The 56,877-nt window shown below is 67.1% G+C and carries 49 protein-coding genes (2 of these 49 running past the window's edge); 23 read left to right on the plus strand and 26 right to left on the minus strand.

Features of this window, described 5'->3' with window-relative positions:
• Positions 1–57, plus strand: partial view of a YncE family protein gene (locus tag ACZ6YI_RS15710; protein WP_465779480.1) — the end only. The gene continues 1,374 nt to the left of window position 1, outside the view; the window shows 57 of its 1,431 coding nt (coding positions 1,375–1,431); the start codon falls outside the window, past its left edge; it ends in the stop codon at positions 55–57.
• A gap of 8 nt (positions 58–65) precedes the next feature.
• On the opposite strand, the gene ACZ6YI_RS15715 is transcribed toward ACZ6YI_RS15710, so the two are convergent.
• Entirely contained in the window at positions 66–698 is a 633-nt protein-coding gene (locus ACZ6YI_RS15715) for a TetR/AcrR family transcriptional regulator C-terminal domain-containing protein (protein ID WP_465779481.1), read from the minus strand.
• A 58-nt stretch (positions 699–756) separates the two neighbouring features.
• On the opposite strand from ACZ6YI_RS15715, the gene ACZ6YI_RS15720 reads away from it, so the two are divergent.
• A complete protein-coding gene (locus ACZ6YI_RS15720; protein WP_465779482.1) occupies positions 757–1,950 on the plus strand; it encodes a TCR/Tet family MFS transporter in 1,194 nt (397 codons plus the stop codon).
• Here ACZ6YI_RS15720 and ACZ6YI_RS15725 read toward each other — a convergent pair.
• Positions 1,929–2,828, minus strand: coding sequence for an SDR family oxidoreductase (locus tag ACZ6YI_RS15725; protein ID WP_465779483.1), 900 nt, complete (start codon positions 2,826–2,828; stop codon positions 1,929–1,931). The two genes, ACZ6YI_RS15720 and ACZ6YI_RS15725, sit on opposite strands and share 22 nt — an antisense overlap.
• Before the next feature lie 100 nt (positions 2,829–2,928).
• On the opposite strand from ACZ6YI_RS15725, the gene ACZ6YI_RS15730 reads away from it, so the two are divergent.
• On the plus strand, positions 2,929–3,783 hold the full coding sequence (locus tag ACZ6YI_RS15730) for a helix-turn-helix transcriptional regulator (RefSeq protein ID WP_465779484.1): 855 nt from the start codon (positions 2,929–2,931) through the stop codon (positions 3,781–3,783).
• Here ACZ6YI_RS15730 and ACZ6YI_RS15735 read toward each other — a convergent pair.
• A complete protein-coding gene (locus ACZ6YI_RS15735; protein WP_465779485.1) occupies positions 3,767–3,976 on the minus strand; it encodes a dodecin in 210 nt (69 codons plus the stop codon). The genes ACZ6YI_RS15730 and ACZ6YI_RS15735 overlap by 17 nt on opposite strands.
• 159 nt (positions 3,977–4,135) lie before the next feature.
• Between ACZ6YI_RS15735 and ACZ6YI_RS15740 the strand changes: the two genes are divergently transcribed.
• Positions 4,136–5,719: an ATP-binding protein gene (locus tag ACZ6YI_RS15740; RefSeq protein WP_465779486.1), complete on the plus strand. Its 1,584-nt coding sequence runs from the start codon at positions 4,136–4,138 to the stop codon at positions 5,717–5,719.
• Positions 5,720–5,831: 112 nt separating this feature from the next.
• Here the strand turns inward: ACZ6YI_RS15740 and ACZ6YI_RS15745 are convergent, their stop codons facing one another.
• Positions 5,832–6,812 carry an NAD(P)H-quinone oxidoreductase gene (locus ACZ6YI_RS15745; protein ID WP_465779487.1) on the minus strand — a complete coding sequence of 327 codons (981 nt, stop codon included), beginning with the start codon at positions 6,810–6,812 and terminating at the stop codon, positions 5,832–5,834.
• A gap of 159 nt (positions 6,813–6,971) precedes the next feature.
• Between ACZ6YI_RS15745 and ACZ6YI_RS15750 the strand changes: the two genes are divergently transcribed.
• The 5 genes from ACZ6YI_RS15750 (at position 6,972) to ACZ6YI_RS15770 (ending at position 12,563) form a co-directional block, all read left to right on the plus strand.
• Positions 6,972–7,736, plus strand: coding sequence for an SDR family oxidoreductase (locus ACZ6YI_RS15750; RefSeq protein ID WP_465779488.1), 765 nt, complete (start codon positions 6,972–6,974; stop codon positions 7,734–7,736).
• Between the two features lie 152 nt (positions 7,737–7,888).
• On the plus strand, positions 7,889–9,496 hold the full coding sequence (locus ACZ6YI_RS15755; RefSeq protein WP_465779489.1) for an ABC-F family ATP-binding cassette domain-containing protein: 1,608 nt from the start codon (positions 7,889–7,891) through the stop codon (positions 9,494–9,496).
• Positions 9,497–9,657: 161 nt separating this feature from the next.
• Positions 9,658–10,332, plus strand: a complete 675-nt coding sequence (locus ACZ6YI_RS15760) for an NYN domain-containing protein (RefSeq protein WP_465779490.1) — start codon at positions 9,658–9,660, stop codon at positions 10,330–10,332.
• A gap of 420 nt (positions 10,333–10,752) precedes the next feature.
• A complete protein-coding gene (locus ACZ6YI_RS15765) occupies positions 10,753–11,655 on the plus strand; it encodes a LysR substrate-binding domain-containing protein (protein ID WP_465779491.1) in 903 nt (300 codons plus the stop codon).
• Between the two features lie 137 nt (positions 11,656–11,792).
• Positions 11,793–12,563, plus strand: a complete 771-nt coding sequence (locus ACZ6YI_RS15770; protein WP_465779492.1) for a DNA/RNA non-specific endonuclease — start codon at positions 11,793–11,795, stop codon at positions 12,561–12,563.
• Between the two features lie 88 nt (positions 12,564–12,651).
• On the opposite strand, the gene ACZ6YI_RS15775 is transcribed toward ACZ6YI_RS15770, so the two are convergent.
• Together ACZ6YI_RS15775 and ACZ6YI_RS15780 are read right to left on the minus strand one after the other, a co-directional pair.
• Positions 12,652–13,698: a L,D-transpeptidase gene (locus ACZ6YI_RS15775; protein WP_465779493.1), complete on the minus strand. Its 1,047-nt coding sequence runs from the start codon at positions 13,696–13,698 to the stop codon at positions 12,652–12,654.
• Positions 13,695–14,942: an FAD-dependent oxidoreductase gene (locus ACZ6YI_RS15780; RefSeq protein WP_465779494.1), complete on the minus strand. Its 1,248-nt coding sequence runs from the start codon at positions 14,940–14,942 to the stop codon at positions 13,695–13,697. Before ACZ6YI_RS15780 ends, ACZ6YI_RS15775 begins: the two co-directional genes overlap by 4 nt.
• Positions 14,943–15,045: 103 nt before the next feature.
• Between ACZ6YI_RS15780 and ACZ6YI_RS15785 the strand changes: the two genes are divergently transcribed.
• Positions 15,046–15,705: a glutathione S-transferase family protein gene (locus tag ACZ6YI_RS15785; protein WP_440328077.1), complete on the plus strand. Its 660-nt coding sequence runs from the start codon at positions 15,046–15,048 to the stop codon at positions 15,703–15,705.
• A gap of 14 nt (positions 15,706–15,719) precedes the next feature.
• A complete protein-coding gene (locus ACZ6YI_RS15790) occupies positions 15,720–16,421 on the plus strand; it encodes a DUF899 family protein (protein WP_465779495.1) in 702 nt (233 codons plus the stop codon).
• Positions 16,422–16,534: 113 nt separating this feature from the next.
• On the opposite strand, the gene ACZ6YI_RS15795 is transcribed toward ACZ6YI_RS15790, so the two are convergent.
• From ACZ6YI_RS15795 to ACZ6YI_RS15820, 6 genes are all read right to left on the minus strand, one after another.
• Positions 16,535–18,100: a methyl-accepting chemotaxis protein gene (locus ACZ6YI_RS15795; protein WP_465779496.1), complete on the minus strand. Its 1,566-nt coding sequence runs from the start codon at positions 18,098–18,100 to the stop codon at positions 16,535–16,537.
• A gap of 73 nt (positions 18,101–18,173) precedes the next feature.
• A complete protein-coding gene (locus ACZ6YI_RS15800; RefSeq protein ID WP_465779497.1) occupies positions 18,174–20,006 on the minus strand; it encodes a GGDEF domain-containing protein in 1,833 nt (610 codons plus the stop codon).
• Between the two features lie 73 nt (positions 20,007–20,079).
• Positions 20,080–20,712: a histidine phosphatase family protein gene (locus ACZ6YI_RS15805; RefSeq protein WP_465779498.1), complete on the minus strand. Its 633-nt coding sequence runs from the start codon at positions 20,710–20,712 to the stop codon at positions 20,080–20,082.
• A gap of 41 nt (positions 20,713–20,753) precedes the next feature.
• Positions 20,754–21,020, minus strand: a complete 267-nt coding sequence (locus ACZ6YI_RS15810; RefSeq protein WP_440328090.1) for a DksA/TraR family C4-type zinc finger protein — start codon at positions 21,018–21,020, stop codon at positions 20,754–20,756.
• Between the two features lie 160 nt (positions 21,021–21,180).
• On the minus strand, positions 21,181–22,569 hold the full coding sequence (locus ACZ6YI_RS15815) for an alpha-L-fucosidase (protein WP_465779499.1): 1,389 nt from the start codon (positions 22,567–22,569) through the stop codon (positions 21,181–21,183).
• 117 nt (positions 22,570–22,686) lie between these two features.
• On the minus strand, positions 22,687–23,580 hold the full coding sequence (locus ACZ6YI_RS15820) for a LysR family transcriptional regulator (protein ID WP_465779500.1): 894 nt from the start codon (positions 23,578–23,580) through the stop codon (positions 22,687–22,689).
• A gap of 103 nt (positions 23,581–23,683) precedes the next feature.
• Between ACZ6YI_RS15820 and ACZ6YI_RS15825 the strand changes: the two genes are divergently transcribed.
• A complete protein-coding gene (locus tag ACZ6YI_RS15825) occupies positions 23,684–24,547 on the plus strand; it encodes an SDR family oxidoreductase (RefSeq protein WP_465779501.1) in 864 nt (287 codons plus the stop codon).
• Between the two features lie 101 nt (positions 24,548–24,648).
• On the opposite strand, the gene ACZ6YI_RS15830 is transcribed toward ACZ6YI_RS15825, so the two are convergent.
• From ACZ6YI_RS15830 to ACZ6YI_RS15850, 5 genes are all read right to left on the minus strand, one after another.
• On the minus strand, positions 24,649–25,128 hold the full coding sequence (locus tag ACZ6YI_RS15830) for a VOC family protein (RefSeq protein ID WP_465779502.1): 480 nt from the start codon (positions 25,126–25,128) through the stop codon (positions 24,649–24,651).
• 38 nt (positions 25,129–25,166) lie between these two features.
• A complete protein-coding gene (locus ACZ6YI_RS15835) occupies positions 25,167–25,316 on the minus strand; it encodes a hypothetical protein (protein WP_440324865.1) in 150 nt (49 codons plus the stop codon).
• Positions 25,317–25,376: 60 nt separating this feature from the next.
• Positions 25,377–26,282, minus strand: coding sequence for a LysR family transcriptional regulator (locus ACZ6YI_RS15840; protein WP_465779503.1), 906 nt, complete (start codon positions 26,280–26,282; stop codon positions 25,377–25,379).
• A 69-nt stretch (positions 26,283–26,351) separates the two neighbouring features.
• Positions 26,352–27,299, minus strand: a complete 948-nt coding sequence (locus ACZ6YI_RS15845; protein WP_465779504.1) for a copper resistance protein B — start codon at positions 27,297–27,299, stop codon at positions 26,352–26,354.
• A complete protein-coding gene (locus tag ACZ6YI_RS15850) occupies positions 27,296–28,981 on the minus strand; it encodes a copper resistance system multicopper oxidase (protein WP_465779505.1) in 1,686 nt (561 codons plus the stop codon). Before ACZ6YI_RS15850 ends, ACZ6YI_RS15845 begins: the two co-directional genes overlap by 4 nt.
• A 130-nt stretch (positions 28,982–29,111) precedes the next feature.
• Here ACZ6YI_RS15850 and ligD point away from each other — a divergent pair, with 130 nt between their 5' ends.
• Both ligD and ACZ6YI_RS15860 read left to right on the plus strand, forming a co-directional pair.
• Positions 29,112–31,715: a DNA ligase D gene (gene ligD, locus ACZ6YI_RS15855; RefSeq protein ID WP_465779506.1), complete on the plus strand. Its 2,604-nt coding sequence runs from the start codon at positions 29,112–29,114 to the stop codon at positions 31,713–31,715.
• Between the two features lie 31 nt (positions 31,716–31,746).
• The gene (locus ACZ6YI_RS15860; RefSeq protein ID WP_465779507.1) at positions 31,747–32,643 is read left to right on the plus strand and encodes an acyltransferase; all 897 of its coding nucleotides are present in this window, start codon (positions 31,747–31,749) and stop codon (positions 32,641–32,643) included.
• A gap of 87 nt (positions 32,644–32,730) precedes the next feature.
• On the opposite strand, the gene bla is transcribed toward ACZ6YI_RS15860, so the two are convergent.
• The 3 genes from bla to ACZ6YI_RS15875 form a co-directional block, all read right to left on the minus strand.
• Positions 32,731–33,540 carry a subclass B3 metallo-beta-lactamase gene (gene bla, locus ACZ6YI_RS15865; RefSeq protein ID WP_465779508.1) on the minus strand — a complete coding sequence of 270 codons (810 nt, stop codon included), beginning with the start codon at positions 33,538–33,540 and terminating at the stop codon, positions 32,731–32,733.
• A gap of 63 nt (positions 33,541–33,603) precedes the next feature.
• The gene (locus tag ACZ6YI_RS15870; RefSeq protein ID WP_465779509.1) at positions 33,604–34,689 is read right to left on the minus strand and encodes a PepSY-associated TM helix domain-containing protein; all 1,086 of its coding nucleotides are present in this window, start codon (positions 34,687–34,689) and stop codon (positions 33,604–33,606) included.
• A complete protein-coding gene (locus ACZ6YI_RS15875) occupies positions 34,689–36,905 on the minus strand; it encodes a TonB-dependent receptor family protein (RefSeq protein WP_465779510.1) in 2,217 nt (738 codons plus the stop codon). Before ACZ6YI_RS15875 ends, ACZ6YI_RS15870 begins: the two co-directional genes overlap by 1 nt.
• 135 nt (positions 36,906–37,040) lie before the next feature.
• On the opposite strand from ACZ6YI_RS15875, the gene ACZ6YI_RS15880 reads away from it, so the two are divergent.
• Positions 37,041–38,012, plus strand: coding sequence for a GlxA family transcriptional regulator (locus tag ACZ6YI_RS15880; protein WP_465779511.1), 972 nt, complete (start codon positions 37,041–37,043; stop codon positions 38,010–38,012).
• 5 nt (positions 38,013–38,017) lie between these two features.
• On the opposite strand, the gene ACZ6YI_RS15885 is transcribed toward ACZ6YI_RS15880, so the two are convergent.
• Positions 38,018–38,638, minus strand: coding sequence for a response regulator (locus ACZ6YI_RS15885; RefSeq protein ID WP_440328643.1), 621 nt, complete (start codon positions 38,636–38,638; stop codon positions 38,018–38,020).
• 103 nt (positions 38,639–38,741) lie between these two features.
• On the opposite strand from ACZ6YI_RS15885, the gene ACZ6YI_RS15890 reads away from it, so the two are divergent.
• Together ACZ6YI_RS15890 and ACZ6YI_RS15895 are read left to right on the plus strand one after the other, a co-directional pair.
• Positions 38,742–39,557: a DUF72 domain-containing protein gene (locus tag ACZ6YI_RS15890; RefSeq protein WP_465779512.1), complete on the plus strand. Its 816-nt coding sequence runs from the start codon at positions 38,742–38,744 to the stop codon at positions 39,555–39,557.
• Positions 39,558–39,590: 33 nt separating this feature from the next.
• On the plus strand, positions 39,591–40,256 hold the full coding sequence (locus ACZ6YI_RS15895) for a DUF6348 family protein (RefSeq protein ID WP_465779513.1): 666 nt from the start codon (positions 39,591–39,593) through the stop codon (positions 40,254–40,256).
• 2 nt (positions 40,257–40,258) lie between these two features.
• On the opposite strand, the gene ACZ6YI_RS15900 is transcribed toward ACZ6YI_RS15895, so the two are convergent.
• Both ACZ6YI_RS15900 and ACZ6YI_RS15905 read right to left on the minus strand, forming a co-directional pair.
• Positions 40,259–40,693 carry a putative toxin-antitoxin system toxin component, PIN family gene (locus ACZ6YI_RS15900; RefSeq protein ID WP_465779514.1) on the minus strand — a complete coding sequence of 145 codons (435 nt, stop codon included), beginning with the start codon at positions 40,691–40,693 and terminating at the stop codon, positions 40,259–40,261.
• A complete protein-coding gene (locus ACZ6YI_RS15905) occupies positions 40,690–41,697 on the minus strand; it encodes an LLM class flavin-dependent oxidoreductase (RefSeq protein WP_465779515.1) in 1,008 nt (335 codons plus the stop codon). Before ACZ6YI_RS15905 ends, ACZ6YI_RS15900 begins: the two co-directional genes overlap by 4 nt.
• A gap of 178 nt (positions 41,698–41,875) precedes the next feature.
• On the opposite strand from ACZ6YI_RS15905, the gene ACZ6YI_RS15910 reads away from it, so the two are divergent.
• Positions 41,876–42,289 carry a hypothetical protein gene (locus ACZ6YI_RS15910; protein ID WP_465779516.1) on the plus strand — a complete coding sequence of 138 codons (414 nt, stop codon included), beginning with the start codon at positions 41,876–41,878 and terminating at the stop codon, positions 42,287–42,289.
• A gap of 132 nt (positions 42,290–42,421) precedes the next feature.
• The gene (locus tag ACZ6YI_RS15915) at positions 42,422–43,123 is read left to right on the plus strand and encodes a pirin family protein (protein WP_440328652.1); all 702 of its coding nucleotides are present in this window, start codon (positions 42,422–42,424) and stop codon (positions 43,121–43,123) included.
• A gap of 87 nt (positions 43,124–43,210) precedes the next feature.
• Here ACZ6YI_RS15915 and ACZ6YI_RS15920 read toward each other — a convergent pair whose 3' ends face one another.
• Positions 43,211–45,136: an LTA synthase family protein gene (locus tag ACZ6YI_RS15920; protein WP_465779517.1), complete on the minus strand. Its 1,926-nt coding sequence runs from the start codon at positions 45,134–45,136 to the stop codon at positions 43,211–43,213.
• 206 nt (positions 45,137–45,342) lie between these two features.
• Here ACZ6YI_RS15920 and mprF point away from each other — a divergent pair, with 206 nt between their 5' ends.
• The 3 genes from mprF to ACZ6YI_RS15935 all read left to right on the plus strand — a co-directional run bounded on the left by mprF (position 45,343) and on the right by ACZ6YI_RS15935 (position 49,517).
• A complete protein-coding gene (mprF, locus tag ACZ6YI_RS15925; RefSeq protein ID WP_465779518.1) occupies positions 45,343–47,952 on the plus strand; it encodes a bifunctional lysylphosphatidylglycerol flippase/synthetase MprF in 2,610 nt (869 codons plus the stop codon).
• Positions 47,949–48,749, plus strand: coding sequence for an AcvB/VirJ family lysyl-phosphatidylglycerol hydrolase (locus ACZ6YI_RS15930; protein WP_465779519.1), 801 nt, complete (start codon positions 47,949–47,951; stop codon positions 48,747–48,749). Before mprF ends, ACZ6YI_RS15930 begins: the two co-directional genes overlap by 4 nt.
• Positions 48,750–49,355: 606 nt before the next feature.
• Positions 49,356–49,517 (plus strand): hypothetical protein, encoded by a 162-nt coding sequence (locus ACZ6YI_RS15935; protein ID WP_465779520.1) that lies wholly within the window; start codon positions 49,356–49,358, stop codon positions 49,515–49,517.
• Positions 49,518–49,520: 3 nt separating this feature from the next.
• Here ACZ6YI_RS15935 and ACZ6YI_RS15940 read toward each other — a convergent pair whose 3' ends face one another.
• A complete protein-coding gene (locus tag ACZ6YI_RS15940) occupies positions 49,521–50,291 on the minus strand; it encodes a transporter (protein WP_465779521.1) in 771 nt (256 codons plus the stop codon).
• A gap of 123 nt (positions 50,292–50,414) precedes the next feature.
• Positions 50,415–52,625, minus strand: a complete 2,211-nt coding sequence (locus tag ACZ6YI_RS15945; protein WP_465779522.1) for a glycoside hydrolase family 3 C-terminal domain-containing protein — start codon at positions 52,623–52,625, stop codon at positions 50,415–50,417.
• Between the two features lie 148 nt (positions 52,626–52,773).
• Here ACZ6YI_RS15945 and ACZ6YI_RS15950 point away from each other — a divergent pair, with 148 nt between their 5' ends.
• Positions 52,774–56,877, plus strand: partial view of a DEAD/DEAH box helicase gene (locus ACZ6YI_RS15950; RefSeq protein WP_465779523.1) — the 5' portion only. Its footprint extends 168 nt past the window's final position; the window shows 4,104 of its 4,272 coding nt (coding positions 1–4,104); its start codon is at positions 52,774–52,776; its stop codon lies beyond the right edge, outside the window.

Consider the following 56,877-nt stretch of genomic DNA (forward strand, 5'->3'; position numbering starts at 1 on the left):
ATTACCGAGGAAGCCGGTGGCGCACCGGGGAAGGTGCTGCAGCATCCGGCATCGTAAGGCGCAGGTCACGCCCGCTTGCGCGCCAGCCGTGCACGCGCGCCGTCGACCAGCATCTGCATGCCGTCGTCATACGCATTCGCCGGCCCATGCTCGAAATAATGGGCCACCGCGGCTGACGCCATGGGAAAGGGTGCCGCGGCGTCCGCGAGGGCGCCGTCTTGTTCGCGCTGGCTTTCGGCCTGCTCCTCGAGCACGCAGCCGACCGTGTAGCGAGAGGTAGCCACCAGCACGTCCAGCGCCTCGCCCGCCGTGAACCCCGCTGCGACGAACACGGCCAGTTGTTTTTCGACCAGGGCGATGTCGCCCGGATCCGCGTGCGTTCCCGCATGGATACGGGCGCCATCGCGCCGGCTCAGGAGAGCGGCGCGGAAGCTTCCGTTGGCGCGGATGAGGAAGGCATCCCACGCTTCGCCTTCCTGGGGCTCGCGTGCCTCGCGCAACTGCATCAGGCGCTGGTTCATCGCGTCGAGCAGCGCCTGGCGGCTCTTGAAGTACCAGTACAGGGCGGGCTGTTTCACGCCCATGCGCTCGGCGAGCGCGCGCGTCGACAGGGCGTCCAGGCCCACCTCATCCAGCAGATCCAGCGCCGTGTCGACGATCTGATCCGGGTCCAGCCGCGTGCCAACCTTGCGCGCCACTATTTATCACCTATAAACTATCGATTATCAGTGATAAATTAACATAGATCGCCTGCCCATGAAGCCCGCCCTTGCCGCTGTCCTGTGTACCGCCGCGCTCGATGCGATGGGCGTAGCCCTTACCTTGCCGGTCATGCCCGCCCTGCTGGCCGATGCCGGGCTGCCGGCTGCGCTGGGCTGGCGGTTTGGCGCGTTCATCGGCGCCTACGCGCTCATGCAGTTCCTCTTTGCACCGACGGTCGGGGTGCTCTCGGACCGCTACGGGCGGCGCCCCGTGCTGCTGGTCTCGCTGCTCGGCCAGGCGCTGGCCTATGCGGCGCTGGCCGTGGCGCCGGGTTACGCATGGCTGCTGTGCGCGCGTGCGCTTGCCGGTGTGTTCGGCGCCAGCACCTCGGTCGTGTCCGCCTACATCGCCGACACGACACCGGCCGATGAGCGGGCGAAGCGCTTTGGCCAGCTGGGCGCATGCATGGGCCTGGGCTTCATCGTCGGCCCCCTCATTGGCGGCGTGCTGGGTGAGGCCGGGGTCCGCCTGCCCTTCGTGGCGGCGGGCGTGCTCGCAGCGATCAACGCGGCGTGGATCATGCTGACGCTGCGCCGCGAACCCGCTCGGGACGCCGGCGAATCAACCCCGCTGCTCGCCAACCCGCTCGCCTCGCTGCGCTGGGCGCGCCAGCTGCATGGCGTGGCACCGTGCCTTGTCGCGTTCGCGATCGTCTGTCTCGTCGGCGAGGTCGGCGGCACGACGTGGGTGCTCTATGGCGAGGATCGCTTCGCCTGGTCGAGCACCATGGTGGGCATCTCGCTGGCGTGTTTCGGTGTGTTCCATGCGCTGATGCAGGGCTTGCTCGCCGGCCCGTTGGCCGCGTGGCTGGGCGAACGCCGTGCGGTGGTCGTGAGCATGCTCAGCGACGCACTCGCCTACGTGCTGATCGCACTCGCCTTCCGTGGCTGGGTGGCGTTCGCGCTGATGCCGTTGTTCTGCGTCGGCGGCCTCGCCTCGCCACTGCTGCAATCGATGATGAGCGCGACCACGGACGAAACGCAGCAGGGGCGCCTGCAGGGTGTGCTCGCGAGCGTCGGCGGCCTGGTGTCCGTGGTCGGTCCCGTGCTGATCAGCTCGGCGTACTTTGCGTGGCGCACCGATTGCCCGGGCGTCGTCTGGTATGCCGGTGCCGCGCTCTACGTGGTCGCGCTCATCGCCATGGCGCGCTGGCGCGCCGCACCGGTTCAGGCCAGCGCCGCCGCATAGTCCATGTGGCGCAGGTCGTCGAGCAGGCTCGGGCCTTTCGGTGTCCAGCCGAGGCGCTCGCGAGTGATCGCACTCGATGCGCTGAGGTCGAGGCCCGCGAACATGCCGAGCCAGCCGAAGTGCGCCTGCGCTTCTTCCGGCGAGAGCGATTTGACGGGAAGGCCCAGCCCCGCGGCGACGACTTCGGCGATATCGCGCACGCGCACGCCTTCCTCGTCGACGGCGTTGTAGCGGACACCCGGTTCAGCTCGTTCGATGGCGAGGCGATAGAGGAGCGCGACATCATCGACGTGCGCCGCCGGCCAGCGGTTGTTGCCTTCGCCGAGGTAGCCGACGAGGCCCTTCTCCCGCGAGATGTCGATAAACGGCGAGATGAGGCCTTGCCGCTTCGTGTCGTGCACCTGCGGCAGGCGTACGACCGAGACATTTACGCCGGCGTCGAGGAGCGCCTGGCCCGCCTGCTCCGACGCGACGCGCGGATTCGGGTGGTCGAAGTTCACGACATCCTCGGTGGCCAGCGCTCCATGCCCCGCCTGGCCCAGTCCCGTGCCCGAGGTGATAAGCAGCGGACGCGACGAGCCCTTCAGGACCGAGCCGAGCGCGGTGATCACGCCGCGGTCCTTTTCGCAGTTCGCGACGAAGTTGGAGAAGTCGTGGTCGAAGGCCGTGTGGATCACGGCATCCGCGTTCGCCGCGCCAGCGCGGATGCTTTCCAGGTCTTCGAGGGTGGCGCGGTGTGCCTGGGCGCCCGCTTCCACCAGCCACGCCGCACCCGTGTCCGAGCGGGTCATGCCGAGCACGTCGTGCCCGGCGGCAAGCAGCTGCGGAACGATGCGCGAGCCGATGAAGCCGGTGGCGCCGGTGAGGAAAATTCGCATGGAGGTCGCTCCGGTGGGTGGTGGTTGCCCAGTCTGGTCGCGAGGACTACCCTGTTAAAGTAGTGACTTTATCCTGTTATAACGACCACCCGGTTCGCCGATGCCCGCCCCCGATACCGCCAACGCCCTGGGCCACTTCCTCCGCGACCGCCGCGCAAGGCTGGACCCGGCGACGTTTGGCTTCGCGCCCGGCCGCCGGCGGACGCCCGGCCTGCGCCGCGAAGAAGTCGCGCAGCGTTCGAACATCAGCCCGACCTGGTACACGTGGCTGGAGCAGGGCCGCGGCGGTGCACCTTCGACCGACGTGCTCAACCGCCTCGCCGCGGGCCTGATGCTGACCGAGTTCGAGCGCGAGCACATGTTCATCCTGGCGCTGGGCCACCCGCCGGAGCCGCGCTACAAGGAACCGGAAGGGATCACGCCGCGCCTGCAACGCGTGCTCGACGCCCTACCCACCAGCCCGGCGATCCTGCGCACCGCCACCTGGGACGTCGTTGCGTGGAACCGCGCGGCCGCCGTCGTGCTGACCGATTATTCGACCCTGCCGCGCGGCGGCCGGAACATCCTCCGCCTGATGTTCTCGAACGCACGGGTGCGGGCGGCGCAGGAGGACTGGATGCGCGTCGCGCAGTTCGTGGTGGCGTCCTTCCGCGCCGATGCGGCACGCGCCGGCGCCACGGCCGAGATCACCCAGCTGGTCGAGGAATTGTCCGGCAGCAGCCCCGAGTTCGCGGCGCTCTGGCGCAACAACGACATCGCCAGCCACGGCGATGGCCTGAAACGCCTGCACCACCCCGTGCTCGGCCCGATCGAGCTGGAGTTCTCGACCTTCGCCGTGGAAGGCCGCCCGGACCTGACGCTGATGGTCTATAACCCCAGCACCCCGGAGACCACCGACGCGGTGCGCCGGCTGGTCGAAGGGCGGGAGGCTGGCGCGGTCAGTCTTCCAGGGTGAACCCGACTTTCAGCGTGACCTGCCAGTGGGCCACCTTGCCGTCCTCCACGTAGCCGCGGGTCTCGATGACCTTGAACCAGCGGATGTCGCGGATGGTTTTCGAGGCACGCTCGATGGCACAGCGGACGGCCGCGTCAGTGCCATCGGGCGAGGAACCGGTGAGCTCGACGGACTTGTAAACGTGGTCGGTCATGGCAGTGCCCTCGCGATAGGAAGCCTAACGATGGGCCATGCACCGTTGTCTCGGCGTGAGGCGCGACCGCCGAAAATCGTTACGACACTTTCGGCAACAGACTGGCGTCCAGCGCGCCGGCAGTCCATGCTCGCCAGTGTTCGAAAGGGGGCGTGACACATGGGCGAAAGCCAACTGATGAGCCGGGCGGGCATAACCCCGCTGGGCCAGAGCGACACGCAGTTCCGGCTGCTGGTCGAGGGCGTGGCCGATTACGCCATCTACATGCTTAGTCCGGAGGGCCTGGTGGCCAGCTGGAACTCCGGGGCGCAGCGCATCAAGGGCTATGCCCCTGCCGAGATCATCGGGCTGCACTACCGCCAGTTCTACACCGCGGCCGACCAGGCCACGGGCGAGCCGGAGCGCAACCTGCACCGCGCGTCGGCCGAAGGTCGCGTGGAGGCCGAAGGCTGGCGCGTACGCAAGGATGGCACCCAGTTCTGGGCGCACGTGGTCATCGACCGCATCCTTGATGACCACGGCCAACTCCTCGGCTTCGCCAAGGTCACCCGCGATGTCACCGAGCAGCGCCTGGCCGCGCAGCAGCTGGAGGAAGCCCGCGAGGCGCTGTTCCAGTCGCAGAAGATGGAGGCCATTGGCCAGCTCACCGGCGGCATGGCGCACGACTTCAACAACCTGCTGATGGCGATACAGAGCTCGCTCGACCTGCTCGGTCGCCACATCCCGGGCGACGAGCGCGTGCAGCACCTGATCGGTGTCGCCCAGGCCGGGGTGATCCGCGGCAAGAACCTTTCCCAGCGCATGCTCGCCTTCGCCCGCAAGCAGGAGTTGCGGCCGCAGCCCGTGGACCTGGTCGATCTCGTCTACGGCATGTCCGAACTCATCGACGGCGCGCTCGGCGTCCGCTTCCAGCTGGCCACGCGGTTCGCCTTCCACCTCGATCGCGTGGTGGTCGACCCCCACCAGCTCGAGCTCGCGCTGCTCAACCTCGTCGTCAACGCGCGCGATGCGTATGGCGACGAGGGCGGTCGCATATCGATCGAGGCCGACGTGGTCGACGCGCCGCACCCGGATGTCCCGGGCCTGGCCCACGGCCGTTACGTGCGACTGGCGGTCATCGACCACGGGCCGGGCATGGACGAGCGCACGCTGGCCCGTGCCGCGGATCCGTTCTTCACCACCAAGGGCGTGGGCAAAGGCACCGGCCTCGGGCTCTCCATGGTGCACGGCCTTGCCGCCCAGTCACGCGGGCGCCTGGTGCTGCGCAGCCAGCCGGCGGTCGGCACCCGCGCGGATATCTGGCTGCCCACGCTGGCGCACGGCCAGCCGGTGCCCCATCTCCCGCTTATCGCCGCCGCGCCGATCACCGCGCCAGCGGAAGCGCTGCGCATCCTCGCGGTCGACGACGACATCCTCGTGCTTTCCACGCTGAAGGCTTTGCTCGAAGACATGGGCCACGTCGTGACCGCTGCCTCATCGGCTGAGCGCGCCATCGAGCTGCTACGCGGCGACGATCGCTACGACCTGCTCCTGACCGACTACGCCATGCCGCGCCTTACCGGTGCGGATGTGTCACGCGCCGCGCGGCTATCGCGACCGGGGCTGCCGATCGTGCTCGCCTCGGGTTATGCCGAGCGACCGATGGACGACTTCCCGGGCATCCAGCGCCTGGGCAAGCCGTTCGATCGCGAAAACCTGGCCCAGGCCATCGCCCAGGCGATCGCGAGCACGCCGCTGGTGTAGGACTGTGCTGTGGGAGCGTGCTGTGGGAGGGTGTTGTGGGAGCGTGCTTGCACGCGATGGGTGCTCGCGCCACCCCCCATCGCGCGCAAGCGCGCTCCCACAAGAAATAGCGTCAGGGTGTCAGCACAATCTTCCCCACACTCTCATTGCTCTCCATCCGCTCGTGCGCCATTGACGCCTTCGCTAGCGGAAACACGCTATCGATCACCGGCTGCAGTTCGCGATTGCTGAAGTGATCCAGCCACGTATCGCGGAACCGTTTGGTCATCGCCTGCTTCTCCGCCTGCGGGCGGGATTTCATCACGGTGCCGAAGATATGCAGGTGTCGGTAAAGCAGGCGCTGCAGGTCGAGCACGGGCGGTTCGCCACCGCCGAGCAGACCCACCTGCACCAGCCGCCCGCCGAAATCGAGCGAGGCGAGGTTCCGGTCGAAGTACGCGGCCCCGATGAAGTCGATGATCAGGTCCACGCCATTGCCGTCGGTGGCCTCCTGGATCGCCTGCGCGAAATCCGTGGAGGTGTAATCGATGCCGACATCCGCGCCAAGCTCGCGCACCCGCTGCAGCTTCGCGCCCTTCGCCGTCGCGAACACCCGCGCACCACACGCCTTCGCCAGCTGCACGGCAGCCGAGCCGACGCCGCTGGCCGCCGCATGGATCAGCACGCTCTCGCCCGCGACCAGCCGGCCAAGGTGGACGAGGGCTTCGTGTGCGGTGACGAACACTTCGGGGATGGCGGCTGCCTGCACGTAGTCGACGCCGCCCGGAATCGCCATGGCCATGCGGTAGTCGATGCGGGCCAGCTCGGCGTACGCCCCGCCACCGACGATGCCCATCACCCGGTCGCCGAGTGACCACTGGCGGACCTCGTTGCCCATGGCCACGACTTCGCCTGCGATCTCCAGGCCCATCAGCGTGGAGTCGCCGAAATCCGAGCGGCCGTAGTGGCCTTGCCGGTGGAGGACATCGGCCCGGTTGACCCCGGCTGCGCGCACCCGCACGAGCAGGTCGTGCGGCCGTACGGCGGGCTCGGGGAGGTCGGCCAGCTGGAGGACCGAGGCGCCGCCAAATTCGCTGAAATCGATAGCTCGCATGGGGTCACCGCGCTCGGGAAAGTCCCTAGCTTGCGCCTATTCCTGCATGCGCGCTGTCACGTTCGACGCCATCGAACGTTCCCACCGAGGGCATGGAACGACAATCCGGCAGCCGCAGCGCATCGTATCTCCATCATCCATACCACCCGGAGTTCCACCATGTCCCGCCTTGCCAACAAAGTTGCCATTGTCACCGGTGCCAGTTCGGGCATCGGCCGCGTCACCGCGAAGCTGTTCGCCGCCGAAGGTGCGCGCGTCGTGGTCGGCGCCCGTCGCGAAGCCGAGCTGAATTCGCTGGTCGCGGAGATCGAAGCCGCGGGCGGCCAGGCCGTCGCCCTTGCCGGTGATGTACGCGAAGAAAACTACGCGAAGGCACTCGTCGACCTGGCGGTCGCCCGCTACGGCCGCCTGGATATCGCCTTCAACAATGCCGGTACGCTCGGCCAGACCGGCCCCACCACCGAGGTCACCGAAGAGGGCTGGAACCAGGCGATCGACATCAACCTCACCGGCTCGTTCCTCGGTGCCAAGCACCAGGTCGCGCAGATGCTGAAGAACGGTGGCGGCTCGATCATCTTTACCTCCACCTTCGTCGGCTACTCGTTTGCGTTCCCGGGCACGGCTGCGTACGCCGCCAGCAAGGCGGGCGTGATCGGCCTCACCCAGGCCCTCGCGGCGGAATACGGCCCGCAGGCCATCCGCGTGAATGCCGTGCTGCCGGGCGCCGTCGAAACCGACATGTACCTCGAAATGAACAACACGCCGGAGTCGCAGCAGTTCATCTCCAACCTGCATGCCCTGCGTCGCGTGGCGTCGCCGGAGGAGCTGGCCAAGGCAGTGCTGTTCTTCGCTTCGGACGATTCCTCGTTCGTGACGGGTACCGCCTCGCTCATCGACGGTGGTGCATCGATCACCCGTAGCTGACAGGTGTTCAGGTGGGCGCGCTACAATGCGCCCACCTTCCTTCCCACACAGGCAAGCGTCCGATGCGCCAGTAATGCCGCCGTCCCTCTGACGGCCCGCTCTCCTCCCGCCCCGTTTAACGCGGGGAGTGCATGGCATGCCTGGTGAAATCGATGACCTCGTCTCTCCTGACGCTGGAAGGCGTCTCGTTTGTCCTGCCGGATGGCAGGGTCCTCTTCCACGATCTCTTTGAAACCCTCGATGCGCGCCCTACGGGCCTCGTGGGTGGCAATGGCGTGGGTAAGTCCGTGCTTGGCCAGATCTGCGCCGGGCTGTTGCCGCCGACGACGGGACGGTGCCAGCGGGCGGTCGAGGTGCATTACCTCGCGCAGCAAGCCGATACGGGGAGCGGAACGGTCGCTTCGCTCGCCGGCGTGGCTGACGTCCTTGCGGCACTCGAGCGTATCGAGGCCGGCGGCGTCGACGCTTCCGACTTCGAGATCGTGGGTACGCGCTGGGACCTGCGCGATCGGTTCCGCCAGGCGCTGGATGAAGCGCAGCTGGGCAAGCTCACGCCCGATGCACCTGCGTCACAGCTCAGCGGCGGTGAAGCGATGCGCGTGGCGCTACTCGGCGCCCGCCTTTCCGGCGCGGGCTACCTCATCCTCGATGAGCCAACCAACCACCTGGACCGCGCCGGTCGCGATGCGTTGATGACCTGGCTAGCCGGCTGGCGCGGCGGCCTGCTCGTGATCAGCCACGACCGCGCCCTTCTAGACACCATGGAACGTACGCTCGAGCTCGACGGCGGAGCGTTGCACGCGTATGGCGGCGGTTACACCTTCTATGCCGGCCAGAAGGCGAGAGATCGCGAAGCCGCGCAACGTGAGCTTGCAAGCGCGAGGGCGGAGCGAAGCCGCGGCGAGCAGGCCTTGCGCAAGCAGAACGAACGCATCAACCAACGCACCGCGCGCGGCGAGCGCTCCGGCAAGACCGCGAACCAGGCACCCATCCTGCTGGGCAGGCGCAAGGAGAAGAGCGAAGGCACCGCCGCACGACTTCGCGAACAACAGGCGGCACAGCGAGAGCAGCTGAATGAGCGAAGCCGTGAGGCTGCTGCGCGCGTTGGTTCCGACAATACCGTGGTGCTGCGCGCGCCCGAGGTCACAACAACACCGGGTCGGGTTGCGAAGCTAAGCCACGTTGTCCTGCCGTGGGTTCAGACGGACGCTCGTGCGATCGACCTCACCATTACCGGCAGGCAACGCATCGGCGTGATCGGGCCCAATGGATGCGGGAAATCCACGCTGTTGAAGGTGCTTGCCGGCGAGCTGGCCCCTTCGTCCGGTACCGCTGAGGTCTTTGTGCCGTTCGCGAGGCTCGACCAGCGGTTGTCGCAACTCGACCCCGCGTCGTCGACGATCATGCAGCTTAAACAGGCAGCGCCAGGCGTAGCCGAAGGCGAACTCCGTTCCCGCCTGGCCCTGCTCGGATTCGAGGCGGATGTTGCAACCCGACCCACCGCGCTGCTCAGTGGTGGGGAACGACTGAAGGCCGCGCTGGCCCTCGCGCTCCTCGCCACCCCACCCGCACAACTCCTGTTACTCGACGAACCCGGCAACCACCTCGACCTTGCGTCGCTACAAGCGGTCGAGGTCATGCTGCGCGAGTACACCGGGGCGCTTGTCGTCGTCTCGCATGACACGGCTTTCCTCGAGAACATCGGTCTTACTGATCTGCTTGTGCGTGAGGAACGGGCATGGCACCGCCGGTCGGCGTAGCCATCCCCCTACACGAGTGATCGGCCCGCATCCGTTGTCGCTCGCCCGACGAGCGGCTAGATTTTCTCACTGGATTCCCTTTGGGCACGCCGAATCGCGGACGTGTCCGAGGGACAGAGGCCCGGGCGTCCGCCAGTGCCTTCTTTTCATGGAAGAACGAGATGCGCACGATCGCCTATGTCGATGGGCAGAACCTGTATTTCAGCTGCCTAAAGGGCACCAAGTACAAATGGCTCGATATAGCTGAACTCCTGGCGAGGATTATCTGTGAGGACCACCCCAGTAATGAGCTCGTCGCGATCCGCTATTTCAATTCGCCGATCAAAGGCAGCCTTGCACGTCGAGGAAAGGACTCGGCGCAAGCTCAAGCCGAGTACCTAAGGGCACTTCGCAACAATCCATTGATCCGAGTCTCAGAAGGACGATTCTCGGTACAGCGTGCACATGTCCTTCGACACGCTATTCCTCCTGACCTTACCGACAGAGTCGGGATTTGGCGTATTGAAGAAAAGGAAACCGACGTTTCGATCGCCGTGGCCATGTATAGGGACGTGCGCGATGGACTAGCTGACCACATCGTGCTTCTGTCCAATGACAGTGATTTCGTCCCTGCGCTGAAGGCAATCCGCGAAGACTCTCTGGCGCGCGTTGGCGTTGTCCTTCCTCTGAAAGCTTTGTCGCCGGGTATGGCAGCGCCGTCCCGGCCGAGCGCTAGCCTGACCGCGCATGCGCACTGGACGAGACATCACATTCGCGAGGACGAGTTGGCGAAGTGTCAGCTGCCGCAGCGCGTCCATACCTCCAGGCGTCCCGCTTGTAGACCTTCGCACTGGTGAGGCTGCGCGGACCCGCGCTACGGCGCTGTAAGGAAACTCCTACGACGCAACGGGCTGTTCACCCATTGCCGGCTAAAGACACAAAGGGCACCATAGGTCCTGTGACATCCCCTTGCGTGCGCAGCATTGCGGTCATGCTTGGGCGAAAGCACCGGCAAATGTTGGTGCTTTCATCTAGGCCGCTGTCGGTGGACGTTTCGGACGGCATTGACTAAGGCCCGTGGTAGAAGCCGGCTTGCGACGCTGCCCGGCACAACAACGGCTCTGCCACCCCCCTCCTGCGCCCGCAGCATTGCGACCGCGCTTGAGGCAAAACACCGGCCCAGGCCGGTGTTTTCTTTCTCAGCCCCCGAAAACGTCGGGCTTACTTTTGCCAAAAAAGCCGCGTATAAGCGAGTCACACTTACCGCGAACGCAACGATGAACATCACGCTCGACGAGATCCAGAACTTCATCGCGGTGGTCGATACCGGGTCGATCACGAGCGCGGCGCAGCAACTTGACCAGACGGTGTCGGCCGCCAGCCGAACGCTGGGGCGGCTGGAACAGAAGCTGCAGACCACGCTGATCCGCCGGACGACGCGGCGCATCGAGCTCACCGACGAAGGCGAGGCCTTCCTGGAACGGGCCCGCGAGATCGTTGCGGCCGTCGAAGGTGCCGAAGAGGCCATGGCCACCCGCCGCGCACGCCCGGCGGGCCGCCTGCGCGTCGATGCCGCGACGCCTTTCATGCTCCATGTGGTTGCGCCGCTGGTTGCCGGCTATCGCGAGCGCTTTCCCGACGTGGAGCTTGAGCTCCACACCAGTGAGGGTTACATCGATCTGCTCGAGCGGCGCACCGACGTTGCCCTGCGCATCGGCCGGCTGAAGGATTCCACGTTACACGCCAAGCCGATCGGTACGAGTCGCATTCGCCTCCTGGCCAGCCCCGCTTACCTCAAGAAGCACGGTACACCGCGTAACGTAGCTGACCTGGCTTCGCACACGCTGCTGGGCTTCACCGAGCCCGACTCGCTCAACGACTGGCCGGTACTGGATGCAAAGCGCCAGCCCGTGCACATTCGGCCGGCCCTTTCGTCATCGAGCGGCGAAACGCTGCGCCACCTCGCGCTCGGCGGCAACGGCATCGTCGTGCTTTCGGATTTCATGACGTGGGCAGACCGGCAAGCAGGCACGCTGGTCGAAGTGCTGGCGAAGCAGACGGTGGAACACCGCCAGCCGATCAACGCGGTGTACTACCGTAACACCGCGATCTCCGCACGCATCGCGTCGTTCGTCGATTACCTCGCCGAGACGATAGGCGAAAACGGCTTTTGTCGCTGAACGAACGATTGATAAGCGCGGAAGCGTGACCGTAGTCGCACTTCGCGCGCTACATGTGCACCGCATGCGTCACGTTACGCGGCAAGAATGGCCGGGCTCGCGAACAGGGGCTTTCGTGTCCATTTGGGGAACAAACCATGTTCAAACGCCATGCGCGCGCGTTCTGCGCCGTCGTTGTCTTCGTACTCGCCGGTGCCGCACACGCTTCGGAAACCTCGTGCCCGCAGTTGTTCCAGGGGTCGGAAGCGCCGGATCTCGTCGATTCCTCGCTCGCCGAACGCACCACCACGCTTTGCTTCAACGCGTATTCGCTGATCGCCTCGGGCGTCACCAAGGGGCCACTCTGGTCCGCCGAACACCTCACGGCACAGCAGATTGAAGATGCGCAGGATACGCCGCGCAAGGATGCCTTCCATGCGGAAACCGGTATCCCGGAAGAAGACCGCTCCGAACTCGCCGACTACAAGGGCAGCGGATACGACCGTGGCCACATGACGCCAAGCGGCGACGAGCCGAATGCCACGGCGCAGCGTGATAGCTTCTCCCTGGCGAACATGGTGCCGCAGAACCACACGCTGAATACGGGCAAGTGGGAGCGGATTGAGACGAGCCTGCGCAACATGGTGCTGGATGATGGCGAGATCTATGTCGTCACTGGCCCGGGCTTCGATGGCCCGACGCCCGACACGATCGGCGCCGATATGGTGATCGTGCCGAACTACACGTGGAAAGCCATTTACGACCCGAGCCAGGATGGTGCGGCGGCGTGGCGTTGCACGAACGTGGATACGCCGGTGTGCACGGTGGTGTCGATCGACGACATCACGGATGAAACGGGGGTCGATCCGTTCCCGGCGTTGAGCGGCAGCATCAAGTCGAATCCGATTTCGTTGCCGCTGCCGAACTGAGGCGGCTTGTAGGAGTGAGCTTGCGAGCGATGGCCGTGCAGCAGAGCATCGTTCGCAAGCTCACTCCCACAAGTTCACGCCGTCGCGGTTAAGGCGCGCGTTCCGGCGGATTCGAATCGATGACCTGCACTTTCGGGCCGGTGGTCGAGGGAAGGATGCGTTCGTCGGTGGCGAGCAGGACGTCGCCGGGCTTCAGCTCCGGCAGGATCTTCTCCATGAACTCGCGCGGTGCGGCCACGCGGTCGGCGAGGGCTTCGTCGACGACCTTGCCAGCCTCATCGCCATGGCCCGGGATGCCGATGGTGATCCAGTTCGGCATGCGCAGGCCTTCGCGACTCGGGGAGTTCGCCATGTAGCCCGCGGCCACGATGTACGCATGCGTGCCGACGAGCGGATTGCTCACCTCGACTTTCGCGCGGCCAATCTCGATGCCGTTGCGGAGCACGATCACGCGCTGGTCGGGCACGCTGAGCACCATGGAAATCGGACCGGTGGGCGAAGCATCCGGGTTCCAGCTGTACATCTCGCCATTCATCAGCGGGGCCACGGCCAGGTCCTTGCCGTTGCGCGGGTCGATCGGGATCACCGCGCTCGGGTGAACCACCGTCACCGGCGCCGTGCCCTCTTCCGCCACCACCACCGTCATGCCCATGTTCGTCGCCGCGAACAGCAGCTTCGCGAACTCGGTAGGCATGTGCACGCAACCGTGCGACTCCGGATAGCCCGGCAGGCCACCGGCATGCAGGGCCACGCCGTCCCAGGTGAGCCGTTGCTGGTACGGCATCGGCGCCGCGTTGTAGACGTTGGATTTGTGGTCCTTGTCTTTCTGCAGGATGGTGAATACGCCGGTCGGCGTTTCATGGCCCTTCTTGCCGGTGCTGACCGTGGTCACGCCGACGAGGATGCCGTTGCGGTACGCGTAGGCCTTCTGCTCAGTGAGGCTCACGATGACCGCCATGGGGCCCGGCGCCATGGGCGCGCCACCCCAGATCCATTCGCCGGGCTTCAGTGCCGACGGCGGTGTATCCGCCGGGCTGGATTGCTTCGCACCCCAGCTGGGCACGGCGGCAACCGCGGCGTGCGTAGCGGTGGCGACGGCCACGCACAGGACGAGGCGGGCGAGCAGGCGGGTCATGGCGGAACTCCCTGGGTGCTTTGGGCGTCGAGGGTAATGCCTTCCACCGGCTTGCCGCTCTCAGCCAAAGGTATGGTCGGGCGGTGGCCCGCCTCACCCGTGAGGATACTCAGCATCGCGCCGCGCGCACCTGGCGCACGACCCAACGGGCCAAAAGCGACGTCACGACACCAGCCGAGGGGCGTGTACCCCGACTGGAAGATCGGAGTGAGCCAGCGGCTCATGCGCTGGTAGATGCGGACGTGGGCGTGCCGCTGCCTGCGGTAGGCGTCGAGCGCGGTCTCCAGCGTCGCGTGGGCAGCCAGTGCATCGGCCAGCGCGGCGGCGTCGAGCAAGGCCATGTTCACGCCCTGCCCCAGCTGCGGACTCATGGCGTGGGCGGCGTCGCCGATCACCACGAGCCGCCCGTGGTGGGGCGCCCGCAGCACCACATCCCTGTAGCGGGCGCGGTTGAGCTGATCGGCGTGTTCGAGGTGGGCGAGACGGGGCGAGATGCCGGGCCAGATACCGTGTACCGCCGCCTTCATCGCCGCCAGGCCGGCGTCGTCGAAGGCATCGACCTGGTCGCCCGGCAGGCTCCAGTAGAAGGTGACCCAGCGGCCCTCATGGCCGGGCCGCGTCCCGACCGGCAGCATGCCGATCATGGCGCGGGTACCGGCGTAACGCTGCAGCAGCGTCGTTGGGTCGGGCCAGTCGTCGATGCGCAGCAGGCACCACACCGCGCCCCAGCGGTAGAGCGATTCGCGGCGAACGTTGCCCGTGCAATGGGGCCGCACCGCGGAGTGCGCGCCGTCCGCCGCCACCACGAGGTCGAACGGACCATGCCAGCCGCCCGCATCGTCCTCGAGTTCGTGCGTTTCGTCGTCGTAGCGGGTGATGCGCACGCCGGTGCGCACACGGCGCGCATCGGCATGGGCGCCCCGCAGCAACTCGAACAACGCACCGCGCGTCATGCCGAGGCCAAAGCAGCCTTCACGGCGATCGGCGTAGCGCATGTCCATGACCGCGCGTCCACGCGGCGTGTGGCCCTGCAGCTGGTCGATCCGCTGGCCCAGCGCCAGCGCCTGGTCGCCGAGGCCCATCCGGTCGAGCACGGCTAGCCCGGTGGGCTGGAGCAGGAAACCCGCGCCGACCGGGCCCAGCGACGGGCTCTTTTCGAACACGGTAACCTCATGGCCCTGGGCGGCGAGCAGGATGGCGCTGGCCTGCCCCGCTGTTCCATAGCCCACTATCGCGATTTTCATGGCACCTCCCTGTCTTTGCCGAGCATAGCAAGCCGGTTTGTCGAAGTCGGCCCGGCTCGTTCGACGGGAAGGTAGAGACCCCGTTTGCAACGAGGAGCCGCCCGTGACGCTGAAGCTGTATGCCCACCCGTTTTCGTCGTATTGCCAGAAGGCCCTGATTGCCCTGTACGAAAACGGCACGCGGTTCGAGTGGAAGATGCTTTCACCCGAGACGCCGGAGATTTATGCGGAGTTCGCCGAACTTTGGCCCCTTCGGCGGTTCCCGGTGCTGGTCGACGGCAAGCGCGTGGTCACCGAAGCCAGCACCATCATCGAGTACCTGCAGCTCTACCACCCCGGGCCCGTCGCCCTGCTGCCGGAGGACCGCAAGGCCGCGCTGGAAGTGCGTAACCTCGACCGCTTCTTCGACAACTACATTTCCACGCCACTTCAGGCGGTCGTCAACGACGCCATGCGGGCGGCCCACCAGCACGATCCGCTTGGCGTGGCCCAGCACCGCGCGCTGCTGGATACCGCGTATGGCTGGCTGGACGGGTATCTCACCGGAAGGACCTGGGCGGTGGGCGATGCGTTCAGCCTGGCCGATTGCAGCGCCGCGCCCTCGCTGTTCTATGCCGACTGGACCCACCCGATCGATCCGCGTTTCACGCACATCCACGCTTACCGGCAGCGGCTGCTCGCACGGCCGTCCTTCGCGCGGGCCGTCGACGAAGCCCGCCCCTATCGCGCGCTCTTCCCCCTTGGCGCGCCCGATCGCGACTGACCAGGAGATACCGCATGAGTGCACAACCCCTGACCCCCGCCACTGTCCTCGCCGCGCGCAGCCCCATGCGCATGCCGAACGAGAGCGCCGAGTACCGCGCCGCGCGCACGGCGCTGCTCGCCGAAGAAATCGAGCTGCGCCGCCAGATCGAACGCGTCGCCGAACAGCGCCGCGCGCTGCCACCCGGTGGCGCCGTCACCGGTGACTACCAGTTCATCGGCGCCCATGGCCCCGTCGATTTCAAGGGACTGTTCGGCGATAAGCAGACCCTCGCAACGTACAGCTGGATGTTCGGCCCGCAGCGCGAGAAACCCTGCCCGATGTGCACGTCGCTGCTCTCCGCCTGGGATGGCGAAGCCCGGGACATCGAACAGAACATGGCGCTCGCCGTGATCTCGCGCTCACCGGTCGAACGCATGCAGGCGTTCGCGCGCGAGCGTGGCTGGCAGCACCTGGCGTTCTATACCGACGCGAACGGCAACTTCAGCCGCGACTACTACGCGATCGACGACCAGGGCAACGACATCCCCGGCTTCAACATATTCACCCGCCGCGACGGCAGCGTGCGCCATTTCTGGTCGGGTGAGATGGGCTTCGAATCGTCGGATCCCGGCCAGGACCCGCGCGGCGCGCCCGACCTGATGCCCCTGTGGACCGTCATCGATTGCACGCCCGAAGGGCGCAGGGCTGACTGGTATCCGAAGCTGGATTACTGAGCCGCCCTCACCCGGAAATCGCCTTGTGGGAGCGCGCTTGCGCGCGATGGGGCCTTGCGCCGAGCACCCATCGCGCGCAAGCGCGCTCCCACACCGCCAGGCCACGGCAAGCGTCAGGCCGCTTCCAGCGTGAAGTAAGCCACCTCGCGGCGCAGGCTCTCGGCGCTTTCGCGCATGGCGCGGCTGGCCGAGGCGGCCTGCTCGACCAGGGCGGCGTTTTCCCGGGTGGTTTCGTCGATCACGACGATCGCGCCGTTGACCTGTTCGATGCCGCTGGTCTGGCCCTGCGTCGCGGCCATGACATCGGCCACCAGGGTCGAGAGGGCACTGACCCGCTCGCCGATGCCGGAGAGCACCGCGCTCGCGCGGTCGACCGACTGGACGCCGGCCTGCACGGCCTCGTCGCTGGTGGTGATCAGGCCGCGGATGTCGCGCGCGGCGGCGGCACAGCGCTGCGCGAGCTCGCGCACCTCGTGGGCGACGACCGCGAAGCCGCGGCCATGCTCGCCGGCACGCGCCGCTTCCACCGCGGCGTTCAGCGCGAGCAGGTTGGTCTGGAAGGCGACCTGGTCGACGAGGTCCAGCACTTCACCCATGCGCTCACTGCCCTGCTGGATCGCGCGCATGTTATCGATGGCGTCGAGGGCGACGCGCTGGCCCTCATCGGTCATCGCGCGTGCCTCGATCACCGCATGATTCGCGGCGGTCGCGTGGCCGAGGCCACCGCGCGCGGCGTTCGCCATGTCGCGCATCGACGATGAGGTGTGCTCGAGGTGCTCGGCCTGGGTGCGCGTGCGATCGTTGAGGGCATCGTTGCCCTGCGCGATGCCGCTGGCCACCTGGGCCACGTGATCGGCGCGGTCGCGGACCTGTACGACGACGTTGCCCAGCTGCGCGTCCATGGCCGCCAGCGAGGCGAGCAGGTCGCCGATCTCATCGGTTCGGCCCACATCGATGGGGGTGCCCAGCGTGCCGCGCGCGATGGCGGCCGCCACTTCACGCGCCTGGCGCAGGCGGCGCTGCAGCGAGCGGATGATGGCGAGGTCCATGACGCTGGCGATCAGCAAGGCCACGCCCAGGAGGATCGCGGAGAACACGGCGCCGCGGTGGACGTCGGCCTGCTGTGCCTCCGCCTCGGCCTTGCCGCCCGTGAGCGCGAGCTGGAACAGGTTCGAGAAATCACTCTTCAGCGGACCGACGGCGGACTGCACGTCGTTGGAGAGCTGCAGCGGCGCGATGTCGTACTGCTCCGCCTTGAGCAGCTCGACGACGCCGTTGACGGCTTCGTCAGCCGCCTTGCGGTGTTCGGCGGCCAGTGCCACGAGCTTCTTCTGCTGCTGGCCGAGGCCACTGGCTTCCAGTTCCTTCCACTGCTTGTCGATGTCGTGGCGGTTGGCCTGGATGGCGGTCACCGCGTCGTCGGTCGCCGAGGGCAGCCGCGCCAGCGTGGCGTGGACCAGCGAATCAAGCAGGTCGTTGTAGTCGTTCTGGATGCGGCCGACGTTCGCGACCGGCGCCAGCGTCTCGCCGACGACGGACTGCAGGCGCCCGTTGGCCTGGCGCAGCTGGACGCCGCCGACGATCCACAGGGCGAGCAGCAGGAGGATGGTGCCGGCGAGGCGCAGGGCCAGCCGCGCGCGCAGGGTAAGCGTGGGGAGGTGGATCAGGGGGAGGCGCATGGGGGTGGCTCGGGGGTGGGGACAGCACACCCATCGGCCGCATTTTCGGCAACTTTAGCCCTGATTTCGATAATTACTCTTTTGTTTCAATAGCTTGAATATGTCGTGACGCGAGGATCTCGTCGTCGTTCCGCCACGTCACCACGTGCATGCCCAGCCCGGCGTTCTTGGCGACGCGCTTGGCGGAGGCCGCCAGGCTCGCGACCGCTTCCGCATCGGCGGGAAACTCGTCGCCGAACCACGCGACGCCCACCGCCACCGTCGTGATCGGGAAGAAGCGGCGGTGCCCATGGCGGTCGTCGCTCTCGATGCCGCCGCGCTCGCGGTCGACATCATCGAACAGGTTGCCGGCCATCGCGTTGAAGCGAACGCGCATGCCGTCGCAACGCGACGACCAGTCGGCGCCCTGGAACACCACCATGAAATCGTCGCCACCGATATGGCCAACGAAGTCGGCATCGTGGCGCAGGTCGCCGGTGAGCACGCTGGCCAGCAGGCGGATCATTTCATCGCCGCGGAAGTAGCCGTACTGGTCGTTGAAAGGCTTGAAGTTATCGAGGTCGAAGTAGGCGGCGGCGAACGGCCGCCCCGCCTGGAGCAGGCGCCCGATGTGTTCGCTGACCGGCAGGTTGCCGGGCAGGAAGGTCAGCGGGTTCGCATAACGCGCGGCCTCCACGCGGATCTCGGTGACACGGCGCACGAGCGATTCACCCGTGCCCAACCCGAGGTAGTGCCCACCCGAGGTGATGATGAAACCATCGCTGAGGTAGCGCTGGTCTTCGCCGCGGAGGATGTCGGCCATGCTCTGCAACGGCATCTCTTCATCGCACAGCAGCGGCTCGGCATGCATGAAGCTGGTACACGGCTTGCGCCCGAACAGCTCGCGGGCGAACGGCTGCGCCATGCGCTCGGTGAACGTACGCCGGTTGACGATACCGACGGGCACGCCCGCATCCACTACCGCGACCGCGTGGAGTCGTGGGTGCGCCGCGAACACGTCGGCGATGTCGTCGTTGCTTTGCCGCGGCGCGACGGCCGGGGCATCGATAAGCATGTGGCCTGCCGTGAGCGGCCGCGCCGAGACGGGCCCACTGGGTCGCGGCGGCACGGGGACATGCGCACGGCGCAGCGCGGCGGCGACATGCTCGGGCACGTTGGCGACGGGCGTATCCGAAGGGCGGGCGATGAGGAAGCCCTGGGCATACGGGATGCCGAGCTCGCGCAGCATGCGCAGGTCCGCCTCGTCCTCGACGCCTTCACCGACGAGGTCGGCGCCCAGCGTCTCCGCCACGGTGCACAGCGCGCGCACGATCGCGAGCCGCTCCGCGCTGTTGGCCAGGCCATTGATGAGGTAACGGTCGATCTTCACCACTTCCGGGTGGATCTCGTTCCACATCTCGAAGTTCGAGTGGCCGTTGCCGAAGTCATCCAGGGCCACGCGGACGCCGCGGGCGCGCAGGAAGCCGAGCGCATGGGCCAGCCGCGCGGCGTTCTCCACGATATCGCGCTCGGTGAGTTCGATCGTGACCCGGCCGAGGTCCAGCCCCGGAACAGTCAGCGCGGCGATGACGTCATCGGCGGCCAGCCCCTCGTGCATGACCGCCTGGGCGCTGAGGTTCACGAGCAGTCGCCCTTGCAGCCCCAGCTCGACGAAGCGCTCGGCCACGCGGCGCGCCGCCATCAGTTCGAACTCGCCGAGGCGGCCGCGAGTGCGCGCCAGGTCGAGCAGGTCGGTAGGCGTGAGCTCCAGCTGCGGCAGCGCGCAGCGGATCAGCCCCTCGTGGGCCACGACCTCGCCATTCTCCACCCGGATGACCGGCTGGAACACGGCCGACAGCGCGGCCCCGGAGAGGACCTGCTCGATCGGGGACAGCTCGCGGCCGCTGGTGGAATGGCTGGTGGGCATGGTGGGATGGCAGGTGAACTGCCCCGTTATCGGCAGCCAGCCATCCTAACTTTAATAATCCGTTCTAAATCAATTATTTCTGATCTGTGACAAGCGATGTTTCAGCGTCGGCCACGGCGAGCGGGTCGATGTTCCATGCATCGGCCATGAAACCGCCCTCCTGGACGTGCAGGGGCGTGTAGCCGCAGTTGCCATGGCGGAAGGCCGAGAAGTCGCTGCTCGCGTGGAGCGTGCCCAATAGTGCCGAAATCGACTGGCCATGCGTGATGACGGCAACGGTGCGGTAAGGCAACGCGCGCGCATCGTGCAGCGCGGCCAGCACGCGCGCAGCGACCTCGCGGAGCGACTCGGATCCGGGCGCGGTGGCATCGGGGTCAGTGCAGCGGACAACCGCCGTCCACATCGGGTCCAGCGCCATCTGGTCGAAGTTCTGCCCTTCCAGCTCACCGAACGAACGCTCGACGAGGCGCTCATCGACCGACACCGTGCATCCGGCGATCTCCGCGACGATCTCGGCGGTATGTAGTGCGCGCCCCAGGGTCGACGACACCACATGCTCGATGCCACGCGCGGCGAGCGCACGGCCGAGGCTGCGGGCCTGCGCGATGCCGGCGTCGGTGAGCGGGCTGTCCGCGCGGCCCTGCGCGCGGCGTTCAATATTCCAGACGGTTTCGCCGTGGCGGCAGACGATCAGGTGCTCGAGCATCGTGGGGTCTTTGCGGCTCAGGGGAATCCCGATGGTAAACCTCAGCGCAACTGGCTGTCCTTGCTGCCGCGCCGGTTATAGCCACTGAACGTGGCTTCTTCACGGTCGGCGGCCTCCTGGCAGGCGACGCACAGGCGTACGCCGGGCACGGCCTTGCGGCGCGCCTCGGGGATCGGTTTGTCGCATTCCTCGCAGCGCTCGAGGCCGGGGCCCTTCGCCATCTGGCTGCGCACGCGCTTCACCGCGTCATCCACGGTGGCGTCGATCTGGTCCTGAACGGCGGTGTCGCCCGCCCAACCGGTTGCCATGGTGCACCTCCCGGCGCGCTTAGCTCTTTCTGTGGGAGCGCGCTTGCGCGCGATGCTCCTTATGTGCGGACAAAAACCTACATTTCAACAGGTTAGGTCTTCGCGGCGTGAATCGCGCGCAAGCGCGCTCCCACAGAAAGGGGCGGGCTGCGGAACAGCCTCAGGTGCGGGGTTCGTCGTACAGGCCGAACTCGGTGATGCCGGGCTGGCGGCCCTTTACCCACAGGCGCACGCGGGTGGCCGAGGTTCGCGGGATCTCGTGGAACTGGTATGCAGCAGGCGTGGCGCCGCTGGCGATATCCACCCATGCGCCGCCCTGCTCTACCTGCGCCTTGTAAGCGGTGATGCGGCTGGCGCTGCCATAGTCCTTGTCGTCGCGTGGCTCCACGATCGACAGCGTGTTGAACGCGACGGGCGCCTGGAAGCGCACCTCGATCCAGCCCTCTTCCTTGCCGCGGTCGGCAAGCCAGTACGTGCGGAAGTTGTCGTCGAAGGCGAGATCGGGGCCGACCGCTTCATCGCTGGCACTGGCCCATGCGGGCTTGCCCGCGGCGAGATTGGGCGTGGTGATGGTCACCTGCTGCGTGATCTCCGCGACCTTGCCTTCCGGCTTCCACAGCTTGCCGATCTCGGCGAGTCGCGCCACGGCGTTGTCGTCGAAACGGCCATCGCGGTTCGGCGCCACGTTGAGGATGAGGTTGCAGTGGTTGGCGTTGAAGGGTTTCAGCCAGTCATCGACGATGGTCTGCGCCGATGCGAGTTCGGACGTCGGGTACGCCTTCTTCCAGAACCAGTCGCTTTGCAGCGTGGTACCCGATTGCGACGGCACGGGGCTATCGGGCGGGATCTTCTGCCCGGCGTGCTGCTCGTATTGCTTGATGTCCGTGTAGTACAGCGCGGTGCCGGGGTATCTGCCGGCGTTGTGGTCGGTGAGCAGGCAATCCGGCTGCAGCGACTTCACCAGGTCGTAGATCTCGCGATACGGCAGCTGCTCGTACGAGATGCGCGACCACGAGGCATTCCATCCGTCGAGGATCAGTGCGGTCAGCGGTCCGTAATTCGTGAGCAGCTCGGTGATCTGCGCCTTGATCAGCGCGATCTTCTCCGGCGTGACGGTGCGCGCGCGGATATCCTGGCGCAGGTCCAGGATGGAGAAGTACAGGCAGACCTTGAGGCCGGCTTTACGGAATGCATCGACGTACGCACGGACCACGTCGTGCGGGTACGACGACTGCATGACGTTGGCGCTGCCGGTTTTCGTCGGCCAGAGGCAGAAGCCGTCGTGGTGTTTCGTGGTGAGGCATGCGTAGCCCATGCCGGCGGACTTCGCCGCACTCGCCCACTGCGCGGGATCCAGGTGCTTCGGGTTGAACAGCTTCGGCGAGAGCAGCGGATCGCCCCACTCGCGCTCCTCGAACGTGGCCATGTTGAGGTGGATGAACATGCCGAAGCGGAGTTCGAGGAACGCCTGCTGCAGGTCGCGAAGCTTCGCGGGATCCACCACCACGCCGCGCGACGTCCTGGGTGCCTGCGCGAACGCTTGTTTCACTGGAAACAAACCACTGCCCACTGCGCCGGCGAGCGCCAGCGTCTTTGCGAAATCCCGACGATTCAACACCCTCTCCCCGCGATGGCATGACGCTCGACTTTCACCTGCAACGTCGCATCATGTCAACGTGAGTTCCTGGAAGTGCGACGGCGATGCGTCCTTGAAGTGTTCCACCAGCAGGTTCACGAACGCGGAGACCTTGGGCGCGACATGGCGCTGCGGTGGATACAGCGCCCACACTTCGGTCGTGCCGCCTTCGATATGGCCCCAGCTGACGAGCCTGCCACTCGCGATGTCACCGGCGATCAGCGATGCCGGAAGCATCGCGGCACCCACGCCTTCCAGCACCGCGTCGTAGACCATCGCCATCGACGAGAGGCGCAGCACGGTGCGTGGCGCGATCGTCATGCGCTTTTTTTCATCGATCACACGCCATGTGTCGCTGCGTGCCATTGCCGGGAGGACGACGGCGGGGAATGCTTCGCCGTCACGCGGTCGGGTCAGTGCAGGTGGTGCCGCGACGATGTACCCATCGCGCAGGAAGCAGCGACCCGCGAGTTCCGTGGTCGGCTTGGGATTCGCCCGCACGATCAGGTCGAAGCCTTCCGCGAGGGGATCGACGAAACGATCGTCGGCGACCACTTCCAGATCCACGGCGGGATACAGCGCCGCATAGCGTGCAGCGAGCCGCCCGACGCCGCGCTGGGCGAACAGCACCGGGACGCTGATGCGCAGGCGGCCACGTGGACCGCCGGCGCCCGCGGCGAGGTCCGCGGCGACGTTGTCGATGTGGCCGAGCATGCCCGCCGTCTCACCATGCAGCAGGCTGCCCTCCTCCGTGAGGCGGAACGGCCGCGCCCCGCGCTCGATCAGGCGCACGCCCAGGGCGTCCTCGAGTTCACGCACCCGGCGCGAAAGCGTGGCCTTGGGCCTCCCGGTGGCACGGCTGGCGGCGCCGAAGCCCCGGTGGGTGGCCACGGCGCTGAAATCGGCCAGGGCGAGGAGATCCATGGCGGTGTCTCACTAGCGAGACGACGTGTCCCGTTTCGCTGGCTATCGTACCGCATGCGAGACGCGCAACCTGTGCACATTCCACCCCACACAGGAGTCACCCATGAGCATCCTCGTCACTGGCGCCACCGGCTCGGTCGGTTCCGCCGTCATTGAACGCCTCGCCGCCGCCGGCGCCGATGTGCGCGCCCTCACCCGTCGTCCCGACGATTACCGCGGCCCCGCCGGCATTCGTGCCGTGGGCGGCGAGGCATCCGATCCCAACGCCATCCGCGCCGCGCTGGCCGGGGTCGATACGCTGTTCGTGCTGAACCCGGTGACGCCCGACGAACTCAACCAGGGCCTCACCCTGCTGACGCTCGCCCGCGACGCAGGGATCCAGCGCTTCGTGTATCTCTCGGTACTGAATGCGGAGACCTTCACCGACGTACCGCACTTCACCGTCAAGTACACGATCGAGCGGATGATCGAGCAGTTCGATCTTCCGGCCACCGTGCTGCGGCCTTCGTACTTCATGCAGAACGATGCCGCGCTGAAAGATGCCGCGACGCACGGCGTGTACCCGATGGCGCTGGGCAACGCGGGCATCGAGATGGTCGACGTCCGCGATATCGCCGACATTGCCGCCGCGGCCCTGTTGCGCCGTGCGCGCGCCGCGGGTCCGCTGCCGCGTGAAGTCATCGAGATCGCTGGTCCGGAAGCACTCACCGGCGCCTCGGCCGCGAAGGTGTGGGCCGAAGCGCTCGGCCGTGACGTCAGCTACCTCGGCGATGACCTGGATGCGGCCGAGGCGGCGATCGCCGAGCGCGCACCGGCATGGGCTGCCTACGACCTGCGCCTGATGCTTTCGCGCTTCCACCGCGATGGCATGCGTGCGAAGCCGGCGGCACACGGCACGTTGCAGACGCTGCTGGGACGCGAGCCGCGGACGTATGCGGCGTTTGTCCGCGAGGTGGTTGGTTCGTAAGTGCCGACTTGTGGGAGTGAGCTTGCGAACGATGCTCTTTCGCGAGCACATCGCTCGCAAGCTCACTCCCACAAATTTCGATGCAAGCTCCCAGCAAAGCGTTACTTCGCCGCGTCTTTTAGCGCGGCGATGTCCAGCTTCGTCATGTGCATCAGTGCGGCCATCGCCTTCGGGCTCTTCGCGAGCTCATCGATATCCTCGGGGCAGATCTGCCACGACAGGCCGTAGCGGTCCTTGAGCCAGCCGCAGGCCTGGGCCTTGGGGTCGCCGCCGGCGGAGAGCTTCTCCCAGAAGTGGTCGATCTCCGCCTGGTCCTTGCAATACACGACCAGCGAGAGCGCCTCGTTGAACTTGAAGATGGGTCCACCGTTCAACGCGGTGAGCGGTTCGCCATCGAGTTCGAAGTTCACCGTCATCACCGAACCCTGGGGCCGGCCGGAGGCGTCCGAGGATTCCTTCGTGTAGTGCGTGACGGAGGTGATGCGCGAGTTCGGGAAGATCGACGTGTAGAAATTCGCGGCCTCTTCAGCCTGCGTGTCGAACCAGAGGAACGGGGTGATGCGGCGGAACGGACGGCTCATGGCAGGCTCCCTCGTGGTGGTGTCTACCCCTACGTCGATCAGGCCTCGCCGTTTTCGACATCGCCCTCGCGCTTGTGCTGCGGATCGCCGGAACCGGTGTTCACCGGCTCGACGGGGCCGGGCGGCTGGCCGTGCGAGGGATCGCCGGAGCCGGTCGTGGGGTCATCGTAGGTTTCGCGAGGCGACATGGTGGCGCTCCCCGGTAAGTGGCCCCCATGAGCAAACCACCGCGCACGTAAACGCGATGTTCACGCCCGGCGGGCGAGCGCGACGCAGAAATCCACGAAAGCGCGCACCTTGGGCGGGGCGTGACGCCGCGTGGGGTAGAACGCGTAAAGCGGAAAGGTTTCCTCGGCATGGTCGGGAAACAGCTCCACCAGGCGGCCGTCCTCCAGCGCGTCGCGGACGCTCACTTCCAGGACCTGGGCGATACCGGCGCCCGCCACGCACAGCCCGTACATCGTCGCCGAATCGGTGACGAGGATCGGACCCGTCGTATCGACGGTGGTGACCTTGCCGCGGCGGTGGAACTCCCACTCGAACGGACGGCGGGTCACCGGGTCGCGGAACTGAAGGCATTGGTGAGCCAGCAGGTCTTTCGGCGCGCGTGGCGTACCGTGCGCGGCGAGGTACGCCGGCGCAGCCACCGTCAGCACGCGCGTATCCAGGAGCTTGCGCGCCACCAACGACGACGACTCCGGCACGCCGAAACGCACCGCGACATCGATACCCTCGGCGATCAGGTCGCCGATGTCATCGCGGGTGACGATCTCGATCTCCAGTTGCGGGTGCTCCGCGAGGAACCCCGTGAGGCTTGGTGCGACGACCAGCCGCGAGAACATCGGGTCCAGGCTGACCCGTAGCCGTCCACGCACGGCCTGCGAATCGCCGGCGGCGGAAATCGCGGCTTCCTCGATGCCCGACAGCAACGGCCCGACCTGGGCGACGAGGCGCTCGCCTTCGTCCGTGAGGTGGACCGAGCGCGTGGTTCGCTGCAGCAGGCGCACCCCGAGCCGCGCCTCCAGTCGGCCGATCGCGCGGCTTACCCCGGAAGGCGAAAGGCCCAGGGCATCGGCGGCGCGGGCGAAGTTGCCTGTCTCCACGACGGCAACGAGAACGCTGAGGTTGCCGAGCAGGCGGCTGTCGGTGGACATGGTGGCGACTCGTGAGCGTATGTCACGAACGATCCGCCGGTCACGCGCTCCAGTCAATAACTGGCGGGGTCAGAACCAGACCCGGACGCCCGCCACCCAGCGCCGGTCCGTAATCCGCCGGCCCTGTTCCGCGGCGAGGTCGGCGGTACCGCTCGTCAGGTGCTCCCAGGCCACGCCGACGTACGGCGCGAACGTGCGCGTGAACTCGTAACGCAGGCGGAGGCCACCCTCCGCTGACGAGATGCCGGAGCGCAGCTGGCGCCGCACATCGTCCTTGCCGTAGGCGTTCACTTCGAGCTCCGGCTGCAGGATCAGGCGCTGCGTGATCCGCAGTTCGTACTCGGCGCGCACGCGCGCCGCCGTGCGGCCGCCCTGCCCCACATATGCCGTCGCCTCGAGTTCGAACCAGTACGGCGCGAGCCCCTGCAGGCCGAACGCCGCCCACTGGCGCTTCGGGCCTTCGCCGAAATCGCTGCGCACGCCGAGCTGCGTGTCCCAGAAGGTCGCGACGGCGTGGCTCCAGAGCAGCTCCACGTCGCCATCGCGCGGCCGGCCATCCTCGCGTTCGCCCTCGCTGCGCAGCCACAGCTTGTTTGCGTCATTCCCGTACCAGCCTTCGGCTTCCCACGACTGGCCGTGACCGCCCTGCCCCGCGAACGCTTCCAGCCGATCGAGCAACAGCGTGGCGCTGGGCGCGGTGTCATCCATGTCATGCATCGCCATCCCGTGCATGGCCGATGGCGCGATACCGTCGGAATAATCCGGGTTGCGGGCATCCGCCGGCGCCGAACCACCCTGCATCGGGCCCATCTTCATGCTGCCCATGTCATGCATCGCCGGCATGTCACCCATGGCATGGCCTGCATGCGGGTCCTGCACCGGGGACGGCGCAGCTGGCTCCGCGGGTGGCGTATCGGTGTGATGCATGCCCGCATGGTCCATGCCGCTCATCGCAGGCATCTCCTGCGCAGCCGCGGCGAAGGGCCACAAGGCGACGACGAGCCACGCGCGCTTCACGACACCACCACTTCGCGGAACATGCCCGCTTCCATGTGGAACAGCATGTGGCAGTGGAACGCCCAGCGCCCCGGGTTATCCGCCGTCACCGCGTAACTCACCTGCTGCGCCGGCTGCACGTTCACCGTGTGCTTGCGTGCCTGGAATGCGCCGTCGGGCGTCTCCACCTCGCTCCACATGCCGTGCAGGTGGATGGGGTGGTTCATCATCGTGTCGTTCACCAGGGTGACGCGCAGGCGTTCGCCCTGGCGGAAGTGGACCGGCTTCGCCTCGGAATATTTCTGCCCATCGAAGCCCCACGCGAAACGCTCCATGTTGCCGGTGAGGTGCAGCTCGATCGTACGTCCTGGCTCGCGCGTGTCGATGGGCCCACCGACCGTGTGCAGGTCGGCGTAGGTGAGCACGCGGTGCTTGCGGTCGCGCAGCCCGACACCGGGATCGTCGAGGTTCGTGCGCGGCATGTCGACGTGCATGTCCGTGTTCGGCCCGTACTCCGTGCTCGCATGGTGCGCCATGACCATGTCGCCATCGGTGGCGTCGTCCGCCATGGAACCCATCATGTCGCGCATGGCCAGGCGAGGACGCGCATCGAGTGCGGGCACGGCGGCCTGCATGCCCGCGCGGGGCGCGAGCGTGGCGCGCGCGTAGCCGGAGCGATCGATCGATTGCGCGAACAGCGTGTACGCGCGGTCGTCCGTCGGCGTGACGATGACATCGTACGTCTCCGCCGCCGACAGCCGCAGTTCGTCCACGTCGACCGGCACGATGTCCTGCCCGTCCGCCGCGACCACCTGCATGCGCAGGCCCGGGATGCTCAAGTCGAAGATCGAATTGGACGAGCCGTTGATGAGGCGCAGTCGCACGCGTTCACCGGGCCGGAACTCGCCCGTCCAGTTGCCTGCGGGCGCGGTGCCGTTCACGAGATAGGTATAGGTCGCGCCGGAAACATCCGCGAGGTCGGTGGGGTTCATCCGCATCTGGTTCCACATGCGGCGCATCGCCACTGCGTCGTGGAAGCCCTTCTCGCGCGCGTCGCGAAGGAAGCCGGCCAGCGTCGGCTGACCGTAGTTGTAAATGTCGGAGCGCGTGCGCAGCTTCGCGTACACGCTCTCCGGATCTTCATCCGTCCAGTCACTGAGCAGGATCACGTGCTCGCGATCGGCCGGGTAGCGTTCGCCACCCGCAGGCTCGATCACGATGGCACCATACAGGCCGCTTTGTTCCTGGAACCGGCTGTGTGCGTGGTACCAGTAGGTACCCGCCTGTTTCGCGGGAAAGCGGTACGTGAACGTGCTGCGCGTGCCGATGCCGTCGAAGCTGAGGCCCGGGACGCCATCCTGGCTCGCCGGCACGACCAGTCCGTGCCAGTGGATGGAGGTCACGCTATCGAGCTGGTTCTCGACGGCGATCACGACATCGTCGCCCTCGCGCCAGCGGAGCGTCGGGCCGGGCACGCCTCCGTTCACCGTGACGGCCTTGCGCGCGCGCCCCGTGAAGTCGACAGCCGCCTCACGCACGGCGAGCCGGAAGGCCGGGCCCTGCAACGCCGCCATGCGCGGCATGGCCCGGTCGGGCTGGCCCGCGCGGACGACACCTGCGGCCAGGCCCACCCCGGCAACCGCCAGGCCCTGGACAAAGCGGCGGCGCGCGGGATCGAACGGGGCAAGACGGCGGCCGTGCATGGCGTGCGAGGATCCGGTGGGCGTGACGGGATGCCGAGCGTAGCGAGGCCCCGCACCGCCCGACAACTCTGGATCAGGCTCCGTGCGGGCTGCACGGCCTGTTCACCGCCACCCGCCAATCATCGCGAGCATGAGCCTGCAGGACTACCGGAAGAAGCGCGACTTCACCCGGACGCGCGAACCCGCGCCCGAGGGCAGCGCGCGCGGTGGCCGCGCGATCTTCGTCGTGCAGTTGCACCACGCCTCGCGCCGCCACTTCGATTTCCGCTTGCAGGTCGGTGATGTACTGCGCAGCTGGGCCGTGCCGAAGGGCCCGAGCTACGACCCGAAGGTGAAGCGCCTCGCCGTCGAAGTGGAAGACCACCCTGTCGCCTATGCGGACTTCGAAGGCGATATCGAACACGGCTACGGCAAGGGCCATGTCGACACGTTCGATCGCGGCGTCTGGTCGACGACGGGCGACGCCGAGGCGCAGTTGCAGAAGGGCCACCTCAGCTTCGAGCTCTTCGGCAAGCGGCTGAAGGGCGCATGGCATCTTGTCCGCAGCGGCAGGAAGGAGCGCCAGCCTGCGTGGTTCCTGATCAAGGCCGACGACGCCTACGCCGGCGATGTCGAAGCGGACGACCTGCTGGATACGAAGATGCGCGAGAGCACGCGGCGTGCCGCCAAAACCCCTGCAACGAAGGCCGCGGCGAAGAAGAGCACCGCACGTAAGAAGGCCGCGCCGAAGGGGCGCCGCGTGCCGGTCGCCACGCTGACGAAGGCCGCAGCGGCCATTGCCGGCGCGAAGAAGGGGAAGCCCTCGACGGCCTTCTTCGCACCGCAACTCGCACGCCTGCGCGAGACACCGCCGCAAGGCGAGCAGTGGCTGCATGAGGTGAAGTGGGACGGTTACCGCATCCTCACTGGGATCGCCAACGGCGAGGTCGAGACGTGGTCGCGCAACGCCCTGCCCTGGAACGAGCGCATCCCCGAGATCGTGCAGGCCGTTGAAGCGCTCGGCCTCGACAGCGCGCGCCTGGATGGCGAACTCATCGCGGTGGACGCGCAGGGTCGCAGCGACTTCAACGCGTTGCAGAAGACCTTATCGGGCGAGGCACAGGCGCCGCTCGTGTACATGTTGTTCGATATGCCGTTCTTCCAGGGCATGGATCTGTCGCGCACGTCGCTGGCCGACCGCAAGGCGCTGCTCGAACGCCTGCTCGCGCACGCGCCATCCCACCTCGGCTACAGCGGCCACAACGTCGGCGATGGCGACGCGGTGTTCGCCATGGCGATGAAGGAAAAACTCGAGGGCATCATCTCGAAGCGCGCCGACGGCGCATACCACAGCGGCCGCAACGATGACTGGCTGAAGATCAAGCGGCTGGAGGCCGACGAGTTCGCGGTAGTCGGCTACACGCCAGCGAAAGGTTCGCGCGTGTCGTTCGGCTCGCTCCTGCTGGCGAAGCCCGGTGCGAAGGGACGCTGGACCTACGTCGGCCGCGTCGGCACGGGCTTCACCGACGAGATGTTGCGCGAATTGGGCAAGTCGCTGGCCAGGGGCGGGGCGAAGAAACCACCGGTACCGCTCGACGGCATCGATCCCCTGCTCCGCGGCGCGCTATGGGTCGAGCCCAGGGTCGTCGCCGAGGTTTACTACCGCGGCATCGGCAACCAGAACCTCCTGCGCCAGCCCAGCCTGAAAACCCTGCGCCCCGACAAGAGCCCCAAAGACCTCCGCGACAGCGACCGCGCCACGCCCGTAGGAGCGCACCCTGTGCGCGACGCCGTTCGCCCCAAGGCAACAGGCCGCGCCACCGCTTCCGCTGAAACGCCCACCTCCCGACGGCCCGCCAAGGACCCACCCATGGCCGCGAACGACATCACCATCACCCACCCCGACCGCGTGGTCTACCCCGACGACGGCATCACCAAGCAGGACGTCGCTGACTACTACAAGGCGGTGATGCCCTGGTTCCTGCCCCCGATCGCCGACCGGCCGATGCCCATGCTGCGCTGCCCCGGCGGCATCGGCGAGCACTGCTTCTTCCAGAAGCACATGATCTCGGGCCTCAAGCATGTGGGTTCGGCAAAACTCAAGGAAGAAACCGGTGCGCAGGCCGTTTACCTGTATCCGAAGGACGAAACCGGGCTGATGGAACTGGTGCAGTTCGGCGCCATCGAATTCCATCCCTGGGGCTCGCACGTGGAAACACCAGATGCGGCCGACCGGGTGATCTTCGACCTGGACCCGGGCGACGGCGTGGCCTGGTCTCGCGTGGTGGCGGCGGCGCGCATGGTTAGGGATTTTCTCAAGCAGCTGGGGCTGACCTCGTTCGTGCGCACCACGGGCGGCAAAGGCCTGCATATCGTCGTGCCGCTGGCGCCCGCCGCGGACTGGGACACCGTCCGAACGTTCGCCAGGGGCTTCGCCGAAGCCCTTGCCCAGGCCCATCCGCTGGAATTCGTCGCGACGGCGACGAAGAAGGTGCGCGGCGGCAAGATCTATCTCGACTACCTGCGCAATGGCCGTGGTGCAACGGCCGTGGCCTCGTATTCCCTGCGCGCCCGCGCGGGCGCACCGGTAGCGGTGCCGCTGCGCTGGGAGGACCTCGGCAAGCTCAAATCCGGCGCGGACTTCAACATCCATACGGTGCCTAAGCGCCTGGCCCGGCAGAAGAAGGATCCCTGGGAAGGCATCGACTCGGTGCGCCAGAGCCTGGATGACGTGGTGGAGCGGCTGGGCCTGTAAACTGGTCGAAATCTCATACGGCCTTTCCCGCATGTTCGCCTCGCTACCCGTGTTCCTCCGTGTCCCCCTCGCCTGCCTGTTCCTGCTGGTGAACACGGTGCTGCACGTGCTGCCGCTGTTCCTGCTGACGCTGGTGCGCCTCGTGCTGCCCGTGCGCTCACTGCGCGACGCCTGTGGCGGCGCGCTCGTGCGGATCGCGGAGAGCTGGCTGAGCGTCAACGCCTGGCTGTGGGGCGCCTTCACCCGCACGCGCTGGACTGTCGAGGGCGTCGACGGCCTCACGCCGCGGGATAACTACCTCGTGGTCTGCAACCACCAGAGCTGGATCGATATCCCTGCCCTGCAGAAGGTGTTCAACCGGCGCATCCCGTTCATGCGCTTCTTCCTGAAGAGCCAGCTCATCTGGGTGCCGCTGCTGGGCCCGGCGTGGTGGGCGCTCGATTTCCCGTTCATGAAGCGCCATTCGCGCGAGGAGCTCGAGCGCCGTCCCGAGCTGAAATCGCGCGACCGCGATGCCACGCGCCGTGCGTGCGAGAAGTTCCGCCATGTGCCGGTGGCGATCATGAACTTCACCGAGGGCACCCGCTTCACCCAGGCCAAGCACGACGCGCAGAAGTCTCCGTACCAGCACCTGCTCCGGCCCAAGGCCGGCGGCGTGGCCTTCGTCATCGACGCGATGGGCGACGCCATTCGCCACATGCTCGACGTCACCATCGTGTATCCCGACGGCGCCGGCAGCATGATGGACATGATCGCCGGGCGCATCCGCGAGGTCCGCATCCACGTACGCAAGCTGCCCATCCTGGACAGCATGCGCGGCGATTACGAAAACGACACGGCGTTCCGCGAGCGCTTCCAGGCGTGGATCAACGAGCTGTGGACGGAAAAGGACGAGCGCATCGCGCAAAGCCTGGCAAGGCCGTCGTAATTCGCGACGGACGTGTGGGAGCGTGCTTGCACGCGATGGGTGCTTGTCGCAACCTCCATCGCGCGCAAGCGCGCTCCCACAACAGCGCTATTTCGCCTCGTCTTTCAGCTTCTCTTCCAGGCGGTCGCGGCCGGATTGCGCGTAAATCGCGCACGTCTTCCCTTCACCCTGCTCGGGGTGCGGCGTTACCAGGATGTCGCACGGTAGCGCCGCGACGCGGTCGAACGTTTTCCGGTATTCGGCGACGAACGCGGGATGGTCGGTGTACCGATACGTAGCCGACGAGAACGCGAACAGGCTGTCGACATACGCAATGTGCTTGCACGCGCTGCCTTTGCAGGCGTCCCAGGTCCATGCCGTGCCGCCGGGTGTGTGGCCGGGGGTGATATGCGCCGTGAGTTTCAGCGGGCCGACGGTGACCACACTGCCGTCGACGATGTCGCCGGTGACCGGGAATACCGGGTAGGCATCCTTAAAGTCGGCTTCGTACTGCGGATCATCCGGGTCCTTGCCGCCGAGGCGCATGGCCTTCGCACCTGCCGCGGTCGCGCGCACCGTGGCGCCACTGTCCTTTGCCAGCTGGCCGATCGCGCCCGCGTGGTCGTGGTGCGCGTGCGAATTGAGGATGAGCTTGATGTCCTCGACGCGGAAGCCGAGTTTGCGGATGTTCGCCTCGATCAGGGGCGCGTTACCGGTCCAGGTGCCATCGATGAGGATGTGGCCCTGCGGTGATGTGATGAGGATCGAGGAGAGGCCCTTCGTGCCGACCTGGTACGTGTTGCCGTAGATCACGTGGGGCGGCGAAGGCTCGCTCCACTCCTTCACGGGCGCGGTGGGCGACGCCGCGAAGGCGGGCAGGGCGATAAGGCCGGCGAGCAAGGGCAGGGTGCGGCGCATTGGGTATTCCCCCGTGATGTGGATGCGCAGCTTAGCGGCGGCGGCCGGCCGCGTTGGGGCCTGTTATCTGGCAGAAAGCGGGCGGCGCCTGCGGGCTCGCCAGAACAGGAACCCCGTAACCAGCAGGAAGCTCGGCAGCAGGCCGGTGAAGCACGCCACCACGCGCCAGGCCACGCCGCCCACGGCTGCGGAATGGATCGGGAACAGCGCGTCCGACAGGCGGCCACCCGTGCCTAGCTTCGTGGCATCGACGCCGCCGATCACCTTCGCGTCGTGGCCATCGATGAACACCATGCTGCGCCCGGCGAGGTTCCACTCACCGGCATGGCGCACGCGCACCGTGATCGTGCCGGTGTCCTTGCCCGGCAGGGTCAGGCGGGTCATCTCCGCATCTGGCGCGGCCGCCTGCGCGGCGGCGAGCACGGCGGCCCAGTCCACCGGGCCGTCGACGGGTGCGGTCTTCGGAGGCTTCGCTGGAGCCTTTTCGCCGAACGCCGCGGTCAGCCCGTTACGGACCGCGCCGCGGTAAGCCATGGTCGTGCCCGTGCCGATCATCACGATCAGCAGGGGCAGGGCAATGACGCCGACCGCGCGATGGAAGCTTGCCCAGCGCAATACGGGCGGATTGGCGTGCGGCTTGAGGTGCTTCAGCGCGCGCGACCGCCCCGGCCAGTACAGCCACACGCCCGAGAACAGCATGAATAACCCGGTGATCGCGACGACGCCCAACACCGTTTCACCAACCTCGCCCGTCAGCAGGTGGGTATGCCAGTCGAGCAGGGTCAGCAGGCCATCACCGCTCTTGTGCCGCACCAGAAGCTTCTCGCCGGTGGTCGCATCGAAGTAGAAGCGATCGCCGCCGCGGGCCTGGGCTTCCCATACAGGCAGTTCCGCGTCGGGGAGCGAGAGGCCACGCAGGCCCTTCGCTTCCTTCGAGGCGAGCACGGTTTCCAGCGAACGCGCCTGCGTCGCCAGGTCAGGCAGGGGCCGCGACGCAAGCTCGGGATGCCCTGCGGCGAACAGCGGCTGCTCCCAAAGCAGCACGCTGCCCGAAAGAGTCACCAGCGCCAGCAACAGGCCAAGGGAAAGGCCCAGCCACAGGTGCAGGGTCTTCAGGGTGCTGCGGAAACGGCGCGGGCGAGGGGTCATCAGAAGTCCACCGAGGCCTGGACGAAGTACGTGCGCGGCATGCCGACGTAAAGGCCATCGTTGTTGTCGGTGCTGCGCGTGAAGTAGCGGCGGTCGAAGAGGTTCTTCACGCCCACGCCGACGCGCAGGTTCGACAGCGAGGGACCGAACGCGTATTCACCGCGCGCGTTCCATGTCGTCCAGCCCGGGATGTTGCCGAGATCGCCATCGGCGGAGGGCTCGGTCACGTACTCGGTCGGATGCGCGGGATCGAAGCTCGGGGAGCCGGGCGAATGCTGGCGCGACTGCGAGAACGCATCGAGGTTGAACGTCCACGCGGCGATGTTATAGCGCAGGCCGAGGTTCGCCGTGCGCCGCGAGTAGAACGGCAGATCCCTTCCGGCGAACGAGCCATGCTTGTAGAAGGCATGCGTGTACGTGGCCGTGCCCCACAGGGTCAGGCCGTCGAGCGCATCCGCGAACGAACCGAAGTCGAGGTGCGCGGAGGTTTCGATGCCCTTGTGCGTCGTCGCACCCAGGCTGGTCCAGCCTTCGTACGAATCGGGCACGTTGGGCAGCTTGCCGACCAGCTGCAGCTCGTGGTCGAAGTTGATGCGGAACAGGCTGACTTCACCGCCCCACGCCTTGCTGTCGTAACGGGTGCCGATCTCGTACGTGCGCGCCAGCTCGGGTTCGAGGCCCTGCGCGAACTGGCCGGTGGAATCCTTCTGGCCGATCTGGAAGTACTGCAGCGAGCCGAACGAGGTTTCCGCGTTGGCATACAGCTTCCACGCCTCGCTCAGGTGGTACATGACGTTCAGCGACGGCAGCGGCTTCGAGTAATTCTCGCGGCGCGCCGTGGGGCCCTTCATGATCACGGTGCTGCTCGGGTGCGCCTGCCACTGGCTGCGGATGCGCTCGTAGCGCAGGCCCGGCGTGATCGTCCAGTCGCCCGCGTTGATCGTGTCGTCGATGTACAGCGCGTGCGCCTCGTTGCTGCCGGTGTTGTTGCCGGAGAGGACATACGGGCCGTTGTACGGGTCGCCGGTGAACGGCGTGTACCAGAGGCTGGAGTTGTACTTGTTGTTGCGGAAGGTCTGCTCGTGCATCGCTTCGTTGGTGTAGCGGTAGCCAACGCCGATCTCGTGCGTCACCTGGCCCCAGTCGAACAGCTGCGAGTAACGCGGCTCGATCGCGAACACGTGGTAATTGCGCGGGTAAGCGATGAGCTGGTGCGCGTAGCTGCCGTTCGGATTCTCGGTGATGGTCTCGATGTGGCTGCCACGGAAGCTGTCGGAGTAGTACGACTGCACCTCGAACGAACGGCGATCCTCCACGTGGCTGTACTTCAACACGTAGTCGGTGCGGCGGCCGTGGAAATCGTCATACGGGCGGCGCGACTGGAACGGATCCGCGTCGTAATCCGCCTGGGTGAGGCCACCGGGCATGCCGGCCTGGCCGTCGTAATGGTGGATGCTGCCGGTCAGCGTGTCTTCGCTGGTGATCGCGTACTTCGCCTTGAGCATCACGTCGTCGATGCTCTCGTTATCCTCGTGCTCGCGGTAACCCGGGCCATGCAGGCCGTTGTAGAGCAGGGCGAGGCCGAGGCCGTTCTGCATCGTGCCGCCGAGGAACAGGTTGCTGTTGGTGCGGATGCCACCGTGCTCGCTGCCCTGGAACTGCACGCCGGCGCTGCCGCCGAAGGTCTCCGGGATATCACGCGTCACGAAGTTGATGATGCCGCCGACGTTCTGCGGCCCGTAGCGCACGGAGCCGCCACCGCGCACCACGTCCACCGCCTGCAGGTTGCCCAGGCCGACCGGGGCCATCGAGACCTGCGGCTGCCCGTAAGGGGCCACCGCCAGCGGCACGCCGTCGAGCAGGATGGTGGAACGCGGCGAGAGGCGCGAGGTAAGGCCGCGCACGCCGACATTCAGCGAGACGTCGCTGCCACCGGTGCCGTTGCTCTCCTGCACCTGCACGCCGGGGATCATGCGCAGCGCATCACGCAGGTTCGTCGCGCCAGCCTCGCGCAGGGTCTCGCGGCGGACGACGGTGCGGGCGCCGGGGTGGTTCTGCACGGTGTTCTGCTGCGCATCGCCCAGCCAGTCGCCGACGACTTTCACGCCCTCGAGGTTGGTGGGGGCGGGCGGCGGGGTGGCGTCCTGCGCGAATACGGCCGGCGCGGCGAACGTGGCGGCCAGCGCGAGGGCGAGGACGGTGGGGCGGAGGGACATCGACAGCAGCCTTTTGGATCGAGCGAAAGGTGCTAATCGTAAATACGACTGATTATCAGATCAAATACATCATGGTATAGGGCGCGAATACGGCTGCAATTGGCGCAACAGGTCGAATCCGGCCATAATCCGCGCATGCCCATGCCGCTGGCCATCGTCATCGTCGCCCCACCGGGGGTCCAGATGCTGGACGTGTCCGGCCCGGCGGACGTGTTCGCCGAGGCAAACCGGCAGACGGGCCGCGAGGTCTACAAGGTGCTGACCGTCGGCACCGCACCTCTCGCCGTGGCCTCCTCGTCGGGCATGCGCTTCCTGCCCGATCGCAGCACCCAGGACGACATCCCCACGCTGGATACCCTGCTGGTGGCTGGCTCGCCGGACCTGCCCCACGCCGCGACCGACCTGCATACGCTGGACTGGCTGCGCCTGCATGCGACCCGCGCGCGCCGGTATGGCTCGATCTGCAGCGGCGCCCTGCTGTTCGCCCAGACTGGCCTGCTGGACGGACGGCGCGTCACCACCCACTGGAAGGTCGCCGAACTGCTGGCGAGCCGCCACGCCACGCTGAGCGTGGAGGCCGATGCCTTCGTCATGCGCGACGGCCCGGTCTGCACCGCGGCCGGCGTCACGGCGGGCATGGACCTGGCTATTGCCCTCGTGGAAGAAGACCTCGGCCGCGACGTGGCCATGGCGGTCGCGGCGGAGCTGGTGTTGTTCTACCGCCGGCCAGGCGGGCAGATGCAGTTCAGCCGCCACGGCGAGGCGGCACCGGCGGGACGGGGCGCGCTCCAGGAATTGCAGCGTTACGTCGCGGCCCATCCGGGCGAGGATCATTCCGTGGCCGACATGGCCGCGCGCGCCGGCATGAGCCCGCGCCACTTCGCCCGGGTCTTCCACCGCGAAGTCGGCATGACCCCCGCGGAGTTCGTCGAGAACATGCGCGTCGAGGCGGCACGCCGCTGGCTCGAGGAAGGCCACGACACGCCCAAGCGCGTCGCGGCGAAGCTGGGCTACGCCGATGCGAACGGCCTGCGCCGGGCCTTCATGCGCCGGCTGGGTGTCACCCCCGCCGATTACCGCAAGCGCTACGCCCACGCGCGGGATTGAATGGCCTAGAGCTCGATGATCCCGCGGCGCAGGGCGATCGCGACCGCGTGCGTGCGGTCATTGGCCTGCAGCTTGGCCAGGATGCTTTTCATGTGCGCCTTGACGGTTTCCTCGGCGATGCCGAGCAAGGCGGCAACGTCGCGGTTCGCCGCGCCGGTGGCGACGTGGGTCAGCACCTGGGTCTCGCGTGGGGTCAGCTCATCATCGTTCGCGTGGCCGGCCATCTCATGCGCGATCTCGTCGGGCACGCGGCGCTTGCCGTCCATCATCTGGGTGATCGTCGCGAGCATGTCCTTGCGCAGCTCGCTTTTCAGCAGGTAACCCTGCGCGCCGGCGCGGAATGCACGTAATGCCTGCACATCGCCGCGGTACGTCGTGAGCACGAGGATGCGCGCATCGGGAAACTCGGCGCGGATCGCCTCGATCGCGGCGATGCCACCCATGCCCGGCATCTGCAGGTCCATGAGGGTGAGGTCGGGGCGCAGCGTGCGGTAACGCTCGATCGCCTCCTCGCCGGTGCTCGCCTCGGCCACGAGCTGCAGCCCCGTCTGTCCTTCGAGCACGGCGGCGATCCCCTCGCGCAGGAGCGGGTGATCGTCGACAGTCATGATGCGGATGGTGGGCATGGCACGATGGTGGCAAGGTCGTGGGGGCGAGTATCGCCGATCCGCCCGGGTGGGGCATGCAACGACGTGCCCTCCACTGCGTTCCTGAGAGGATGGAATGAGCATGGCCAAGAAATCCGACCCACGAGGCACCCTGCGCACCGGCATGGGCGGCTGGACCTTCGCGCCCTGGCGCGGCGTGTTCTATCCCGACGGCCTGCCGCAGAAGCGCGAGCTTGAATACGCCGGCCAGCAGGTCGGCAGCATCGAGATCAACGGTACGTACTATCGCGCGCCCGCCCCGGACATCTACCGGCAGTGGGCGGAGACCGTGCCAGACGGCTTCGTGTTTTCGGTGAAGGCGCCACGCCACATCGTGCAGACCAAGCTGCTTGCCACCACCGCTGAGCGGGTAGGGCGCTTTATCGAGGGTGCCGTAAACCTCGGTGATCGCCTGGGCCCGCTGCTCTGGCAGTTCCTTCCCACGCGGCGTTTCGACCCTGACGACATCGCCGCCTTCCTCGACCTGCTGCCGGAGAAGGTGGACGGCGTGGCCCTGCGGCATGCCGTGGAAGTGCGTCACGAGAGTTTCCTCGACCCGCGCTGGGTCGAACTGGCCCGCGAGCGCGGGGTCGCCACCGTGTACACGGATTCACCCGACTACCCGAACCTGGCCGACCTCACCGGCCCCTTCGTCTATGCGCGGCTCATGCGCAGCCAGGCCAACCGGAAGACCGGCTACACGGCCAAGGCGCTTCAAGACATCGCGACGCTGACCGCGGCCTGGACCCGCGGCGAGGATCCCGCCGGCCTGCCGCACGTGGACCAGCCCCTGCCCAGGGGCAAGCCGCGGGATGCCTTCGTGTATTTCATCTCGGCGGCAAAAGAACGCAACCCGGCCGCGGCGATGGCGCTCGCCAGTGCCGCTGGCGTCGCATAATCCACCTACCCGATATCCCCAAGCGGAAGCCCCATGGACCGACTGATTCAGAACAGCCTGATCGACCTCTTCGCCGCGAACGACGTGGGCCTCGTGCCTGACGAAGACTGGCTGCTCACCGCGGACGACGATGGCTCGGACGACGGCGATTACCCGGCGATCCGCGGCATCTGGCACGACGGCAAGGACGGCGGCATGGGCCGCCTTGATGTCGATATCGTGCTCGACGAAGACCGCACCATCGAGGAAAGCTTCGGCGGTATCGGTGCCGGCAAGGTCGGCGTGCGCGACGCGCTGGATACCTTCGCCCGGAACGATTTCCACGTGGTGCTCGCCGCGTGCTGGCACGTGGTGAACCCGAAGAAGCTTGTCGTGCGCGAGCTCAGCGCCGGCGGCCATCGCTTCACGGCGTACATCGGCGATTTCACCCTGCGTGGTGAAAGCGATGCGCCGATGGAGATTCCCGAAGACGGGTTGTCAGCGCTCGAGGCGGCCATCGCCACGGCACCGCTCACCGAGGACATCCACTGGATCCGCGTGTTCTACGGCAACGTCGGCGACGGCAAGACCCAGGTCGAGGTGCTGCTCGACAACGAGCCGTGGGCCGCAGGGCACAAGGCCATCGGCTCGGTCGACTGGCCGCAGCACGAGCGCTACTACAGCCTGCGCAATTTCATCGCTTTGGTGCCCGCGGATTGAGGTCAATCCGCGTCGCGGAACGCGGGCCATTCCTCGGGGCGCATGATGTCGAACAGGCCTTCGCGCTTGGTGCGCCGGCCCAGCCGGAGCACTTCCGCGTCGCGCGAGAACACGATGGACGCGCGCGACGCGGCAGCGAGCTCCAGGAACTTCTGGTCGTCGGGGTCCTTGCAGCGCGGCGGCTTCTTCTCGCAAGCGAGCGGCGGGAGCACGCGCACCAGCGCATCGAAGCGTGAAACGGCGGCGGTGCGACGCGCCGCATCGAGCCTGAGCGTCGGGTAGTCCAGCACCGCCAGCCATTCCGCACGGCAATCGTCGCGCGTCACGGCTTCCACCTCACCCGCTTCGATCGCCGCGACCAGGGTCGCGGCTCGCGGGTCGCAGAAGACGAAGGCGTCCAGGCACACATTGGTGTCGAGGACGACCCGCACCGTCATGCAGCGGCTTCCGTAGCGAGCTTCGCGTGCTGTTCGGCGACCAGCGTGTACGAATGCTTGCGCGCCTCGTGGTCGAAGACCTGCGCGGTGATGATCAGCTCATCGGCCTGGGTGCGATCGATGAACGCCGCAAGGCCCTCGCGCACCGTATCCGGCGAGCCGACGACGGCGCAGGAAAGCGCATGGTCCACCTGGGCCTTTTCCATCGGCGTCCAGATGCCTTCCATGCTGTTCACGGGTGGCGGCAACTGGCCCGGCGCGCCACGGCGCAGGTTCCAGAACGCCTGCTGCTGCGAGGTGAACAGGCGGTTCGCTTCCTGGTCCGTATCCGCGGCAACGACATTGATGCCAAGCATCGCGTACGGCTTCGCCGACACCTCGGACGGGCGGAACATCGTCCGGTAGACGTCGAGCGCCTGCATCATCAGGTCGGGCGCGAAATGCGAGGCGAACGCGAACGGCAGGCCAAGTTCGGCCGAAAGGCGTGCGCTGAACAGGCTCGAGCCGAGCAGCCACAGCGGCACCTTCGTATCGATGCCGGGGACGGCACGCACGGTCTGGCCCGGCTGCAACGGCCCCAGGTAGTGCTGCAGCTCCACCACGTCATCCGGGAAGCGGTCGTCGCTGGAACCGAGGGCGCGGCGCAGCGCGCGTGCCGTTGCGTAGTCGGTGCCCGGCGCGCGGCCCAGGCCGAGGTCGATGCGGCCCGGGTACAGCGAGGCCAGCGTGCCGAACTGCTCAGCGATGACCAGCGGTGCGTGGTTGGGCAGCATGATGCCGCCGGAGCCCACGCGGATCGTCTTCGTCGCCTCGGCGATATAGCCGATGACCACCGCCGTGGCGGCGCTGGCGATGCCGGTCATGTTGTGGTGCTCGGCCAGCCAGTAGCGGTGGAAACCGAGCCGTTCGGCGTGGATGGCGAGATCGCGCGAGTGGCGCAGCGTATCGCCGGGCGTGGACCCGCGCGGGACGGGGGCAAGGTCGAGGACGGAAAACGGAATCATGGGGCAATCCTGGGGGTGTTCGGCACCGATCCCTTTCATATGGGCGGCGTTCGGCCAAAGGCAACCGCCGCTGCGCCCGCCGTCGTCAGGCGACCCCCGATGCGGCCTCAGGCCAGGCCCGATTTACCGGCGCCCCGCCACATGGTTTCCTGCGCCTCACCCCACGGATGGAGGTCCCATGAAGCCGCACCTTCGCTATGTCGCCGCATGCCTGCTTGCACTGCCGCTGGCGGCGCGGGCCGATCCCATGCAGGTCGACCGGTTCTTTGCCGTTCGCTCTCTGGAGGCGCCTGACCAGCCGGAAATCATCGTACGGATCAGTGAAACGGCGCGCGCCAATGCGTTCGCCAAGGCCATGCTCGCCGGGCAACCCGCGCGTCTCGCCAGCCGTATCGTCCAGCGGCCATCGGCCTGGAGCCCGGCGTGGCCTTTCTACACCGAGCGCCATCGTTTGCTGCCGATCGACACCCTGGTCGCGAGGTGCTCCACGCATGCGCCCGGCGAGCTCGCGCGACGTGTCGCCATGGGTGCGCGCATCCATGGCAACGCGTGGTGTCCGGCGGTGAAGGTCGTTCGCGAAATCAAACCATGAGCGACATGGCCTGCTGCGTTGATCGCCACAGGAAACAATCCGTTCGGCCCACCGATGCTCCGCGCGACAGCTTTGAGGCGGAAAATAGCGCCATCCACTCAACCAGTCCGGTTAACCCCGGGGGAGCACGACATGATCGACATCCGCCGTTTCAACACCCTTGGTGGCGCCAACCATGGCTGGCTCGATGCGAAGCATCATTTCTCGTTCGCCTCGTACCACGACCCGAAGCGGATGGGCTGGGGCGCGCTCCGCGTGTGGAACGATGACACCATCGCCGCGGGCACCGGCTTCCCGGCGCACCCGCATTCGGACATGGAGATCATCACCTACGTTCGCGAGGGTGCGATCACCCACGAGGACAGCCTGGGTAACAAGGGCCGCACCGAGGCGGGCGACGTCCAGGTGATGAGCGCCGGCACCGGCATCCGCCACGCCGAGTACAACGCCGAGCCGGGCACCACCCGGATCTTCCAGATCTGGATCATCCCGGATGGCGAACGCAAGGCACCGTCGTGGGGCACCCGCCCGTTCCCCAAGGGTGAGCGCTCGGGCCAGTTCGTGACCCTGGCCAGCGGTATCGAAGGCGACACGGATGCCCTGCCGATCCGCACCGATGCCCGCGTGCTCGGCGCCAGCCTGAAGGCCGGCGAGACCGCCGAGTACACGATCGGCGAGGGTCGCTTCGCCTACATGGTGCCGGCCGCCGGCAGCGTCGAGGTCAACGGCGAAACGCTCGGCAAGGGCGACGGCGCCGCCATCCGCGATGAGCGCGTGCTGCGCATCACCGCGAAGGAAGACGCGGAGCTGGTGCTGGTCGATACCGCTGCGTAACTGAAACTGTGGGAGCGCGCTCGCGCGCGATGGGGTTGCGGCAGGCACCCATCGCGCGCAAGCGCGCTCCCACAATGGCTTAGGCAACTACTTGCGCTTCATCAGCCCATTCGTGAACAGGTACGCCGCGGTCTGGTAGTACGTGATCGCGTCGTTCGCGTTCTTGTCGTCGTAGGTCGCCACCGGCGTCGCATCGCCGGTGGTTTCCTGCGGCAGCATTTCCTTCACCGGCTGGCGCGGTACCAGCGAGGCCATCATGCCGCCGTGCAGGTAGCCAAGTTCCTGGTAGGTGCTGAGGAACGCGCGCTCGCGGCCCGGCTCCAGCTTGAACAGGTCGTAGCCGTAGAAGCGCGAGGTATAGCTGAAGTTGAGCATGCCCAGCAGCGTCGGCGGGATATCGATCTGGCTCATCAGGCGATCGACCCGGCCCGGCGCCACGTGCTTCGGCGAATAGATGTACAGCGGGATGTGGTATCGGTCGATCGGCAGGCTGGTCTTGCCGGCGCTCGTCGCGCAATGGTCGGCGGTGATCACGAAGATCGTGTCATCGAACCACGGCTTGCTTGCGGCGCGCTTCAGGAAATCGGCGATCGCCCAGTCGGTGTACTGTACGGCGGCGCGACGCGAACCCTGCGGCAACGACACGCGGCCGGCCGGGAAGGTAAACGGCCGGTGGTTGGACGTGGTCATCACGTGGCCGAAGTACGGCTTGCCCTTCGCATAGGCGTCGTCCATGCGCTTCATGACCAGGGTGAACAGATCCTCGTCCGCCACACCCCACACGTTCTCCGCATGGATATCCTTGTCGGCGATCGCGTTGCGGTCGACGGCTTCGTACCCGTTGCTCGCGAAGAAGTGGTTCATGTTGTCGAAGTAGCCGTAGCCACCGTAGACGAACTCCGACTTGTAGCCCTTCTCGTTGAACACGTCCGCGAGCGACCACAGGCCTTCGTTATCGGGACGCTTCACGATGGATTCGCCCGGCGTCGGCGGCACGGAAAGCGACAGCGCTTCGAGGCCGCGAACGGTACGGGTGCCGTTCGCATAGAGGTTGCTGAAGAACAGGCTCTTCGACGCCAGCGCATCGAGGTTCGGCATCAGGTGCTTGTGCTGGCTGACCGACAAGCCCTCGACGTAATCGCCGGACAGGCTTTCGACGCTGATCAGCACGACGTTGAGCTTCTTTTCCGGACCGGCGTTCTCGATGCGCCGGGTGATATCCATCGGGTCGGTGGACGTGAACGTCGCATCCGGGGTTTTCAGCAGCGTGCGCAGTTCACCGAACGCCTGGTCCTTCGGCAGCGACGGGTAGTACTTCGCGTAGTCGAGCTCGTTATCGCGGAAGGCCGCGAAGAACTGGTAGGTACCATCGCCGGCCAGCTCGTTCATGTACTGGTTGCGCTGCCCGTCCTTCATGCCCGCGTCCACGCCAAAGCTCACGGCCACGGTCGCGACCAGCCAGCCGAGCACGACCGCACTGCGTCCGGCGAAGCGCGAGCCATCGTCGCCGAGTGCGAGCTTGCGCCGGCTCAACCAGACGATAACGACCGCGAGCAACGCGATCAGGGTGATCCAGGTGCCGATCGGGTACGACTGCTGGATGTTGCCCACGACCTCGTGCGTATAGACCAGGTAGTCCACGGCGATGAAGTTGAAGCGCGCGCTGAACTCACCCCAGAAGACCAGTTCGGCCACCGCCACGAACAGCGTGGCGAAGGCGAGCACCCAGGCGAAGCCCAGGAAGATCCGTCGGCCCCACCTGGACATGGCCGCGCGACGCGGCAGGAGCCACAGGACCAGCAACAGGGGCCAGGCCATATAGATGAAGGTGACCAGGTCGTAACCCAGGCCCACGCCGAAGACGTACAGCCACGAGCCCACGGAGTGCGGGATATCCTTGCCGGTTTTGATCAGGAGGATCAGGCGGACCACGAAGGCCACGGCGATGAACAGTACGCCGTACCAGGCCAGGGGCCTGAAGCGCTGGCGCAGCGCCTGGGGAGCAGATTGCATGGTGCCTCGCGATGGAACCGGCCAGCGGGGGCGCCAGCCATGTCGCAAAAGCGTAAGAAGCCGCGCTTACGAGCCCCTTTCCCCAACCTTAGCGCCAGCTTTCGCCCGCGGTATCCGCAACCACGGCAGGAACTTGCTCCCTGCCGCCGGGGCGCGCTCTGTGGCACCCTACACGACCTTACGAGCCAGAGTGGAGCCGCGGCACCGTGGAGCACGCATCGAGCACGGAGCTGCCGCCGAACCAACCTTCCCCGGGCAAGCGCGCGCTATATGCCACCCTGCTGCGCAGGGTGGGTGGCCCGCTGCTATCCGTGGCCCTGCTGTGCCTGGCCCTGTGGGCCCTGCACCTCATGGCCAGCGAGGTCAGCTACCGGCAGATCGGCAGCTACGTCCATGGCCTGCCCAATGCCGATATCGGCCTGGCGGTGCTGCTGACGGCCGCAGGCTTCGCCGTGATGACCCTGTACGACTGGTTCGGCCTGGCCAGTGTCGGCAAGCGGCTGCCGCCGAAGCGGGTTGGCTTCATCTCGTTCATCAGCTACGCGTTCTCCAATGCGCTGGGCATGTCACTGCTGGTTTCCGGCTCGATCCGCTACCGCTTCTATATCCAGGCCGGCCTGACCACCGGTGAGATCGCCCGGGTCGTGCTCTATACGACGCTCAGCTTCTGGCTGGGCCTCGCCGCCCTGACCGGCGCGACCCTGCTGTTCGTGCCGATCCCGCCCGAGGTGCCGCTTTCGGGGCTGCGCATCCCGCTGGCCATCGTGCTCGCCGCCGTGCCGCTGGCGTGGATGGCGATCGCCCTGTTCGTGCGCCGCCCGATCCGGGTGTGGCGCTGGGCCATCAATGCACCGACGCCCGCCATCGCGGCGCGCCAGATCCTGATCGGTGCCCTGGACTGGGGCCTCGCCGCCGGCGTGCTCTATGTCCTGATGCCCGAAGCCATCGTCGGCGGATTCGGGCATTTCCTCGCCATCTTCGTGCTCGCGCAGATGGCCGGCCTGATCAGCCACGTGCCGGGTGGCCTTGGTGTGTTCGAAGCGGTAATGCTCGCCGGGTTCGGCGCGACCGGTAACCACGGGCTCGAAGCGCCGATCCTGGGTTCGCTGGCCGCGTATCGGGCGGTCTACTACCTGCTGCCGCTTTGCGCCGCCACGCTCATGGTGGTCATCCGCGAGTTGCGGGCCTTGCGCCAGGCCGCCCTGATCACCCCCTGGTTCGCCAGCCTGCTCCCACCGTTCTTTGCGGGTCTCACCCTGGTCTGCGGCGCGGTGCTGCTCTTTTCCGGTGCGACCCTCGCGATCCCCGGGCGCATGGAGCTCCTGCGCGGATTCGTGCCCCTGCCGCTGGTCGAGGTCTCGCACTTCCTTTCCAGCGTCGTGGGCATGCTGCTGCTCATCCTGGCGCGCGGCCTGCAGCGCCGGCTCGATGCGGCGTACTGGCTGACCCTCGTCTTCCTCGTGCTCGGCGCCGTGCTGTCGATGCTGAAGGGCATCGATTACGAAGAGGCCACGCTGCTGACCCTGCTGGCATTGGCCCTGGCGCCAGCCCACCGGCATTTCTACCGCCGCGCGTCGCTGTTCCGCGCCACCTTCTCGCCGGGCTGGGTGCTGGCCATCGCCGCAGTGTTCGCCTGCGCGACCTGGCTGGTGTTCTTCAGCTTCAAGCACGTCGAATACAGCAACAACCTGTGGTGGGAGTTCAGCTTCCGCCACGGCGGGGCGCCGCGTGCCCTGCGTGCCCTCGTGGGCGCCGCCGCGGTCGTCATGCTGTTCGCTCTGGCCAACCTGATCCGGCCGGCGCGGCCGCGGCGCACGCGCCCGAGCGAGACCGAACTCGCCCGCGCCATGCCGCTGCTGAAGCAGTTCAGCTCCGCGCAGGCGCACCTGGCCCTGGTGGCCGACAAGACCCTGATGTTCGCGCCGGAAGATCGCGCCTTCATCATGTACGACATCGAAGGGCGCAGCTGGGTGGCCATGGGCGACCCGGTCGGCGAAGACGAGGATGCGCGGCGCGAGCTGGTCTGGAGCTTCCGCGAGGAGTGCGAGCGCGCTGGCGGCTGGCCGCTGTTCTACCAGGTGCGCCCGGAGGACCTTGACCTCTACCTCGAAGTCGGCATGAACCTGCTGAAGATCGGTGAGGAGGCGCGGGTTCGCCTGGAGACCTTCAACCTGGATGGCAAATCCAAGAAGACCCTGCGCGGCACGGTGAACAAGCTCTCCCGCGATGGCCTGCGCCTGGAGATCATCCCGACCGAAGCCGTGCCCGCGTACCTGCCACGGCTTAAACTGATCTCCGACGCATGGATGCGCGACAAGAAGGTCCGCGAGAAGCGCTTCTCGCTCGGCCTGTGGGACGAACGCTACCTGTCGCGCACGCCCATGGCGGTGATCTGGCAGGGCGACGAGTTGGTCGCCTTCGCCAACATGTTCCTTACCGAGTCGAAGGAAGAAGCTTCCGTCGACCTCATGCGCCACCTGCCCGAAGGCCCTGCCGGCATCATGGATTTCCTGTTCATCGAACTGATGACGTGGGCGAAAGCCAACGGCTATCGCTGGTTCAACCTGGGCATGGCCCCGCTCTCGGGGTTGCAGAACCGCCGCACCGCGCCGCTGTGGAGCCGTTTCGGCGCCATGGTGTTCGGCCGCGGCGAGCGCTTCTACAACTTCCGCGGCCTGCACCGCTACAAGGACAAGTTCGATCCCGAGTGGGAGCCGCGCTATATCGCGGTGCCCGGCGGCATCGCCCTGCCGCTGGCCCTGGCCAACGTCGCCAGCCTTATTTCCGGCGGCCTGGGCGGAGTGGTGCGCCGGTGAGGAAGGTTCTTCGTTTTACCGGCATCGCCTTCGTTGTCCTGCTCGTCGTAGCGTTCCTCGGCTGGCACCCGTGGACACGCGCCTCGCTCGAAAGCGCCACCGTGGAGCTGCCTGCCCTGAAGGCGCCGCCCGCGGGCGAGGAAGACCTGATGGTAATCATCTATTCCGGCGACGGCGGCTGGTGGGATCTCGACCAGCGGCTCGGCGCGGTGTTCACCCAGCGCGGCGTGCCCGTGGTGGGCCTCAGCACGTTCAAGTACTTCTGGCGCTACCGGGCACCGCAGGAATCCGCCCACGACCTGGACCGGCTGATCGACAAGTACACGAAGCAGTGGGGCAAGACCCGCGTGCTGCTGGTGGGCTATTCGTTCGGTGCCGACGTGCTGCCCACGCTGGTGGACCAGATGCGCGTGGACAACCGCGGCCGCCTGAGCCAGCTGGTACTGCTCTCGGCCAGCCGCGACGTGAATTTCGAGATCGAGCTCGAGGGCTACATGCACCAGGGCTGGTGGACCACGGCCACGCATAGCCTGCTGCAGTGGCTGAACCCGGTCGTCCATTCCGACGCCATGCCGCCCATCGCGGCCCTGGCGGGCAAGCCGCCGGTGGCCTGCTATTACGGCGCGGAAGATGCTGACGACAGCGGCTGCACGGATCCGAAGTTGCCGTCGTTCGTCACGGTGTACAAAAAGCCCGGTTCCCATCACTTTGATGAAAACTACGAACAGCTGGCCACCGAGCTGATTTCGCGCATGCCCCCACGGGTGTTGCCCGCCAACGTCTCCACGCGGCCTTAACGCGCTCCTGCCGGATTCGCGGGTGGATTTCTGTCACTGAAAATTCACCTGCGTGCCACCGGAATTTTCGCTTCGGACGCTCAACCTGAGCGTCCGGGCGGGAAGAGCAGGAGACGAGCCATGCAGAGAGAACCGGGTAAACGCGACTACGGAACGGCTGATTGCGCAGCGCTTCGCTCGCTGGCCAGTCGTGGCGTGCCGGTCCCCCAGCAGGCCCGGCCCGCCCCTCGCCCGACCACCCATCCCCAGCCGCGTCCGGCACGCCCGCGTCGCGACTCGCCGACGCCTGCCTGAACGGCAGGCGTGCTTCGGTGCGGCCAGAAGCAAATCGGGCCTATTTTTAAGAATCCTCCTATATCCCGCGCGCCGTGCCGTGGGTAAGACTTAGCGCGTCGCCGATGACCGATCCGACGGCAGGATGCCGTCCGTCCCTAGCGCCAGGATCGATCCCCCCCTTCATCGGCGATAGCGCCGCGCCGGCCAGACCGGGCCGCGTGTAGGTGGCAAATGCCACCAGACCCAGGGACGGTCACCATGGCCCTCCGCGTGAGCGCGAGGGCCATGTCTTGACGGGGTACTCGCGGCGTCCGCCGCTACACTGAAGGCATGGGTTGCCTTCCTCTTCCGATATTCCTCTTGCTCGGCTGCGGCATCGGCTGGATCGCTGGCGAGAAAACCGGTGCCGTCTACGGCGCGGTCGCCGGGCTGGCTATCGGGCTGGTGCTTACCTTCCTGCTGTTTCGCGCGATGCGCAGGGGTAACCGCTAGTCGCTACTGGGCATGGCCGAAGAACACGGAGACGCCCAGGCCTGCGATGACGGATGGGCCGTGGCCGGCTATGCGGTGCAGGGCATATGCGTCGAGCTGCAGGTGGTCGCCGATGTCATAGGCGACGCCGCCGCCTGCCTGGAGTTCGTTGCCGTCATCCGCATCGTGGATCGCGTCGGCTTCGACGTACGCCATCCAGTTATCACCGATCTTGCGGCCGAAGGTGGGCGCCAGTGTCCACGTGTTACGGCCCTTCAGGCGATCGAGGTTCGCGTACAGGGTGTTCTGCTGCGTATCGCTCGGCTTCCACTGCATGGTGGTGCCCAGGCTGTACTGTTTCGCGCCGTTGCCGAAATCTTCGTCGCCGTTCGCGAAGGTGACTTCGCCGAGCGCGGCCCAGGTGAATGCGCCGTCCGCATTGGAGCCGGCGGGCGCGTATTTCATGGCGACGCTGGTATCGCCGTGGCCCGTTGCGTGGCGGCGTGAGCCCTGCCCACGTTCCTCGAGGCGATTCCAGGCCGAGCCGCCGAGCTGGAATTCGATCGGGCCGCCGGTGCCGATGCGCAGGACGGAATCGGCGGTGTACGTGCGGTCGAGGAAGCCGTCCGCGCGCTGGCGTTCGTAGCTGGGCAGGCCCTGCTCGAGTGCGACCGTGCCCGCTGGCAGGACGCTGGTGGCGAAGCCCGCACCGGGGCGGTCGAAGTCGGGCGGGTCGGCCAGCGCAATCGTTGGCGTGAGGAGCAGGAAGGCGGCGAGGGCAGGGCGCAGGTTCATGCGGCGCATTGTGACAAGCGCCGATGTCGCGTGGATGCGAAGGCCCGACTTATGGGCTGTGGGAGTGAGCTTGCGAACGAGGGTCCGCGGAAGAGCATCGCTCGCAAGCTCGCTCCCACAACATCAGGGGGCTTTTACTACCGGGAAGCTTTCGGGCAGGTCGAGCTTCGCGTCGCCGGCGAAGTCTTCCGCGGAGCGGCCGAGCTTCAGCTGGTAGGTGCCCGCGGCGATGTGCCAGCGCTTGCCGGCGTCGTCCCAGCGGGCGAGCGCCAGCGGCTCCAGCGGGATATCGACGCGGCGGCTGTCGCCGGGCTTCAGCATCACCTTGGTCCAGCCGGCAAGGCGGCGCGTACCGCCCGACGGGCCCGTGGCGTAGACCTGGGGCACATCGGCACCGGCGGTCTTGCCGGTGTTCTTCACCGTCACGTGGGCGACGGCGCGGCCCTGCTTGTCCTTGCCGACTTCGAAACCGCTGTAGTCGAACGAGGTATAGGTGAGGCCATAGCCGAACGCGAACAGCGGCTGGCGCTTCGTCTTCTCGAACCAGCGGTAACCGACGTCCGCGCCTTCGATGTTGTAGTCGATGGTGTCGGCCGGCTTCTCCTTGCTGTTCAGGCCGGCGCCCTGGATCGTGGCGCGGACCAGCTGCGAATCGTCCTTCGGCCACGACAGCGGCAGGCGGCCGCTCGGCGCGACATCGCCGTAGAGCAGGCGGGTAATCGCATCGCCACCGCCCGAGCCCGGGTACCACGCCTGCATCACGGCGCCGACCTGGTCGAGCCAGGGCATCGCCACCGCGCCATTGGTCTCGAGCACCACGACGGTGTGCGGGTTGGCCTTGGCCACGGCAGCGACCACGGCGTCCTGGTTATCCGGCAGCGAAAGATCCGGCGCATCGAACGACTCGGCCGCCCACTTGGTGACGAACACCACGGCGACATCCGCGCCCGCCGCAGCTTTCGCGGCGGCCACCGGGTCGGTGCCCGCATCGAACGTGACCTTGCTCGCGCGCTTGCCGATGAAGGTGAGCGGCGCCGACGGGTGGAACACGAGCGGGCCGGGCCACGACGTGGGCTCGGCGCCCTGCAGCGGATTGCCGTTGACGTCGGTGACCGCCGACGAACCACCACCGGCCATCACGCCCTTGTCCGCATGGCCACCGATGACGGCGACCGACTTGCCCTTCGCCAGCGGCAGCAGCGAGCCTTCGTTGCGCAGGAGCACGGCGCCCGCTTCCAGGGCGCTGCGTGCGACCACGCGATCGGCCTCGTAAGGCACCGTCGTGGCCTTCACCGGCACCGGGTTATCCAGCACGCCATGGACGAAGAAGCTGCGCAGGATCCGCTTCGCCATGTCGTCCAGGCGGGCCTTGCTGACTTCACCCTTCGCGACGGCCTCGCGCAGCGGCTTGTCGAAGAAAACCTCCGCATCGAACACTTCGCCCGCCGATTCCTGGTCCAGGCCTGCGTTCGCGGCCTTGGCGCCGCTGTGCGCACCGCCCCAGTCGGACATCACCCAGCCCTTGAAGCCCCACTCCTTCTTCAGCACCTGGTTGAGCAGCCAGTCGTGCTCACCCGCGTAGGTGCCGTTGACCTTGTTATAGGCCGACATGACCGAGCCCGGGTCGCCATGGGCGATGCCGATCTCGAAGGCCAGCAGGTCCGACTCGCGCAGCGCGACCGGGTCGATCTGCGAGCTGATCGTGTTGCGGCCCGATTCCACGTCGTTGGCCGCGAAGTGCTTGATGGTCGCGACCACCTGGCGTTCCTGCACGCCCTTGATCGTGGCGCCGACGATGGTGCCGGCGAGCACCGGGTCCTCGCCCGCGTACTCGAAGTTACGGCCGTTGCGCGGGTCACGCAGCAGGTTCGTGCCACCGGAGAGCAGCACGTTGTAGCCCTTGGCGCGTGCTTCGCCGCCGATCATCCGGCCACCGGCGTGGGCCACGGCGGGATCGAAGCTGGCGGCGGCGGCAAGGCTGGCCGGCAGTGAGATGGCGCCCTTGTTATCGACACCGGGCTTGGTGACGCCGAGACCGGCATCCGTCTCCTGGATGGCCGGGAGGCCCAGGCGCGGCATCGCGGGAATGAAGCCCGCGTTACCCAGCGCGCCTTCTGGCTGCGGGTGCTTGTCGCTCTTCATGCCGAAGTCGGTGCGGATGAGGCGGAATTTCTCATCGTCCGTCATGGCCGCCACCAGCAGCTCGGCGCGCTTGTCCGCGGAAAGCGAGCGATCCATCCAGGGGTGGGCCGGGGATGTGGCGGCGCTGGCGGTGCCGGCGAGCCCGGCGGTGATGGCGAGGGCGAAGGCGGTGCGGCGGACGGTATCGACCATGATGAGGCATCCAGGATTGAACAAACGCCTCACGATGGTCCAGTAACGCTTACATCGCAACCCGCGAGACGCCGCGGGTGTACCCTCGAGGCTTGTCGATGGCGGCTTTCGCCCCCATCTATGTCATTGAATGAATTCACAAACGTCAATGCCACTCAGCGCTTTCCATCCCGCCGTGTCCGCCTGGTTCGAAGCCACCTTCCCTGCGCCCACGGAGGCGCAGGTCGCGGCGTGGCCGGCGATCCGTTCGGGCCGGCATACGCTGGTCGCCGCGCCGACCGGCTCGGGCAAGACACTCACCGCTTTCCTCTCGGCCATCGACATGCTGGTACGCGAGGGCGTGGAGGAAGGCGGCCTGCGCGACCGCACCACGATCCTTTACGTCTCGCCGCTGAAGGCGCTGTCGAACGACATCCGCATCAACCTGGAGGCACCGCTGGCCGGCATCCGCGAGGAGCTGCGCAAGCAGGGCCTGCCGGATGTCGAGATCCGCACGGCGGTGCGCACGGGCGATACCCCGTCGGCGGATCGCGAGCGCATGCGCAAGCGGCCGCCGCACATCCTGGTCACCACGCCGGAATCGCTTTACGTGCTGCTCGGCTCCGAGTCGGGCCGGGCCATGTTGCGCAACATCCGCGAAGTCATCGTGGACGAGATCCATGCCGTGGCCGCCAGCAAGCGCGGCAGCCACATGGCGGTTTCGCTGGAGCGGCTGGAAGGACTCGCGCAGCGCCGGCTCGTGCGCATCGGCCTGTCGGCCACGCAGAAGCCGATCGAGAAGGTGGCGGCGTTCCTCACCGGCGACGACGACTGCGCCATCGTCGACATCGGCCACGCCCGGAAGCGCGACCTCGCGCTGGAGGTGCCACCGGTGCCGCTCGAGGCGGTGATGTCGAACGACATGTGGGAGCTGGTCTACAACCGGCTCGGCAACCTGATCGAGCAGCACCGCACGACGCTGGTGTTCGTGAACACGCGGCGCATGGCCGAGCGCGTGTCACGCCACCTCTCCGAGCGCCTGGGCACCGATGCGGTCACCGCCCACCACGGCAGCCTTTCGCGTGAACAGCGGCTCGACGCCGAGCAGCGCCTGAAGGCGGGCTCGTTGCGCGCGCTGGTCGCCACCGCGTCGCTCGAGCTCGGCATCGATATCGGTGACGTGGACCTGGTCTGCCAGATCGCATCGCCGCGCTCGATCGCCGCGTTCCTGCAGCGCGCCGGTCGCGCCGGCCACGCCGTGGGCGGGACACCGAAAGCGCGGCTGTTCCCGACCTCGCGCGATGACCTCGTCGAATGCGCGGCGCTGCTCGATTGCGTGCGCCGTGGCGAACTCGATGCGCTGATCATGCCGCACCAGCCGCTCGACGTACTGGCCCAGCAGATCGTCGCCGAAGTGGCCTGCCAGGAGTGGGATGAGGACGCGCTGTTCGACCTGATCCGTCGCGCCTATCCATTCCGCGAGCTCAAGCGCGAGACCTTCGATGAAGTCGTCCGCATGCTGGCCGATGGCTTCAGCACGCGCGTCGGTCCGCGCGGCTCGTACATCCACCGCGATGCGGTGAACAAGCGCCTGCGCGAACGGCGTGGCGCGCGGCTCACCGCGGTCACTTCGGGCGGCACCATTCCCGAGACCGGCGACTACAACGTGCTGCTCGAGCCGCAGTCCACCATCGTGGGTACGGTGAACGAGGACTTCGCGATCGAAAGCCTCGCCGGTGACGTGTTCCAGCTCGGCAACCGCTCCTACCGGATCCTGCGTGTCGAAATGGGCCGCCTGCGCGTGGAAGACGCGCAAGGCGCGCCGCCGAACATCCCGTTCTGGCTGGGCGAGGCACCGGGGCGCACCGATGAGCTTTCGATCGGCGTGGCTCGGTTGCGTACCGAGATCGCGGAGCAGTTCGACCTGGGCGGGCGTGAAGCCGGCCTGGCCTGGCTCATGGCCGAGTTGGGCATGGCAAAGCCCGCCGCCGAGCAGATCGTCGATTACCTGTTCCGCGCCCGTGCGGCACTCGGTGCATTGCCGACGCGCGATACGCTGGTCATGGAGCGCTTCTTCGATGAATCCGGTGGTACGCAGCTGATCATCCACACGCCGTTCGGGAGCCGGATCAACAAGGCGTGGGGCCTGGCGCTACGCAAGCGCTTCTGCCGCAAGTTCAACTTCGAACTGCAGGCCGCCGCCACCGAAGACGCGATCATCCTTTCGCTCTCCACCAGCCACAGCTTCCCGCTGGAAGAAGTCTCGCGTTACCTGCATTCCGCGAGTGCCGAGCACGTGCTCGTGCAGGCCCTGCTCGATGCGCCGCTGTTCGGCGTGCGCTGGCGCTGGAACGCCACGACCGCGCTGGCCCTGCCGCGCTTCACCGGTGGCAAGAAGGTCGCACCGCAGCTGCAGCGCATGAAGAGCGAGGACCTGCTCGCCACCGTGTTTCCCGACCAGGTCGCCTGCCAGGAAAACATCGTGGGCGAACGCGAGGTACCGGATCATCCACTGGTGAACCAGACGCTCGATGACTGCCTGCACGAAGCCATGGACACCGAAGGCTGGCTCGCGGTGCTGCGTGGCATGGAGGGCGGCAGTATCCGCGTCGTGGCGCGTGATCTCGCCACGCCGTCGCCGCTGGCGGCGGAGGTGCTGAGCGCCGCGCCTTACGCGTTCCTCGACGATGCACCACTGGAGGAACGGCGCACGCAGGCGGTGCAGTCGCGTCGCTGGAACGAGGCCGAGAGTGCCGACGACCTCGGCCGGCTGGACCTGGATGCGATCGCCTCCGTGCGCGAGGAAGCCTGGCCTGAAGCGCGCAGTGCCGATGAAATGCACGAAGCGCTGATGCTGCTCGGCGGGGTCACGCTGGACGAAGTGCGCGACAACGGCTGGGCGCAGCTGCTGCAGGCGCTGGCGAAGGACGCGCGCGCGACGCTGTTCTCCGCAGGCGGCATGTCGATATGGGTAGCGGCCGAGCGTCTGCCTGCGTGGCATGCAGTCCACGCCGACGCGGCGATGCAACCCGCGATCGCCGCGCCTGCGGAGTACGCCGCCCAGGCGTGGACGCGCGAAGCCGCGCTGGTCGATATCGTGCGCGGCCGGCTTGGAGGCCTGGGCGTGGTCGAGGAGCGCAGCCTTGCGCCTGGCCTCGGCGTGGATCCCATGGATATCGCGCTGGCGCTCGCTGCGCTGGAGAGCGAAGGGTATGTCATGCGCGGCCCGTTCTCGCCGGGCGCCACCGAAACCGAATGGTGTGAACGCCATCTGCTGGCGCGCATCCACCGTTACACCATCGGCCGCCTGCGCCGCGAGATCGAGCCGGTGGCACCGCGCGACTTCCTGCGCTTCCTGCTCGACTGGCAGCACGTAACCCGGGCGACGCAGGTGTCGGGACCCGACGCGCTGGCGGGCGTCATCGGCCAGCTCGAAGGCTATGAGGCGGCGGCCGGCGCGTGGGAATCGGAACTGCTGCCCTCGCGCGTCAGCGATTACAGCATCGGCTGGCTGGATGACCTCTGCCGTGCCGGTCGCACGGTCTGGAGCCGGCTGCGCCTCGGTACGGGAACCGGCGGTCCGGTGCGGGCCACGCCGATCGTGCTGCTGCCGCGCCGCCAGTTGCCGGTGTGGTCGGCCGCTGCGCCCGCGGCATCGGATGAACTGAAGCTCTCGTCGCGCGCGGAAGCCGTGGAGGAAGCCCTGCGCGATGAGGGCGCGTTGTTCTTCGACGAACTGGCCTCGATCACCCGCCTGCTGCGCACGGAGCTCGAGGATGCGCTGGGCGAACTGGTGGCAGCCGGCCGCGTTACCGCGGACAGCTTCGCCGGCCTGCGTGCCTTGCTCCTGCCTTCGTCCAAACGGAACAGCGGCCGGGCACGGCGCACGCGGCGAAGCATGCTCAGCGGCATTGAGGATGCGGGCCGCTGGTCGCTGGCGCGCCGTTCGCGCGAGGAACGCAATGACGCCGACGGGATGGAACACATCGCGCGCACCCTGCTGCGCCGCTACGGCGTCGTGAGCTGGCGCATCCTGGAACGCGAGGCCGCGTGGTTGCCTGCGTGGCGTGACCTGCGCCGGGTCTATCACCGGCTGGAGGCACGAGGCGAAATCCGCGGCGGGCGTTTTGTCGACGGGCTGGTTGGTGAGCAGTTCGCCTTGCCCGAGGCCTTGCCGGCGCTACGCCAGATCCGCCACCGCGAACACGATGGCGAGATCGTATGCATCGCCGCGACCGATCCGTTGAACCTGGTCGGCGGGATCGTCGCCGGA

The sequence above is a fragment of the Luteibacter sp. NPDC104163 genome (genome assembly GCF_055584245.1).

Bases quoted from the DNA above. Each gene is read 5' to 3' on its own strand.
- ACZ6YI_RS15720 (WP_465779482.1), top strand. From the start codon at position 757: ATGAAGCCCGCCCTTGCCGCTGTCCTGTGTACCGCCGCGCTCGATGCG.
- ACZ6YI_RS15725 (WP_465779483.1), bottom strand. From the start codon at position 2,828: ATGCGAATTTTCCTCACCGGCGCCACCGGCTTCATCGGCTCGCGCATC.
- ACZ6YI_RS15730 (WP_465779484.1), top strand. From the start codon at position 2,929: ATGCCCGCCCCCGATACCGCCAACGCCCTGGGCCACTTCCTCCGCGAC.
- ACZ6YI_RS15735 (WP_465779485.1), bottom strand. From the start codon at position 3,976: ATGACCGACCACGTTTACAAGTCCGTCGAGCTCACCGGTTCCTCGCCC.
- ACZ6YI_RS15740 (WP_465779486.1), top strand. From the start codon at position 4,136: ATGGGCGAAAGCCAACTGATGAGCCGGGCGGGCATAACCCCGCTGGGC.
- ACZ6YI_RS15745 (WP_465779487.1), bottom strand. From the start codon at position 6,812: ATGCGAGCTATCGATTTCAGCGAATTTGGCGGCGCCTCGGTCCTCCAG.
- ACZ6YI_RS15750 (WP_465779488.1), top strand. From the start codon at position 6,972: ATGTCCCGCCTTGCCAACAAAGTTGCCATTGTCACCGGTGCCAGTTCG.
- ACZ6YI_RS15755 (WP_465779489.1), top strand. From the start codon at position 7,889: ATGACCTCGTCTCTCCTGACGCTGGAAGGCGTCTCGTTTGTCCTGCCG.
- ACZ6YI_RS15760 (WP_465779490.1), top strand. From the start codon at position 9,658: ATGCGCACGATCGCCTATGTCGATGGGCAGAACCTGTATTTCAGCTGC.
- ACZ6YI_RS15765 (WP_465779491.1), top strand. From the start codon at position 10,753: ATGAACATCACGCTCGACGAGATCCAGAACTTCATCGCGGTGGTCGAT.
- ACZ6YI_RS15770 (WP_465779492.1), top strand. From the start codon at position 11,793: ATGTTCAAACGCCATGCGCGCGCGTTCTGCGCCGTCGTTGTCTTCGTA.
- ACZ6YI_RS15775 (WP_465779493.1), bottom strand. From the start codon at position 13,698: ATGACCCGCCTGCTCGCCCGCCTCGTCCTGTGCGTGGCCGTCGCCACC.
- ACZ6YI_RS15780 (WP_465779494.1), bottom strand. From the start codon at position 14,942: ATGAAAATCGCGATAGTGGGCTATGGAACAGCGGGGCAGGCCAGCGCC.
- ACZ6YI_RS15790 (WP_465779495.1), top strand. From the start codon at position 15,720: ATGAGTGCACAACCCCTGACCCCCGCCACTGTCCTCGCCGCGCGCAGC.
- ACZ6YI_RS15795 (WP_465779496.1), bottom strand. From the start codon at position 18,100: ATGCGCCTCCCCCTGATCCACCTCCCCACGCTTACCCTGCGCGCGCGG.
- ACZ6YI_RS15800 (WP_465779497.1), bottom strand. From the start codon at position 20,006: ATGCCCACCAGCCATTCCACCAGCGGCCGCGAGCTGTCCCCGATCGAG.
- ACZ6YI_RS15805 (WP_465779498.1), bottom strand. From the start codon at position 20,712: ATGCTCGAGCACCTGATCGTCTGCCGCCACGGCGAAACCGTCTGGAAT.
- ACZ6YI_RS15810 (WP_440328090.1), bottom strand. From the start codon at position 21,020: ATGGCAACCGGTTGGGCGGGCGACACCGCCGTTCAGGACCAGATCGAC.
- ACZ6YI_RS15820 (WP_465779500.1), bottom strand. From the start codon at position 23,580: ATGGATCTCCTCGCCCTGGCCGATTTCAGCGCCGTGGCCACCCACCGG.
- ACZ6YI_RS15825 (WP_465779501.1), top strand. From the start codon at position 23,684: ATGAGCATCCTCGTCACTGGCGCCACCGGCTCGGTCGGTTCCGCCGTC.
- ACZ6YI_RS15830 (WP_465779502.1), bottom strand. From the start codon at position 25,128: ATGAGCCGTCCGTTCCGCCGCATCACCCCGTTCCTCTGGTTCGACACG.
- ACZ6YI_RS15835 (WP_440324865.1), bottom strand. From the start codon at position 25,316: ATGTCGCCTCGCGAAACCTACGATGACCCCACGACCGGCTCCGGCGAT.
- ACZ6YI_RS15840 (WP_465779503.1), bottom strand. From the start codon at position 26,282: ATGTCCACCGACAGCCGCCTGCTCGGCAACCTCAGCGTTCTCGTTGCC.
- ACZ6YI_RS15850 (WP_465779505.1), bottom strand. From the start codon at position 28,981: ATGCACGGCCGCCGTCTTGCCCCGTTCGATCCCGCGCGCCGCCGCTTT.
- ligD (WP_465779506.1), top strand. From the start codon at position 29,112: ATGAGCCTGCAGGACTACCGGAAGAAGCGCGACTTCACCCGGACGCGC.
- ACZ6YI_RS15860 (WP_465779507.1), top strand. From the start codon at position 31,747: ATGTTCGCCTCGCTACCCGTGTTCCTCCGTGTCCCCCTCGCCTGCCTG.
- bla (WP_465779508.1), bottom strand. From the start codon at position 33,540: ATGCGCCGCACCCTGCCCTTGCTCGCCGGCCTTATCGCCCTGCCCGCC.
- ACZ6YI_RS15870 (WP_465779509.1), bottom strand. From the start codon at position 34,689: ATGACCCCTCGCCCGCGCCGTTTCCGCAGCACCCTGAAGACCCTGCAC.
- ACZ6YI_RS15875 (WP_465779510.1), bottom strand. From the start codon at position 36,905: ATGTCCCTCCGCCCCACCGTCCTCGCCCTCGCGCTGGCCGCCACGTTC.
- ACZ6YI_RS15880 (WP_465779511.1), top strand. From the start codon at position 37,041: ATGCCCATGCCGCTGGCCATCGTCATCGTCGCCCCACCGGGGGTCCAG.
- ACZ6YI_RS15885 (WP_440328643.1), bottom strand. From the start codon at position 38,638: ATGCCCACCATCCGCATCATGACTGTCGACGATCACCCGCTCCTGCGC.
- ACZ6YI_RS15890 (WP_465779512.1), top strand. From the start codon at position 38,742: ATGGCCAAGAAATCCGACCCACGAGGCACCCTGCGCACCGGCATGGGC.
- ACZ6YI_RS15895 (WP_465779513.1), top strand. From the start codon at position 39,591: ATGGACCGACTGATTCAGAACAGCCTGATCGACCTCTTCGCCGCGAAC.
- ACZ6YI_RS15900 (WP_465779514.1), bottom strand. From the start codon at position 40,693: ATGACGGTGCGGGTCGTCCTCGACACCAATGTGTGCCTGGACGCCTTC.
- ACZ6YI_RS15905 (WP_465779515.1), bottom strand. From the start codon at position 41,697: ATGATTCCGTTTTCCGTCCTCGACCTTGCCCCCGTCCCGCGCGGGTCC.
- ACZ6YI_RS15910 (WP_465779516.1), top strand. From the start codon at position 41,876: ATGAAGCCGCACCTTCGCTATGTCGCCGCATGCCTGCTTGCACTGCCG.
- ACZ6YI_RS15915 (WP_440328652.1), top strand. From the start codon at position 42,422: ATGATCGACATCCGCCGTTTCAACACCCTTGGTGGCGCCAACCATGGC.
- ACZ6YI_RS15920 (WP_465779517.1), bottom strand. From the start codon at position 45,136: ATGCAATCTGCTCCCCAGGCGCTGCGCCAGCGCTTCAGGCCCCTGGCC.
- ACZ6YI_RS15935 (WP_465779520.1), top strand. From the start codon at position 49,356: ATGGGTTGCCTTCCTCTTCCGATATTCCTCTTGCTCGGCTGCGGCATC.
- ACZ6YI_RS15940 (WP_465779521.1), bottom strand. From the start codon at position 50,291: ATGAACCTGCGCCCTGCCCTCGCCGCCTTCCTGCTCCTCACGCCAACG.
- ACZ6YI_RS15945 (WP_465779522.1), bottom strand. From the start codon at position 52,625: ATGGTCGATACCGTCCGCCGCACCGCCTTCGCCCTCGCCATCACCGCC.